Source organism: Hirschia sp. (assembly GCF_058892565.1).
This window is the reverse complement of the sequence record NZ_JBZXVU010000026.1, coordinates 1-57,671: the sequence shown is the minus strand read 5'-3', so window position 1 is coordinate 57,671 and position 57,671 is coordinate 1. Positions and strand designations below refer to the sequence as shown.

At 45.1% G+C, this 57,671-nt stretch carries 47 protein-coding genes; 22 read left to right on the top strand and 25 right to left on the bottom strand.

The annotated features are described in order from the left end of the window. Nucleotides 1-23 precede the first annotated feature (23 nt). Nucleotides 24-3,179, bottom strand: coding sequence for a TonB-dependent receptor (locus AC5EF3_RS10770; protein WP_012777992.1), 3,156 nt, complete (start codon nucleotides 3,177-3,179; stop codon nucleotides 24-26). A 397-nt stretch (nucleotides 3,180-3,576) separates the two neighbouring features. Between AC5EF3_RS10770 and AC5EF3_RS10765 the strand changes: the two genes are divergently transcribed. After that, nucleotides 3,577-5,145: an ArnT family glycosyltransferase gene (locus tag AC5EF3_RS10765; protein ID WP_012777991.1), complete on the top strand. Its 1,569-nt coding sequence runs from the start codon at nucleotides 3,577-3,579 to the stop codon at nucleotides 5,143-5,145. Nucleotides 5,146-5,169: 24 nt separating this feature from the next. Here AC5EF3_RS10765 and msrA read toward each other — a convergent pair whose 3' ends face one another. From msrA to AC5EF3_RS10750, 3 genes are all read right to left on the bottom strand, one after another. Further along, entirely contained in the window at nucleotides 5,170-5,823 is a 654-nt protein-coding gene (gene msrA, locus AC5EF3_RS10760) for a peptide-methionine (S)-S-oxide reductase MsrA (RefSeq protein WP_493548058.1), read from the bottom strand. Between the two features lie 80 nt (nucleotides 5,824-5,903). Continuing rightward, on the bottom strand, nucleotides 5,904-9,164 hold the full coding sequence (locus tag AC5EF3_RS10755) for an efflux RND transporter permease subunit (protein WP_493548057.1): 3,261 nt from the start codon (nucleotides 9,162-9,164) through the stop codon (nucleotides 5,904-5,906). Next, nucleotides 9,164-10,288, bottom strand: coding sequence for an efflux RND transporter periplasmic adaptor subunit (locus tag AC5EF3_RS10750; protein ID WP_493548056.1), 1,125 nt, complete (start codon nucleotides 10,286-10,288; stop codon nucleotides 9,164-9,166). Before AC5EF3_RS10750 ends, AC5EF3_RS10755 begins: the two co-directional genes overlap by 1 nt. A gap of 370 nt (nucleotides 10,289-10,658) precedes the next feature. Here AC5EF3_RS10750 and AC5EF3_RS10745 point away from each other — a divergent pair, with 370 nt between their 5' ends. After that, entirely contained in the window at nucleotides 10,659-11,465 is an 807-nt protein-coding gene (locus tag AC5EF3_RS10745; RefSeq protein ID WP_012777987.1) for a ferredoxin--NADP reductase, read from the top strand. A gap of 70 nt (nucleotides 11,466-11,535) precedes the next feature. Here AC5EF3_RS10745 and AC5EF3_RS10740 read toward each other — a convergent pair whose 3' ends face one another. Further along, the gene (locus AC5EF3_RS10740) at nucleotides 11,536-14,211 is read right to left on the bottom strand and encodes a PAS domain-containing protein (protein WP_493548055.1); all 2,676 of its coding nucleotides are present in this window, start codon (nucleotides 14,209-14,211) and stop codon (nucleotides 11,536-11,538) included. A 122-nt stretch (nucleotides 14,212-14,333) separates the two neighbouring features. After that, nucleotides 14,334-15,767, bottom strand: a complete 1,434-nt coding sequence (locus AC5EF3_RS10735; RefSeq protein ID WP_493548054.1) for a protein adenylyltransferase SelO family protein — start codon at nucleotides 15,765-15,767, stop codon at nucleotides 14,334-14,336. A 142-nt stretch (nucleotides 15,768-15,909) separates the two neighbouring features. Between AC5EF3_RS10735 and AC5EF3_RS10730 the strand changes: the two genes are divergently transcribed. After that, nucleotides 15,910-18,225 carry a TonB-dependent receptor gene (locus AC5EF3_RS10730; RefSeq protein WP_493548053.1) on the top strand — a complete coding sequence of 772 codons (2,316 nt, stop codon included), beginning with the start codon at nucleotides 15,910-15,912 and terminating at the stop codon, nucleotides 18,223-18,225. 87 nt (nucleotides 18,226-18,312) lie between these two features. On the opposite strand, the gene AC5EF3_RS10725 is transcribed toward AC5EF3_RS10730, so the two are convergent. Together AC5EF3_RS10725 and AC5EF3_RS10720 are read right to left on the bottom strand one after the other, a co-directional pair. Further along, a complete protein-coding gene (locus AC5EF3_RS10725; RefSeq protein ID WP_493548052.1) occupies nucleotides 18,313-19,290 on the bottom strand; it encodes an alpha/beta hydrolase in 978 nt (325 codons plus the stop codon). A gap of 106 nt (nucleotides 19,291-19,396) precedes the next feature. Continuing rightward, on the bottom strand, nucleotides 19,397-20,308 hold the full coding sequence (locus AC5EF3_RS10720) for a hypothetical protein (protein WP_493548051.1): 912 nt from the start codon (nucleotides 20,306-20,308) through the stop codon (nucleotides 19,397-19,399). A 308-nt stretch (nucleotides 20,309-20,616) separates the two neighbouring features. On the opposite strand from AC5EF3_RS10720, the gene AC5EF3_RS10715 reads away from it, so the two are divergent. Beyond that, entirely contained in the window at nucleotides 20,617-20,964 is a 348-nt protein-coding gene (locus tag AC5EF3_RS10715; protein WP_012777981.1) for a hypothetical protein, read from the top strand. A 69-nt stretch (nucleotides 20,965-21,033) separates the two neighbouring features. Here the strand turns inward: AC5EF3_RS10715 and AC5EF3_RS10710 are convergent, their stop codons facing one another. Further along, nucleotides 21,034-22,827: a long-chain-acyl-CoA synthetase gene (locus AC5EF3_RS10710; RefSeq protein WP_493548050.1), complete on the bottom strand. Its 1,794-nt coding sequence runs from the start codon at nucleotides 22,825-22,827 to the stop codon at nucleotides 21,034-21,036. Between the two features lie 203 nt (nucleotides 22,828-23,030). Between AC5EF3_RS10710 and AC5EF3_RS10705 the strand changes: the two genes are divergently transcribed. Both AC5EF3_RS10705 and AC5EF3_RS10700 read left to right on the top strand, forming a co-directional pair. Next, complete coding sequence (locus AC5EF3_RS10705; protein ID WP_493548049.1) at nucleotides 23,031-24,272, top strand: cytochrome P450; 1,242 nt, start codon at nucleotides 23,031-23,033, stop codon at nucleotides 24,270-24,272. Nucleotides 24,273-24,476: 204 nt separating this feature from the next. Beyond that, nucleotides 24,477-25,085 (top strand): hypothetical protein, encoded by a 609-nt coding sequence (locus AC5EF3_RS10700; RefSeq protein ID WP_493548048.1) that lies wholly within the window; start codon nucleotides 24,477-24,479, stop codon nucleotides 25,083-25,085. 129 nt (nucleotides 25,086-25,214) lie between these two features. Here AC5EF3_RS10700 and AC5EF3_RS10695 read toward each other — a convergent pair whose 3' ends face one another. Both AC5EF3_RS10695 and AC5EF3_RS10690 read right to left on the bottom strand, forming a co-directional pair. After that, a complete protein-coding gene (locus AC5EF3_RS10695; RefSeq protein WP_493548047.1) occupies nucleotides 25,215-25,733 on the bottom strand; it encodes a peroxiredoxin in 519 nt (172 codons plus the stop codon). Between the two features lie 273 nt (nucleotides 25,734-26,006). Then, nucleotides 26,007-27,308: a dicarboxylate/amino acid:cation symporter gene (locus AC5EF3_RS10690; RefSeq protein ID WP_493548046.1), complete on the bottom strand. Its 1,302-nt coding sequence runs from the start codon at nucleotides 27,306-27,308 to the stop codon at nucleotides 26,007-26,009. A 128-nt stretch (nucleotides 27,309-27,436) separates the two neighbouring features. On the opposite strand from AC5EF3_RS10690, the gene AC5EF3_RS10685 reads away from it, so the two are divergent. The 3 genes from AC5EF3_RS10685 (at nucleotide 27,437) to AC5EF3_RS10675 (ending at nucleotide 31,167) form a co-directional block, all read left to right on the top strand. After that, nucleotides 27,437-28,135: a metallophosphoesterase gene (locus AC5EF3_RS10685; protein ID WP_493548045.1), complete on the top strand. Its 699-nt coding sequence runs from the start codon at nucleotides 27,437-27,439 to the stop codon at nucleotides 28,133-28,135. Between the two features lie 42 nt (nucleotides 28,136-28,177). Next, nucleotides 28,178-30,646, top strand: a complete 2,469-nt coding sequence (gene hrpB, locus AC5EF3_RS10680; protein WP_493548044.1) for an ATP-dependent helicase HrpB — start codon at nucleotides 28,178-28,180, stop codon at nucleotides 30,644-30,646. Between the two features lie 128 nt (nucleotides 30,647-30,774). Beyond that, the gene (locus tag AC5EF3_RS10675; protein ID WP_493548043.1) at nucleotides 30,775-31,167 is read left to right on the top strand and encodes a c-type cytochrome; all 393 of its coding nucleotides are present in this window, start codon (nucleotides 30,775-30,777) and stop codon (nucleotides 31,165-31,167) included. Between the two features lie 61 nt (nucleotides 31,168-31,228). On the opposite strand, the gene AC5EF3_RS10670 is transcribed toward AC5EF3_RS10675, so the two are convergent. The 3 genes from AC5EF3_RS10670 to AC5EF3_RS10660 form a co-directional block, all read right to left on the bottom strand. Further along, the gene (locus AC5EF3_RS10670) at nucleotides 31,229-31,639 is read right to left on the bottom strand and encodes a hypothetical protein (RefSeq protein WP_493548042.1); all 411 of its coding nucleotides are present in this window, start codon (nucleotides 31,637-31,639) and stop codon (nucleotides 31,229-31,231) included. 78 nt (nucleotides 31,640-31,717) lie between these two features. Beyond that, the gene (locus AC5EF3_RS10665; RefSeq protein WP_493548041.1) at nucleotides 31,718-32,311 is read right to left on the bottom strand and encodes a redoxin domain-containing protein; all 594 of its coding nucleotides are present in this window, start codon (nucleotides 32,309-32,311) and stop codon (nucleotides 31,718-31,720) included. 105 nt (nucleotides 32,312-32,416) lie between these two features. Then, nucleotides 32,417-34,609: a prolyl oligopeptidase family serine peptidase gene (locus tag AC5EF3_RS10660; RefSeq protein ID WP_493548040.1), complete on the bottom strand. Its 2,193-nt coding sequence runs from the start codon at nucleotides 34,607-34,609 to the stop codon at nucleotides 32,417-32,419. Nucleotides 34,610-34,735: 126 nt separating this feature from the next. Between AC5EF3_RS10660 and AC5EF3_RS10655 the strand changes: the two genes are divergently transcribed. The 5 genes from AC5EF3_RS10655 (at nucleotide 34,736) to AC5EF3_RS10635 (ending at nucleotide 37,567) form a co-directional block, all read left to right on the top strand. Further along, nucleotides 34,736-35,053, top strand: coding sequence for an ArsR/SmtB family transcription factor (locus AC5EF3_RS10655; protein ID WP_493548039.1), 318 nt, complete (start codon nucleotides 34,736-34,738; stop codon nucleotides 35,051-35,053). Nucleotides 35,054-35,207: 154 nt separating this feature from the next. Then, on the top strand, nucleotides 35,208-36,053 hold the full coding sequence (gene dapF, locus AC5EF3_RS10650; protein WP_493548038.1) for a diaminopimelate epimerase: 846 nt from the start codon (nucleotides 35,208-35,210) through the stop codon (nucleotides 36,051-36,053). Between the two features lie 89 nt (nucleotides 36,054-36,142). Then, nucleotides 36,143-36,700, top strand: a complete 558-nt coding sequence (locus AC5EF3_RS10645; RefSeq protein WP_012777967.1) for an EF-hand domain-containing protein — start codon at nucleotides 36,143-36,145, stop codon at nucleotides 36,698-36,700. Between the two features lie 128 nt (nucleotides 36,701-36,828). Beyond that, nucleotides 36,829-37,152, top strand: a complete 324-nt coding sequence (locus tag AC5EF3_RS10640; RefSeq protein WP_493548037.1) for an ArsR/SmtB family transcription factor — start codon at nucleotides 36,829-36,831, stop codon at nucleotides 37,150-37,152. After that, entirely contained in the window at nucleotides 37,145-37,567 is a 423-nt protein-coding gene (locus AC5EF3_RS10635; protein ID WP_493548036.1) for an SRPBCC family protein, read from the top strand. Before AC5EF3_RS10640 ends, AC5EF3_RS10635 begins: the two co-directional genes overlap by 8 nt. 37 nt (nucleotides 37,568-37,604) lie before the next feature. Here the strand turns inward: AC5EF3_RS10635 and AC5EF3_RS10630 are convergent, their stop codons facing one another. Then, the gene (locus AC5EF3_RS10630) at nucleotides 37,605-37,976 is read right to left on the bottom strand and encodes a MerC domain-containing protein (protein ID WP_493548035.1); all 372 of its coding nucleotides are present in this window, start codon (nucleotides 37,974-37,976) and stop codon (nucleotides 37,605-37,607) included. Nucleotides 37,977-38,184: 208 nt separating this feature from the next. Here AC5EF3_RS10630 and mtaB point away from each other — a divergent pair, with 208 nt between their 5' ends. The 6 genes from mtaB to AC5EF3_RS10600 all read left to right on the top strand — a co-directional run bounded on the left by mtaB (nucleotide 38,185) and on the right by AC5EF3_RS10600 (nucleotide 45,197). Continuing rightward, a complete protein-coding gene (gene mtaB / locus AC5EF3_RS10625) occupies nucleotides 38,185-39,537 on the top strand; it encodes a tRNA (N(6)-L-threonylcarbamoyladenosine(37)-C(2))-methylthiotransferase MtaB (RefSeq protein ID WP_493548034.1) in 1,353 nt (450 codons plus the stop codon). After that, nucleotides 39,534-41,318 (top strand): signal recognition particle-docking protein FtsY, encoded by a 1,785-nt coding sequence (gene ftsY / locus AC5EF3_RS10620; RefSeq protein ID WP_493548033.1) that lies wholly within the window; start codon nucleotides 39,534-39,536, stop codon nucleotides 41,316-41,318. Before mtaB ends, ftsY begins: the two co-directional genes overlap by 4 nt. Continuing rightward, nucleotides 41,318-42,181, top strand: coding sequence for an EamA family transporter (locus AC5EF3_RS10615; protein ID WP_493548032.1), 864 nt, complete (start codon nucleotides 41,318-41,320; stop codon nucleotides 42,179-42,181). The genes ftsY and AC5EF3_RS10615 overlap by 1 nt, the downstream gene beginning before the upstream one ends. 83 nt (nucleotides 42,182-42,264) lie before the next feature. Further along, nucleotides 42,265-43,710, top strand: coding sequence for a lipopolysaccharide biosynthesis protein (locus tag AC5EF3_RS10610; protein ID WP_493548031.1), 1,446 nt, complete (start codon nucleotides 42,265-42,267; stop codon nucleotides 43,708-43,710). An 83-nt stretch (nucleotides 43,711-43,793) separates the two neighbouring features. Further along, the gene (locus AC5EF3_RS10605; RefSeq protein ID WP_493548030.1) at nucleotides 43,794-44,477 is read left to right on the top strand and encodes an inner membrane-spanning protein YciB; all 684 of its coding nucleotides are present in this window, start codon (nucleotides 43,794-43,796) and stop codon (nucleotides 44,475-44,477) included. Between the two features lie 165 nt (nucleotides 44,478-44,642). After that, complete coding sequence (locus AC5EF3_RS10600; RefSeq protein ID WP_012777958.1) at nucleotides 44,643-45,197, top strand: MarR family winged helix-turn-helix transcriptional regulator; 555 nt, start codon at nucleotides 44,643-44,645, stop codon at nucleotides 45,195-45,197. 43 nt (nucleotides 45,198-45,240) lie between these two features. Here the strand turns inward: AC5EF3_RS10600 and AC5EF3_RS10595 are convergent, their stop codons facing one another. From AC5EF3_RS10595 to ccmA, 5 genes are read right to left on the bottom strand one after another with little or no spacing between them, the layout of a single operon-like run. Then, nucleotides 45,241-45,771, bottom strand: a complete 531-nt coding sequence (locus tag AC5EF3_RS10595; RefSeq protein ID WP_493548029.1) for a DsbE family thiol:disulfide interchange protein — start codon at nucleotides 45,769-45,771, stop codon at nucleotides 45,241-45,243. After that, nucleotides 45,768-45,908 (bottom strand): heme exporter protein CcmD, encoded by a 141-nt coding sequence (locus AC5EF3_RS10590; RefSeq protein WP_012777956.1) that lies wholly within the window; start codon nucleotides 45,906-45,908, stop codon nucleotides 45,768-45,770. The genes AC5EF3_RS10595 and AC5EF3_RS10590 overlap by 4 nt, the downstream gene beginning before the upstream one ends. After that, nucleotides 45,908-46,678 (bottom strand): heme ABC transporter permease, encoded by a 771-nt coding sequence (locus AC5EF3_RS10585; RefSeq protein ID WP_493548028.1) that lies wholly within the window; start codon nucleotides 46,676-46,678, stop codon nucleotides 45,908-45,910. Before AC5EF3_RS10585 ends, AC5EF3_RS10590 begins: the two co-directional genes overlap by 1 nt. A gap of 15 nt (nucleotides 46,679-46,693) precedes the next feature. After that, on the bottom strand, nucleotides 46,694-47,383 hold the full coding sequence (gene ccmB, locus AC5EF3_RS10580) for a heme exporter protein CcmB (RefSeq protein WP_012777954.1): 690 nt from the start codon (nucleotides 47,381-47,383) through the stop codon (nucleotides 46,694-46,696). Next, complete coding sequence (gene ccmA / locus AC5EF3_RS10575; protein ID WP_493548027.1) at nucleotides 47,380-48,036, bottom strand: heme ABC exporter ATP-binding protein CcmA; 657 nt, start codon at nucleotides 48,034-48,036, stop codon at nucleotides 47,380-47,382. Before ccmA ends, ccmB begins: the two co-directional genes overlap by 4 nt. 144 nt (nucleotides 48,037-48,180) lie before the next feature. Between ccmA and acnA the strand changes: the two genes are divergently transcribed. Together acnA and AC5EF3_RS10565 are read left to right on the top strand one after the other, a co-directional pair. Then, on the top strand, nucleotides 48,181-50,859 hold the full coding sequence (gene acnA / locus AC5EF3_RS10570; protein ID WP_493548026.1) for an aconitate hydratase AcnA: 2,679 nt from the start codon (nucleotides 48,181-48,183) through the stop codon (nucleotides 50,857-50,859). Between the two features lie 152 nt (nucleotides 50,860-51,011). After that, on the top strand, nucleotides 51,012-51,767 hold the full coding sequence (locus tag AC5EF3_RS10565) for a DUF1223 domain-containing protein (RefSeq protein ID WP_493548025.1): 756 nt from the start codon (nucleotides 51,012-51,014) through the stop codon (nucleotides 51,765-51,767). A gap of 1 nt (nucleotide 51,768) precedes the next feature. Here AC5EF3_RS10565 and AC5EF3_RS10560 read toward each other — a convergent pair whose 3' ends face one another. From AC5EF3_RS10560 to AC5EF3_RS10540, 5 genes are all read right to left on the bottom strand, one after another. Beyond that, on the bottom strand, nucleotides 51,769-52,785 hold the full coding sequence (locus AC5EF3_RS10560) for a DUF4340 domain-containing protein (RefSeq protein ID WP_012777950.1): 1,017 nt from the start codon (nucleotides 52,783-52,785) through the stop codon (nucleotides 51,769-51,771). Further along, a complete protein-coding gene (locus tag AC5EF3_RS10555; protein ID WP_493548024.1) occupies nucleotides 52,785-54,671 on the bottom strand; it encodes a Gldg family protein in 1,887 nt (628 codons plus the stop codon). The genes AC5EF3_RS10560 and AC5EF3_RS10555 overlap by 1 nt, the downstream gene beginning before the upstream one ends. A gap of 3 nt (nucleotides 54,672-54,674) precedes the next feature. Continuing rightward, complete coding sequence (locus AC5EF3_RS10550; RefSeq protein WP_493548023.1) at nucleotides 54,675-55,481, bottom strand: ABC transporter permease subunit; 807 nt, start codon at nucleotides 55,479-55,481, stop codon at nucleotides 54,675-54,677. Beyond that, a complete protein-coding gene (locus tag AC5EF3_RS10545; RefSeq protein WP_012777947.1) occupies nucleotides 55,478-56,224 on the bottom strand; it encodes an ABC transporter ATP-binding protein in 747 nt (248 codons plus the stop codon). Before AC5EF3_RS10545 ends, AC5EF3_RS10550 begins: the two co-directional genes overlap by 4 nt. Before the next feature lie 533 nt (nucleotides 56,225-56,757). Further along, complete coding sequence (locus AC5EF3_RS10540; RefSeq protein ID WP_493548022.1) at nucleotides 56,758-57,492, bottom strand: Bax inhibitor-1/YccA family protein; 735 nt, start codon at nucleotides 57,490-57,492, stop codon at nucleotides 56,758-56,760. Between the last annotated feature and the right edge of the window lie 179 nt (nucleotides 57,493-57,671).

Sequence of the window (57,671 nt, the reverse complement as noted above, 5' to 3'; positions counted from 1 at the left end):
TCGATTGAATGTCTAAGCGTTGCTTAGAATTCGTATTTCACACCAAGACGTAGTTCCCAAAGTGAAACGGCTGTTTCACGACGTTCAGCTGTTGCAGCAAAGAACTCGTTGTAAACATACTGGTTAGTTGCTTCATCAATTGACGCATCTACAATACCAACTGTTTGTGGGAAGCCAGCTTGGTAAACTGCACCCCACTCATCGTTAAGCAAGTTTCCGATGTTTTCGATAGTGAAGTAAGCTTTTGATTTGTGTCCGCGCAATGCACCAGGGAATTCCTGTTCGATGCGAAGATCAAATTTGTTTACCCACTGACCGTCTTGAGCGTTACGTCCAGCGATTCCGCCACGTCCAAGTCCAGCGCCATCAACATAGGCGAAGAAAGCTTCTTGGTCGAAACCGTCTGCGAAGCGAACCAATGGGTCACCCGCACCAGTTGGTACGTAAAGCAAGTGGTTTGCAACAGAGTCATCACCGAACATATCGTCTGATGAGCTGTTGAATGTGTAAGAGAATGGACGCGCTTGGTAAGCTGACCCAAACAAGTTTGCACGTGTGAAATACTCGCCAAAGAACGCTTTTTCCCATGAAAGGTTCAAAGTGAAGCGGTGAGGAATTTCATAGTTTGATGTTGCAACGCCAAGGTTGTTCGCATCAGTACGAGCAACGTTAAAGAAGTTAGAGTTCGCAACTGATGAAGTCATTGGGTTTGAATCTTCAGCATCTGTAAATGCGTAAGCCAATGTCCATTTAATTCCGAAATCTTCGTATGCTTTAGACAATGCACCAGAAAGTGTGTTTGATTTTCCACCATCATTGTTAGTCAGCAGATAATCACCACCAAAACCAGCAGATCCACCATAAATTGGGCGACCATCTGGAGCGTTACCTTCTTGCTCAGCTGAAATCAGTTGAACAGTTGATGCATCTTTAGTTGCTGACAACAACCAGTCAGCCATCAATGAGTAATCTTGACCCCAGAAACCTGGAAGGTCGAAGTTATATGTGAAACCAGCTGCAAATTTCCACTCAGAAGGAATTTCAAAGTCTGGGTCCAGCGCGTTAACAGGACCATTTGTTGATGCTGCTGCAACTTCGTTGAAGAGACCCTCAGGGATACCGTAGAATGGACGTCCAAGGCCGTCTTCGTCATTTACGAATGTCAGGCTTGAAAGTGGAGCACCAGAACGATCTTGAGCTTCGTACAATGTTACACCATTGTTGGAGTAGTTGTTCGAAATCCAAACATTCGGGTTACCACCAGAATAAAGTCCGGCACCAGCACGAACTTGGATGTCACCGGCGTCATAGTTGAAGCCAAGACGTGGCATAAGAAGATCTTTGCCATCCATATTTGAAGTGTTAGCGAAACCGTATTTGTCAACAAAGTTTTGGTTGTAGTTAGGCTCATCATCGCTTGTGTAATAGTCATAACGAAGACCAGCAGTCAGGTTCATGCCTGGCTGAATTTCCCACTCATCCTGTAAGTAGAATGTGTTTACTGCGTAACCAAATTCCGCACCACCATCATTGGCGTTGTTTGTACCAGTGGCGTTTTCGTATGTAATACGGCTAGGTGTACCAGCGACAAAATCGTCAATTGAAGAGAAGCGGTACTCACCTTCAGCTTCTTGTACGAACAAGTTGAAAACATCTGTTTCAATGCGCTCAACACCAGCTGTCAATGAGTGGTTGTTCAATTGGTAGTTTGCAAGACCTTTGTAAGTCCATGTCGCGTAGTTAAGTGCGTTTGCGTGACGTGAGTCATCAGAACCTAGGTAAATTGTGTTACCGTTGTGACTGATTTGAACTTCACCAAAACGAGCACCATCAAGTGACGCTTGAGTGAATTCAACTTCGTTTTTAGAAACGCGCAATTCTGTCGAGAAATTATCTGTCCAGTTAGAGAACAACTGACCAGAGTATGTTTTTGTCTCAGCACCACGTTGGTAAAGGTGTTTTGAGTATTCAAACTCATTGTTGTCACCATCTGATTCAGAAAGGCTCAAACCTTCATCATAGTTGTATGTGAAAGACGCACGGTGGTTATCAGTAATGTTTGCATCAACGCGCATCAAATATTTTTCATTGAATGTCGCTTCAGTCGCAGGAACACCACCTGGATCATAGTCGTACAAATTGATGGCAGCATCACGGATACGGTCATAATCTGCTTGAGTGAAACCAGCGATTTCTGTACCAGCACCAGAACCTTCAACACCGCGGTCGATTGTTGCACCTGGGCCTTCGAATTTTTCATAAGCACCGAAGAAGAACAAACGGTCTTTAATGATTGGACCACCTAGAGAGAAACCGTGACGTTTTGTTTCAAATGGGTCTGAATTGATTGTGTCGCCTTCAGATTTGTCACCTTTAAGGCTATCATCTGTGTAGTCGAAGAATGCAGAACCGTGGAATTCGTTTGTTCCTGATTTCGTTACAGCGTTGATGTTACAAGCTGTGAAACCGTTATACTGAACATCAAATGGTGCAAGCTCAACTGAAACGTTTGAGATAGCATCAAATGGGAAAGGCATTTGCTGACCAGGGTAACCGTTTGAGTTCAAACCGAAACCATCGTTCAAGCTCACACCATCAACTGTCAATGAGTTAAAGCGTGGGTGAGCACCCGCACATTGAACACCATCACCAAAGCTCTCATCAATGTATACGCGCGGGTCTTGGCGGATAATGTCGCGAAGGTCACGGTTTACAGATGGAGAATTTTGAAGTGTTGCAAGGTCGAATGTAGAGTTAGGACCAATTGCTGTTTGGATCACGTTTGCCGCAGAAGCTGTCAGTACAATTGTATCCATTGTACGAGCTGCATCTGTCGCTGCAAACTGAAGGTTCAAGTTTGCAGTCTCACCAAGAGCAATGAATACATCGTTCAATTGAAGAGATTGGAAACCATCTGCTTGAGCAGTAATGGAGTAAGGTCCACCAACATTCAGACCACGTGCTGAAAAGGCACCCTGTTCGTTTGTAGTCAAGTTAGTTGCAGAACCTGTACGTGTATCAACAACAACAACAGATGCACCTGAAACAACTTGCCCTTCAGGAGAAGTTAGCTGACCGCGCAATGCAGACGAAGTTACCTGAGCTTCTGCTTGAAGCACGATACCTGAAGAGATGGCGGCAACAGCCACACCACCGATGAGATTTTTCCAATTGGTCATAGATATACCCCGTAAGACCTACTGACAGTGGCGCATGCTATATTGGGAAGGGCACACACCGCGAATACGGGTCGCATACATTGAAGACATGACACTAAAAAGACAGTTTTCAGATATGATATTTTTTTGATTTGTCGTGACACATTTTTGCAACAATGCCAGTTTTCATAAAAATCCTCAAAATTTGCTCAAATACACCGCAACTTTCATTAACCTTAAAAAGTCAAGTCAGAAATTTTTCAAAAATAATCCGTACAGAAATCAATTTTAATAAACCAAATCTAAAACCTACCCTCCCTTAGGGAAGGTAGAATTTGTCATATACATTTGCTAAACTCATCAGAAACAGGTTTAAGTTCCCTAACTCCTGAAATCCAACCCAGAGACAAAGCCTTACATGTTCCCAATACCAAGTATTGTACACCGCAACCCTATTCGAACAGTGGCAGTGGTCCTAACTGCTTTAGTCTTCTTAAGGCTTGTCTCCGTTATTCTTTCTCCACTTAACATCGGTCCAGATGAAGCCCAATACTGGAGATGGTCCACCGAGCTGGATTGGGGATATTATTCAAAGCCGCCACTGATTGCATGGATGATATCTTTGACCACATCTATCTTCGGTCACAGCGAATGGGCGATACGATTTTATGCACCATTTGGGCATGGTTTTGCTGCCTTCTTCCTATTTTTGCTCGGAAAAAAAGCATTTGACGTCCGAACAGGTGCTTGGGCTGCTGCCATTTATATGATGATGCCGGGCGTTTGGCTGTCTTCCAATATCATTTCCACGGATGGACTTTTACTGCCCTGCTGGTCGGCAGCAATCACGTTATTGTGGTATCAAAGAGAAAACACTTCTTGGCTAAAAGCTATATTGATGGGGTTAGCAATCGGATTTGCATTCCTCGCAAAATACGCTGCCATCTATATCCTTGTCGGGTTTGTTCTGGCTGCAATTGTCGATAAAAAAACTCGCCAAGCTCTGCTCTCTTGGAAAACCCTCGCAACACTCGCCACCGGGTTTGCTGTCATTCTTCCAAATATATTATGGAATGCTGCGCATGATTTTGCGACACTTGGCCATACCGCAGACAATGCAAACTGGGAAAATTCCACATTCAACCCTGAAAACATGATCAAGTTTTTCCAGGACCAAATGGGGGTATTTGGTCCCGTATCTTTCATTATATTGCTTGGTGGTCTGGCAATTATCTTGCCTAAAACAGATAAAGCGAGTGCCGCAAAGGACAGATGGTTTCTGTGCTTTATTCTACCAGCACTTATCATCATTGCAGGCCAAGCCTTCGTTTCACGCGCACATGCAAATTGGGCGGCGAGTGCATACCCAGCTGCATCCGTCCTTGTCGCAGCGTGGAGCTTGCGCGCAAACTGGACAGCATTCTTAAAAATCGGTCTCATTTTTAATGCTGTTGTTGGCTTTGCAATGCTTGCCTTTTCCATCAGTCCGGCTTTTGCGGATCTAACAGGATTTTCAAATGCTATCAAACGCGTCCGTGGATGGGAGCCCTCCATTGCGCAACTTGATAAAGCTGCCAAATCCATAGACGCAACCGGAATTGTATTTGACGAACGTGAGTTCTGGCATGGCATGGATTATTATGGAGAACGTCTAGACTCCCCGCCTGAGCATTATCTATGGCAACGCCATGATACGCCTCATGCATTTGCAGAATCATTTGCTCCCGTGCCCAAAGGCCAACCAGACACCTATCTTATCGCATCCATTCGTCCCAATTTTTTGGCGCGTATGAAAGCAGACTTTGAAACATTAGAGCCTGTTGGCCGTTTTGATATTCCTATTGGTGGCTCGCACCTGCGAACATTCTGCCTCTACAAAGCAAGCAACTTCAATCCAGTGCCGCGCACATTGGAATATGAGACAGAGTTTAAGGACCTCGTAGAAAAATGCCCCTATGAGGAAAACATCATCTCTTCTACGAAATAAATCTCAGGCCTGACGCGCACAATATTATTTGTGCGCGGTCTCGTTAGCCCACACCTGCTCTATTCGCTTATCCCGTCCGCAAGAACTGCGATAATAGCGATATCTAAGCGGGTTCTTTTTGTAATAATTTTGATGATATGTCTCAGCTGGATAAAATGGCGCTGCTGTCAGGATGGGTGTTACAACTGGCGCCTCCAACACACCTGAATTTTCTAAATCACTTTTAGACTTCAACGCTATTTGTTGTTCATTTTCATCATTCACAAAAATAGCCGTTTTATAGCTGTCTCCGCGATCACAAAATTGTCCGCCATCATCTGTTGGATCAACATGACGCCAATAATAAGTTAGCAATTCATCGAAGCTGACCGTTTCAGGATCATACTCGATCTGTACCACTTCATAATGACCGGTATCTTCACGTGAGACTTGTTTATATGTTGGATTGTCTACATGTCCGCCAGAATAGCCTGAAATTGTCGCGACAACACCGTCAACTTTATCAAAATCAGATTCAACGCACCAGAAACACCCGCCCGCCACAACAATCGTTTTTGTAATTTCGGGCTTAGTATCCAGCCGCTCAGACTCAGCGACATTAGGAGCCGCAGTCGATTGCGAGCAACTTGCTAGCAAAGCAACAGACGACGTGAAAAATAGTGTTTTATAATTCATCATGCATGAATTATGGCTTAGTTTAAAACAACTACAACCACAAAACGCGTTTATCACAGAGTTTTGAAAGCGTGTGAAACGCCCTATTCGGCAGCGTGTGGAGATGCTTTCGCATCACCAATTTGTCCGTCCGAATGCTGTGGATTTCCGCCGATAACATCTTCCATAACGACATGGTTTTGATCCAATCCCGCAACTTGTTTCAGGCGCAACCAGTTTCTATCTCTCCAACGTCCCATTTTTTCAGGCGCAGCCAACCAAACCGGTGTCACGATCAAAGTGACAAATGTCGAAAAACCAAGTCCAAATACCACAGCCGTGGATAAGGGAACCCACCATTCAGATGCAGCGCCACCTTTAGATATTGTGCCTGCTCCAAAATCGATATTCATTTGCACAACCATGGGCAACAAACCACATATCGTTGTTCCAGTGGTCAGCAAAATAGGCCGCATTCTTTGAGCAGCTGTCATAACGGCTGCTTCATGTGCTGTTCGTCCATCCAAAATAAGACGCTGGAATGTATCAATCAGCACGATATTATTGTTCACCACAATACCAGCCAACGCCACAACACCCGTTCCTGTCATAATCATTGAAATGTAAGATGAAGCCAATTGCAGCCCGATCAACACACCAATCGTGGATAAGATCACGGCCGAAAGCGTTAAAACAACATGATAGAAATTGTTAAACTCCCACAGCAAGATGACCCCCATTAAGAAGAGAGCACCAAATGCGGCTGCCTCAAAGAATGCCGCAGCTTCGGCTGATTCCTCATCGGCACCTTCAAATTTCACTTTCACACCTGGGTCAAAGTCCTGCGCATCAACCCATTTTTTCAAAATGGCATTCATATGCGCACCCTGCCCCGCAACTTCAGCATTTGCGCGCAATGTGAAAACTCTTAAACCGTCTCTACGATCAATTCTTGTCAGCTGAGGAGCTGGCACGCGATCAACAAATGTTGAGATTGGGGTTGGCCCATCTGGCGTAGAGACAGTTAGATCATCCAAAGCCTCTACTGTTCTGTATTGCGCTGGGAAACGCACTCTAATATCGACCTCATCAATAGCATCATCTGGTCTAAATCTGCCAGCAAGTGCACCATTTGTGATAAGCTGAACAACACCGCCAACCTGATTGATATCTACGCCAAATTTAGCCGCTCTTTCTCGGTCAATGTCCAATCTCCATTCTGTTCCCGGCAATGGGCGCGTATCTTCAATATCAACCAGACCATCCGTATTATCTAATTTCTCCCGAATGAGCGTCGCTGTTTCAAGCAAGGCGTCTTGATTGGATGCAAAGACCGAGATTTGGACGTCTTTCCCAACGGGCGGCCCTTCCTGAAATGGCGTGATCTCAATATGAGCACCGACAAAATTCTTAAACGCCTTGCGTATTTCAGCTTCAACTTTACGGCCATCAACTCCCGGCGCACTTGAATCTAGATCAACCAGCATTCGACCAACTGTATCGACGGGAATAGAGCCTGTCCCAGTCCCAAAGCCGCCTTCTGATGCCGCCGGACCAGTCACAGTCGTCACCGATAAAATTCCATCGATAGGCAAAACCAATTCTTCAGCGCGTTTGGTCACTTCAAACTCTTCAGCGCCCGATAGATTTCCTTGTGCACCGACATAAACGTAGAGCTTTTCGGGTTCAGCATTCAAAAAGAAATAGACGCTGTGCTGAGTCGTTCCAAACCACATGATGATTGCAACACAAATTGCAAATAATCCGCCTGTAACCATTAAAGGGCGATGACATAATTTATCAATCAAGCGCGCATACAACCCAAAAAAGCCTGTCGCTTTTTCAGGCGCACCATCAACACCAGAAAATTCTTTTAATGTAGAATCTGTATTCTTATTTCGACCACCAATAACCCCGCCAAGAACCGGAAGAAAAATAAGTGCCATAAACAAAGACGATGTAAGAACAAATATCAAAGTTATCGGCAGATAAGACATAAACTTACCTGGCATGGAATTCCAAAACAGGAATGGAAGGAATGCTGCCAGCGTCGTGGCATTGGATGCAATGATCGGCCAGAACATGCGTTTACCAGCCGTCGCGAACGCTTCTACCTTATCCAACCCTTCGGCCATTTTACGGTCTGCATATTCGACCACCACAATCGCACCATCAACCAGAATACCAACAGCGATAACCAGCGCGAACAGCACCATCATATTTATGGTATATCCGGCCCACCCCAGAAACAGAAACCCCATCAGGAAACTGGCGGGGATAGAAATCCCAACAAGAATAGCGGACCTTAAACCCAGCGCGCCCACAACGATAATCATCACAAGAATGACCGCTGTCATGATCGAAGATTGCAAGGTGGCGATCTGATCTCCGATTTCAGCAGATTCATCTGCCGTCAGTTCAACATTTAAAGTATCGGGCCAATTCAACTGTAACTCAGCAATTGTTGCACGCACACTCGCAACTGTTTCGAGAATGTTGGCACCCGAACGCTTAACAACTTGCACAGAAACTGCTGACTGACCGTTGAAACGTGCATACTCATCTCGGTCTTTAAATGTCCGTCTAACCTCAGCCACATCCTTAATTGTCACCACTCGGTCACCGACACGCTTAATTGCGATATCAAATGCATCTTGCGGCGTTTCAATCAAACCGGGCACTTTAATCGAATAACGCCCCTGCCCCATATCTATGCTGCCGGCAGGAATGAGGTTGTTATTTGCTTGTATCGTTGCAAAAATTGTCGCAGCAGAAAGATTATAAGTTTCCAGTTTTACTGGATCTACTTGAATTTCAAGGACTTCTTCTCTATCGCCTTCAATATTTGCTTCTAAAACACCCGGTATTGATTCAAGGTTTTCTTGAAGCTCTCTGGCAATACTGTACAAACCACGCTCGGGCAGATCACCATACATATTGACGACAACTACTGGAAAGCGCGCTGTATTGATCTCTGATACAATTGGCTCGCGCGTTTCAACGGGAAATTCCCGCTTGGCCATATCTACTTTTTCACGAACATCCAAAAGAGCCTGATCAACATCAGCATCCATTTCAAATTCTATCGCAAGCTGACCAGCTCCTTCCAAAGCAACAGAATTGACCTGTTTTATCCCTTCAATAGACCTAACTTCCGCTTCTGTTGGCCGAATAAGGAGGCGTTCAGCATCTTCTGGAGAAATACCTTCCAACGGAATAGTCACCAGAACAAACGGCACTTGAATCTCTGGTGCAGCTTCTTTTGGAAGATTATTATAAACCACAATTCCGGCGATGATCGCACAGACCAATATCGACAGCACCATACGCGCCCGCGAAACTGCTCCGTCGATGAGCGAATTCATTACGAATTATCCCCTTCAAAAAAAGCTTCGACACGAAGCCCTTGTTGAACATAGTCTTGTCCCTGCACGATAATATCAGCTTCTTTTGGTAAACCGCTGACCCAAACCCCTGACGGATCGCTATCAACGATTTCAACCAACGCCAAATTGACCATTGAATTAGGCCCGACAAACCGAACACCTGGTGCACCATCATCCGAGTAAACAATCAATGCTGGGGAGATATGATGCGCTAACCCTTCACCAATTTGAATGCGAATTTCAGCTGATTGCCCTGCTGGATATTTCATATCACTATTTTCTAGTGCAATTTCAACACGATATGTGCCTGTTGAAACATCTGCGGAAGACGCTACATAGCGAAGTTTGCCAGCAATACTTTCATCTGAACGATGCCCTAATTGCGCACTAGCTGCAGCACCCGATTGCAAAATCCCTGCGTATTTTTCAGAAACATCAGCAGCGACAATCAAAGGGTCGAGATCCAGCATCACACCGCAGACACTTCCGGGGGAAAGGAAATCCCCAACTTCCGCTTCTCGTTTTTCAAAAATACCAGCAAATGGTGCCCGAATATCTGTTTTTGATAACTCTACCTCAGCACCCTCAACGGCTGCCGCAGCCGCATCTAGTGTAGCTCTCGCTGCTGCTTCCTGATTTTCAGGTTTCCAACCTTTTTCAACCAATTCCTTGGTTGCGTTATAATCAAGTTTAGCTGAAGCATATTTTGCTTTAACTTCATCCAGATTTGCTTGACGCGCATCGACATCCAGTCCGCAAAGAACAGCGTTTAATTTTACAAAACTACCCTCAACAGCATTCGCTCGAGATACAACACCAGTTGTTTCTGATCGTACAAGCACCGTCCGCTCAGGTTCAGAGCGACCCTTTAAATTCAGATATATAGGATGCATTTCAGATTTAGATTTGCGTACCAATACCCGCACAACTTCTTTACTACTCCGTTTTTCAGGAACCGGCTTATCAAGTGTAGGAACTGCATTTGCTGTGCCTTCCGGGATATGTGTTTGTGTATCATCCCCAGAACGAAAAAGCGCACTGCCGACAAAATATAGGATAAATACCGCAAAAATACCTGCGGCGATTTTCATAGACCGCGACATTCACAGGTTTCCTTTCACTCTGACAAACCGGCATTTTGCAGGCTTTTCCCTGATTTAATAAACTCAAATTATAATTTTGGCACGTAATTGCTATGGTTAACGGACATTGTGTCACGACTTATACATGATTACTCTTTCCCAATACCAATTCTCAAGCACTAAATTTACAAAGTGAAAAGAACTTTTTATTATCAATATTTCTGAAATTGCGTATCAATGCTCATTTTTGCATTCCCTAAAGTGTCAGTTTAGTTGCAAGTTGCGCCTTTAGGACTTAGCTCCCCTATATCAGTCGATTTTATTCGCAAAATCTGTTTTTCTAAACTATCAAGTTTTTATAAACGACACGAACAGGCTTAAGGACGAGAACATGGACGCAGCAGCAGCCAAACCCGCTAAATCTGCAACGGGCCCAACCGAAGAAACAGTGCTTTCAGTCAAGCATTATACAGACAGATTATTTTCATTCCGGCTTTCCCGTCCCGCAGCTTTCAGATTTCGCTCAGGCGAATTTGTCATGATTGGGTTGTACAAAGACAATGGAAAACCTTTGTTGCGCGCCTACTCCATAGCATCACCTAGTTGGGATGAAGAATTAGAGTTCTACTCGATTAAGGTCCCAGACGGTCCATTGACGTCACGCCTTCAAAAAATTGTGCCCGGTGATAAAGTGTTACTTGGCCGCAAACCAACCGGCACACTCGTCCATGACGCACTCGTTCCGGGCAAACGCTTATACTGTTTCTCAACAGGTACAGGATTTGCGCCTTTTGCTAGCGTTGTGCGTGATCCTGAAACTTACGAAAAATTCGATGAAGTGATTGTGACGCACACATGTCGTGAAGTTGCAGAACTCGACTATAGTAAGCAAATTGTAGATGAGACGCTAAATCATGAATTCCTTGGTGAATTAGCTCAAGGTAAGCTTGTTCACTATGGTTCAGTAACGCGAGAAGACTATCCGCACAAAGGCCGCATTACTGAGCTTATGAGTTCAGGTAAATTATATTCAGATCTTGGTGTACCAGCTCTAAACCCCGAAACAGATCGTGTGATGATTTGTGGATCTATGGAAATGCTGGCAGATACAAAACAATTATGTCTTGATGCCGGCTTTGTTGAAGGTTCAAATGCAACACCCGCACAATTTGTTATTGAAAAAGCATTTGCAGGCTAAACGGTCAAAATATTTTGAGAGCGAACACGACTAATCATCTACGTCGCTCTCAATAAAATTGGCTTACTTATTAGCCAGTTGCGGTTATTTTCTTGGTTGAAACTTCCCATCCGCCGCCAGTAAGATCATTCAGCTGCGTAATTAAATCTTCCTGAGATATGGGTTTAGCAATACAGTCATTTGCGCCCACAGACATTGCTTCTCGAACTTTAGCAAAACTCATATGCGGAATAGCGGCAATGATTTGAAGCGGTTCCCGAGAGGTCTCTCTCTCCCAACCTCGTATCGTGCGGATAGCTGAAATACCGCTCAATATAGGCATTTGAGTATCCATAATGACGACGTCGAAAGCTTGGTTTTTAACCGCATCTATGGCTTCCTCGCCATTTTCAACAAACGTCACATCTAATTGCAATTGAACTGCGAGTAATTCTAGGACACGTCTATTAAGCGGATTGTCTTCTGCTACAAGAATAGACAATTCGCTCTGACTAGAAATTTTAGGCACAGATCCGCCGGAAGAGCCGCGTTCAAAATCTTTCATAATCGGGAATTCGGTCAAAATTCTGGAGACAGATTCTCCTGCCTTTTCGTAAAAGACAGTCCCTTTTAGTTTTTCAGTAAAGTCGTGGATAATCGCCATAGACAGCCCCTCTTCTTCAGGGTTGTCCAATTGAATCAATACCGAATCTGAATAAGGCATTTTAGGGTAAGCATGTTTTACATCAAATGTGAGAATGCAAAGTCCTTCGCCCGAATTATCGACTTCAACTTCGACAACGACATGATCGTCATTTCGAACTGTTTTCTGCAACTCAAGAATGAATAATGACAGAGATTCCTCTATTTTAGATGGATTACCTTTATAAATATCATCCGACTCATCACAATACACAGCCTCTATTGTGGTAGATACCGCGCCACATTTACTATTTGCGATACAGTTTTCGACAAGCTCTTTAATATTGAATTCTGACGATTTATTTTCAAACTTATGTGAGTAAATACTCATATATTTGTCAATGTTATGAATCGCGTCGCTCACGCCTTCTGCCGACGTATCCATAAGCTTCAACATATTCACTTGCTCACGACTGAGTGACGTTCTTTGAAGTGCGTGAGAAAGTTCTAGCATACTCGCAATCTGCTCGGACACTGAGCGCCCAACATCACCAATTAATGATGCTTTTCGGCGATACTTCTGCTGAAGACGCTCTTCGAGGTCTTCAGTCATATAATCAGTTTTTTGAGACACCGTGATATCACGCATTGAACCAATCATACGCACTGGTTTGCCTGTTTCATCAGCGTCCTGACGAGATGCAACAGAAACCCAAATTTCTCTCCCCACCGCATTTTCTTTACGGTAAGACAAATGCACCGGTGCACCCGCACTTAAATGATGCTTCCAAGCTTTAGAAACTCTAGGCTGATCATCTGGGTGAGCGAGTCTAAAAAGACTGTTCGTAAGCTGACTGAGGCTTGGTTTTGATTTGAAAAACGGCGTCCAATCCCCTTCTATTTTTACCGTTTTTTGCAGCAGGTCAATCTCCCAAACCATCATGGAAGACAATGCCAACCCATATTCCATACGTGCCAAAGAGGCTTCTGTTTGACGTTTTTGAATAACGATTTCTGTTACATCTTTGACAATACAGATTGCACCACAAACGGAACCATCTTGCTCCATCCAAGGCGCACAAATCCAATCAATCCATTGTGTTTCAGCCGATCTTTCAATTGTTACGTGCTTGAATTCGGTTGTTTCACCAGTAATCGCTGCATCGACACTTTGCTGTAATTTTTCAGGTGTCTGGGCCCACAATTGAGTAATTTTTCCGCCAAGCAAATGCACATCAGACTTGCCAATCATGTCCACGAGAGACTGATTTACCAGAGAAATTTTTCCATCCAAATCTATAATAGCAACGCCAACAGAGGCATGGTCAAGGAAAGCCTTGGCAGATGACTCCGTTTTCATTGAAGACTGAAGCGCTTTAATGTTGGACGTTTTATTCAGTGCCACACCACTGATACCATCAATACTGCCATCTTCAGTATAACAAGGAGATCCAGCAAATTCGATTACTCTTGTCTGACCATCAGGACAGTCAATTGTACATGTCACGGTCTGCGTTATGCTGTGAAACTGACTCTTTGAAAAAGCATTGGACAGCTTTTTAAGGTCAGCTGGCGACATCATTTGAGCATATTCGTCAAATTTTAGCGGCTTGGAATTTTCTTCCATCCCAAACATTCGAAACATGCCTGGAGACCAGAATGCTGGCTTGGACTTGGAAATGGTCCAACGTCCAATACCAACAAGCAATTCCATTTGAATCAACGCATCATCTGTTTCTTTGCGTCGCTGCTCTAAACGGGCTTCGTTCGTAATATCTACAGCGCTGTAATAATACCGATCTGAAGCTGAGCGGCTTATTGAAGCTTGCACCAATCGGATACTCCATCCAATTCGCATAGTCAGCTTAAGCTCAGTAATCGTTTCAAATGGTTCCAAACTCGCTAATTGTTTTTGAAACCTATCTCGACTTTCTTCAGACAGATATGCAGATAACTTTACACTGTCAGCTCCAGCAGCGGGCGCGACAAAGCGTCGGAATGCGCCATTTGCTCGGCACACCGCTCCATCTTTATTTAGAATAACAAAATGCTCATCTACGGAATTAAAGAAAAACTCCAGAGCTTCTTTATCTAAATCGACCTTTTCCTGAGGCCCATCAAACATTACACGCCACCCAAAACGGATTTTCTTTAGGAAAATTCCTTTATCTATATTTGGTGTAGCAAAAACCGGTTAACAAATTTACTTCACTCATTCACCTAATCAGTGATTCCGGTTTCATAAATTTATGCCGTGCATTTTGAATAATTTCTTATTCTATCAATGGCTTGATGAAATCCACTCCAATCATCCTCTTCAACCACCTTCATCCATATATTTTCAATGTCTTGAATTAGCACAGTAACGGGATGAACAGATTGAAAATAAGATGATTGCAAACTCGTCTCATCTAAAGGTTCATATGCCATTAGCATTTGTTTGACTTCAGAAAACTCAGTCCCTTCATACAAATTCGCCTGTGGACTTAATTTTGATCTAGTCGCACTGGCGGCTCCCCCATACCAATCGAAAAAAGTTTGTTCAAAAGCCGCACCACTTTGTGTCATCCAGTTCAAATAGGTTTGAATAAAATGTCCATCCTCTTCTGGAGACGTTTGGTGGATACCTAACCGCCTAAAAACATGGCTCCGCAAGGAAGCGCGATACACATCTGCATACTCATTTAATACGACCTCGAGAGATGACGAGTCACTATGTGATAACAAACAACCCGCCAACTGAGTCAGGTTCCAAATTCCCACTTCTGGCTGTCGCCCAAATCTATATCGCCCAGCATCATCAAAATAAGCCGCCACAAAATTCGGATCTGAGACTGGCAAAAACCGATATGGTCCATAATCAAAGCTTTCACCGGTAATAACCATATTGTCAGTGTTCATAACACCATGCACAAACCCTGCAGCCATCCATGAGGCAATCATGTCCGCTGTTGCAGTCATTACTGCTCGAAAAAATGCAATGACTGTGTCTTTAAACTCCCCTCTTTGCACATCTGGATAGTAATGCCTGACGCAATAGGCAATCAGATCGGCAATGCCTTTCTCATCCTCTAAATATGCAAGCCTTTGAAACGTTCCAAACCTAATATGACTGTGAGACATTCGAACCAATACACCAGAGCGTGCAGGACTAGGCTCATCGCCTCGATAAAGTTGTTCATGCGTTTCAAAAAGAGTGAGGCTTTTTGATGTATTTACACCATGCGCCTCCAGCATTTCTGTCGCCAGAACTTCACGTACGCCACCTTTCAACGTTAGACGCCCATCACCCGTTCTAGAAAATGGTGTTTGCCCAGAACCTTTTGTTCCCAAGTCCAACAATCTTCCCTTATCGTCCTTGAATTGAGCAAACAAGAACCCTCGCCCATCTCCGATTTGAGGATTGTATTGGCCAAACTGGTGTCCATGATATGCAAGAGCCAGCGGTTCGGGCAAATTTTCTGGAAGAGCATCGAAATCAGCGAAATATTTTTGTAACGACGACTCAGAAAAGTCGGTAAATCCAATTTTTTTTAGCAACTCTAAGTTGCTATACCGTAACGTAACTGTTGGAAAATTAGCACACTGAGTTGCAATTGATATCAAATTTTTCACTTCATTGATGGTTTGTGCAGGCTGGTATCTTGTTTCTTCCGCAGAGTTATGTGACATTTTTAACATCCGTACCATTTGACTTAAATTTGGGACCTAGAATTGCAGCGTTAAACTACGTTTTGGTCGAAACGCTTTTCCCTGAATTTAACGACTTGGCTCGGGAATAATATAGCATGCAAAAAAGTATGCACCTATTGGGAGGAAAATTATGTCCAAAGTGAAAACCGTGTTGCGCGGTGCGACTTGCTTGGCGACTCTAGTTACAATGAGTTCACCGATAGCATTTGCACAAGAAGATACAACTCAAGAAGAAAACGGTCGTCAAACTGCAGTCCAACGTATGTTGGAAACAGTAACCGTGACTGCTACAAAACAAAAAGATCCTGAAAATGTTCAAGATATCGCAACGTCAGTAACTGCGTTTAATGCGGGCTCTCTTGAAACGCTCAAAGTGCGCGATTTTGAAGATTTATCCTACAATGCCCCAAACGTATCGCTTTCTGATGTTGGTACAACGAAAGGTTCTGCGAACTTCTCAATGCGGGGGTCAGGTACAAACTCATCTATTGTCTCCATTGACCCAACAATCGGTGTCGTAGTTGACGGTGTCCCTTTAGGTGTACCAGCCGGTGTCGTCTTCGATATGTTTGACCTTGACAGTCTTGAGATCCTGCGCGGTCCTCAAGGTATACTCCAAGGACGTAATACTATTGGTGGTGTTGTTGCAGTAAACACAGGTAACCCAACTGATACACTTCAGTACAATTTCAAATTTGCAAGTGAAACACCAATTGACGATGGACGTGGTGGACCTAGCAGCTACGTTCAAGGTGCAGTATCTGGACCTCTAATAGAAGGTAAGCTGAACGGTAAGATTGCGGCCTATTATAATTATGATGAAGGCTATTTCAAAAACCTAGCCAACAATGAAAATCATGGTGAAGGCGACGCGAAAATTATTCGTGGTGCTTTGGAATATATGCCAACGAACACTTTCACAGTATTGGCAAAAGCAGAATATGCAGAATACACAGGCGATGGTCCTGCATCTCAAAACAGATCCCTATACGACCGTAACAGCTTTGATTTTGCAATAGACAACAGAGGCTTTTACGACGCAGCATCAACATTTGGAACGTTGCGTATGGACTGGGATGTTGGCTTTGGTGACGGAACAATCACAAACATAACCGGCTATCGCAAATATGAAGCATCTTCCAGTTCTGATATTGATTCCTTGCCGTTAGCGCTATTTGATGGTCCTGCCGTCCTAGACCAAGAACAGCTCTCAAACGAACTACGTTACAATGGGTCATTCAACGACCTTACAGTTACAACCGGCATATTCTATATGGATCAATCCATTGATCTAGCTGAAACTCGTTGGATTGCCTCTCAACTTGTAACGCCACTTCTACCAGCTAACATTCCATTGCCTTTCCCAGGTGGCGGATTGCAAGACCACCATACATTGGGTGTTTTTGCGCAAGCAGAATACCAATTTACTGATAAATTCTCAGTTCAAGCAGGTCTACGTTACACACAAGAAGAAAAAGATGTTGATGTAACTTACATTATTCCTGCTCTATCTAGAGGAATATCAAACTGTTCAGTTATCGAAAAAACATGTCCTGTAGACTATAGTGACAAAAAAGAATGGAATGTTGTTACACCAAAAGTTGCTATGGAATATAAAGCAACTGACAACTCACTGCTTTACGCCTCATACAATCGCGGTTTCCGTTCTGGTGGGTATAACTTCAGGCTTACTGATCCAGCGGTATTCCTTCAACTTAACCAAACTATCAATAACGGTAACTATTATTTCGACAAAGAAACTCTTGATTCATTTGAAGTTGGTTACAAATATGAATCAAACGATGGACGTGTCCTGTTAAACTCTGCTGTTTTCTTCAACCAAGCAGAAGACATGCAGCGCGAAATCAATGTTTCAAGCCCAACAGGTGTGTCTCAATTCATCTACAATACAGCTGACGCTGAGATGAAAGGATTGGAACTTGAAGGACGTTTTGCTGTTACCGATAACTTCCTGATTACAGGTAATGTTGGTTATATTGATGCGAAATACACTGATATCCGCTTCCCAATCTCAGCAGTTTCTGTGACTGATCTTGCAACAGCCGTTGTACAAGACAGTGATTATGATTTGGAGCTACCACGTACACCTGAACTTACATACGGACTTGGTTTTGTATGGGATCAAAGCTTAGGAAATGCTGGTTCATTGGTCACATCAGCAAACTTCATGCACCGCGATGAAAATGCCTACACCGACAGTAATGCCGGTTATTTCAACGCGGCCGATATGGTCAATTTCGACATCACATGGAACACACCTAAAGATGGAATTTCCATCTCATTGTATGGAAAGAACATGCTTGATGAAGTTCAAGCAGGTGGAGACACACAAATTCCATTCGTAGCTGGAACTCTTGGCCCAGCAACATTCTCACCTCTGAACAAAGGACGTTTGGTAGGACTGGAACTATCTATTAAAGGATAGATTTCAAAGCGAATTCAAATAATAAAGGGCGGCTTCAAATGGGGCCGCCCTTTTTTCAATAAACGCCTTAGTTTAATTAAATTAGATCTATGAGTTGATCGCAGATTTCAACACTTTTCCAGCCGCCGCTATTGCATCCCGAGCACTTTTTGACACTGCTGTGGAATTGAAGAAACCATGAGGGTGGGATTGATAATCCTTGTGCGTAACCTTCACACCTGCCGCGACGAGTTTATCGGCATAAATCCTACCTTCATCCCTCAATGGATCCCAACCTGCGGTTATCACATGCGCAGGTGGCAACTTTTGAAAATTTGAGTAAAACAAAGGTGAAATACGCAAATCAAGCGGATTTTGATCCTTTTCAAGATAAGCAGACCGGCAAAATTCAAATGCCGCTGGAGAGAAAAAACTTCCCTCTTGTAGCGACACACCCTTTTCTTTTAGATCTACAAATTGCGCCAATGGATAAATCAATAGCTGGAAAACAGGCGCAGGACATTCTCCATTCTGGGCTGCACGCGTCACAACCATGGTGAGATTGCCACCAGCGCTATCTCCGCCCGCTGCAATTTTTGATGGGTCCGCACCCCACTTTTCAGCATTCTCCACTGCCCATTTAAAAGCTGTAACAGCATCATTTACTTGGGCTGGGAATTTGTGTTCTGGTGCTAATCTATATTCCACAGATAAAATCCGACAACCAGACGAGTCGGCAAGTCTTCGACAAATAGAATCATAAGACTCCAAATCCCCCATAACAAATCCGCCGCCATGAAAAAAAACAAGTGCAGGTCCTACCGGATGTTTGGCGCTGTAGGGTGTATAAACTCGCCCCGGAATAGGTCCATCACCACACTCTATATGCAGATCTTCAACAGATTGCATTTGTGGAAGATCTGGCTCAATCGTCTGCATGACGTGGATGAAATTGTTGCGCACCTTGGTGAATTGTTGTCGCCAATCGAACGCATTTCGATTAGGTTTCAACTCTCGATTTTTCGTAAAACTTTCCCAAGATGCGAGAAATGAATTCAAACTTTCATCCAATTTTTTCTGAGGCATTGTCTATTTCTTTAAATTTAAGGCAGCACATATGCCAAACATATCTGACATCATAACATCGGCTGAAATAAGACAGAACTTCATCAAACGTTCAAAAATACTAGGATTAGGATACCGGTTCAGTCAAACCAGCAGCCCAGAATCGCGCTCTCGTGTCATCCGGTAGAGTTTGAAATGACGCGACCAAAATATCCACCTGTTCACAACCATTAATGCCATCAAATTTGTTTTCTGGTGTCTGCACTTCTTCATTTAATTCAGCGCTTTGGGCAGGTTCAGGTGTCGAAAGTAAATTGAAAAACTGCAAGCTTTCAGGGTTTGCGGCCATTTGGACGATCAGAGGAGACAGAATTTGCGTATCTTCTGTCGTCAATTCTCCATAATTTTGAGGCGCAACAATCCCGCCTTCAATCGCACCCAACATCAATAACACAGTCCGCATGGCATACTGATAATATTTACTATCATAATACATATATTTGGGCGCGAGATCTTTATTTTGCGAGATCCTATACAAGCTAGAAAGATCGCATGATTTACCGCCCATTGCCTGTTGATCCAAAGAAAGCTCAGAAATCAATAATAGTGCCTGATCAAAATAAGCCACTTCAGACAAAAACATGGATGTCTTGTGCTTTTTTGCCAAGTGTTTGCTTTTCTGCAAGATCATCATCGATAAGTCATTTTTCGACCGTCCGGCCTGAGCTTGCCTTGCCATATCGGTCAAAAGTTTCGCATGCTCAGTCTGATCTATCTGCTGCATTTTCACGAGCACAGACTTGGTCAATTCGTCCTGAAAACCATATGCATTTATCAATCCCGCAGCATCTGGCAAAGATTGTCCAGCGACCAATTCAGGAATGGTTTTGTCAATGTCAGCTTTTTTTGATCCAAACAATTTTGGGCCTAGAATAACACCAACAAAACAAACAAGAACAACAAAGCCCACTATCCCATACCAGATAGGACCGTCCTGATTTCCTTTATAAAGTTTTCCACCCGTTGCATCAAAACCCATGATCGACACCTTAAACTTAACCTATATCGCAATATCATGGTTATCGCCGGTGAATTTCAAATTCGTTACCAAAACTGAATTCCCCTTTTTGGGGAAGTCAGTTCAATGAACATGTATAAACCTAAAAACAACAGTAAATTCAAATACAATTGAGCTTAATACTTGTATAAGTACAGAAATTTCGCGTTCTAAAACGAATTAACATAGACATTCTCAAAATGAATAACAAAAAGAACCGCTTTTTAACTATTTTCGACTACATTTTTCTCCAAATAAGAGAATAAGGCGAAAAACTAGGGGAATACTAAATGCCAACAACAGCAATCAGCCGTGATCAAGAAATCTCGTCTTTGCTAGAAGTCGAGGGCGAAATTGTCTCTTTTATGAGGAAGCTTCACGGGAGCGATGAACTTTCTTACAATCAGGCTTCAGATTTGTTCACGAACATTCATGCCCATGCAGCTTGGACAGACCTCCCCCCCCTTGCAAGCTTAGCCGAAAAGATTTGGAACGATTTGACGCGAGACGACAATGACGCCCAAATGTCTCACGATGAACGCACTGAAATCCGTAAAAACATGATGACATACAAATTTCTGTTGAACCGCCTAATGGGTGATTATCAACCGGAAATCGATGCAGCAATGGCGAGCTAAGTCCTATTTTCTTGCTTTTTCGACAAAGCGCGCCTTACCTATTATAGAAGCGCGCTTTATCTCGTGTTTCTAGAGACGTCTCTCACCCTTTTGAATTGCTTCAAAAATATCGGCGGTCAGTTTCACATAAGATTTGTCTTCAGCCGAAGACACGAATATTGGAAACTTTATGGTGTTTGGATCAAACCCCTCTTTTACAAGATCCACCTTCTTAAATTTAAATGTACCTGTCGTATTTTCTGTTTCTAAAATACGGATGAAAACAGGTCGTGCATATTCTGGCAATTCAGAACGGACATACGCCCATAGGGCCGCCAGATCTATTTCGTTTGCAAGCTGAATTGCTGCCATACCGGCACGCCCTTCATGACCTTTCACTTCTACACCATAAACATTCGCAAGCTCGACACCTTCAAATGAAGAAAGCACTTCACTCACTTCATTTGTAGAAACATTTTCAGCCTTCCAGCGATATGTGTCACCTAGACGGTCTACAAAATACAGATAGCCATCTTTATCACGCCGCATCAAATCGCCAGTTCGAAAATAGGAATCTCCTTCTTCAAAAACATTATTGACGATTTTGGATTCATTCTTGGATTTGTCTCTATATCCTTCAAACCGCTGCCTATTGGCCGACGGATCTATCTTCCCAATAGCTTCGCCAACTTCGTTTGCTTCAGTTTCACTACAAAACCCTTGTTGATTGCGAATGACTTCTTCAGTTTGATTATCAACTTTGATAACGCGCGTTGGTAGCTTTTTGCGTAATATGTCAGGCACACGACCAATGGCTCCAATTTTATTGTCGACATTTAGCAGATTAACATTGCCTTCAGTGGCACCGTAAAATTCATATACGCGCCGAATACCTGTTCTCTCAACAAGTTCTGACCAAACATCCGCACGCAAACCGTTTCCAAAACATCTCGTGATTTTGTGGTGTCTTTCGTCAGGCGTAATTTCACAATTCATGAGGTACCGCCCCATTTCGCCAATATAAACAAAATTGGTTGCACTTGTTTCAATTGCTATTTTCCAGAATTTATTGGCAGAAAACTTCCTCTCTAGCACGATCGCGGCCCCTGCCATTAAAGCACACCCTGCCGCCACAAGTCCTCCTGTTGCGTGATATAATGGCAGCGCAATTAAAACGCGATCGCTTGGAATAGACTTACAGGATACAACCATTGAACGCAGCATTGTTTGGCATCGCGCATGCGTCATACGCGCCGCTTTAGGTAATCCAGTTGTTCCAGAAGTATAAATATACAAAGCAATTTCTTTGGCCTGCATACCGGCTCGAAGTGCTTTATCGGGCCGTTCGGAGGATATATTGCTAAGCTCTGTTTCCAGATTACCGTGTCCGCCTTCAATGTCACCTAAAACCCATGCTGGGACATCAACATCTAAATATGATTGTGCCGAGACATATTGCTCCCAGCGGGCATCACCCATGACCAAAATTTTAGCTTCAACAATATTCAAGCAATGTGCGAGCGGCTGTGATGCAAGTTGGTTGTTGATCAGTGCGCAACAGGCTCCAATTTTTGTTATCCCCAACCAAAACGCCAAATAATCTGGCCGGTTTCCCATCAGCAAGGCAACACAATCCCCCTGTTGAATACCTTGCTTAATTGCCCAGTTTGCAAACTTGTTAGCACGTAGATCCAACTCACCATAGGTTGTCTCTTGTCCGTCAAATATAACCGCAACGTTTTGAGAATGTGCATCCACCGATTTTTCCCAATCATCGGGCAATAAATTTTCACTGAATGGTGTAATATCTTCAGTATATTTCAGGATGGCCATTAAACCAGTTACATATGTAAAGTCGCTTTTAAGCCTCTGGATGAAGTTCATTTTTATAACCGCCCAATCTTTATATATTTTAGTTGAAGTTTTGAACAATTTTGTCATTCTGTATAGAGATTGGCGCTCAAAATCACGGTAATTTGTCTGATGCCTGAAATAGTGAAATTAGAAGATTTTCCACTGTTTCCACTTGCAGGCAAATATGGATATAGCTTCTACCTATACTCACATACCAGCATGGAAAATTCTGAATGTCTGTCATCGACTTTACCGACAAAGACTATCTACGATCACCCCAGCAGGTTTTATTTGAATTATCTCAAAAAGGACCAATCTTACCGGTAAAAATACCTAAAATTGGCAAAGCTGTTCTTATCTCGGGTAATGATGCCCTCATTGATCTTTTGAAAAGCCCGCATCGCTTTACGACAGATTCCAAAACTGTAGGAAAAGATGCCATTTTTGCTTCAGCTGGCATTATCCCTGAATTTAATCCAGGAAATGGCAGTCTTTTTTTAAAAGATGGCAAAGACCATAGAGACATCCGCCAACACCTTGACCAAGCGCTGCGTAAGAGCGGCTTAAAATCTCTACGCCCAAACATCGCTTTGCTCGCTGATCAATTGCTGGAAACTCACACTCCGGTAAAAAGACTAGCTGCGAACCAGCGCGACCTCGTCTTGCAATTTGCAATGCCATTGCCCGCTATGGTGATGATCGAACTTTTGGGGATTCCCAAAGATGTCGCGCCAAACATATTAAAATGGGCAATACAAATTTCTTTTCCGTCTGGTATCTTAGGAAACAGACACGCTCAATCTGCACGAAAACATCTCTACGACTATCTTAAAGAATTTTTCAGCACCCCATCTTTGCTTCCTCCTGAAAGCCTTGGTGCCAAATTGCTGGAAAACAAACCAGCAGCTTCTGCTGATCAAAATGCCAATATCGTAGATATAGCATTCTTTTTGATATTAGCCGGCCATGCCACAACATCCAGCTTAATCAGCCTTGGGTGCCTCACCTTACTTGATCACCCTGCGCAGCTTGAACTTTTAAAACAAGACTGGACACGTGTGCCTGATGTCGTTGAAGAGATATTGCGGTTTGCATCACCTACTCAAACCACCGCCCCGCGCTATGCAAAAGACACTTTTGACTTTCATGGCCACACTTTTAAGCGCGGCGATATCGCATTTGGCTTTCTCGCCGCCTCTAACATGGACCCTGCATCTAATAAAAATCCGCTTGAATTTGATATTACACGTGATCAAAACCGACAAATCAGTTTCGGTGCCGGTGCTCACTTTTGTGGAGGTGCCCAGCTAGCTCACATTATTGCAGAAATTGCGCTTCAGCGACTATTTTCTAAATGGCCTGAAATGCGACTTTCATCTGAAGCTGCAGGAAGCCTAGCTTGGTCCAAGAAGTTTGGAGTCCGAAACCTCAACAAAATGATTGTTGAAACACAGCAATCAACATCGCGTTTCTAATAAATTTTGCTGAAATTGAACCCAATATCTAGTTAACAAAAAGTAAACACGCCTTATCGCCAAGATCTTCTCGTTAATATTTTTCACAATATGAGACTTCTCGAGATTATAGATCCAACAGCCCCTTGACCTTCTTAGATTTTGCGCGTTTGCTGTCTTAATACTTGGTTAATAGTAGAACCATTTTGTAGAGTGAGTAGCATAATGTGTAAGAAGGCAATGTATGCCGCGATCGGGAAAGTTGAATCCGATTTAGCAGATGACGAAACAATCATTTGGTCAGGGTTTCCTGATAGAAAAATCATCCATACCAAAATCAATACCTTCTACTGGAAGAATGTCGCTTTCTTCATTGCGATATTAGCTGGCGTCGTCGCAACCTTATTCATACACCCCCCACAGATGAATGCTGTATTTGGTGTCTTGGCAAGTTTAGCAGCTATACGCGCCATTGGTGCCGTATTTGCTTGGAATAACCGCAAGCGCCGCTTCAATATGGCATATGCGTTGACGAATAAGCGCCTGATCAGCGTCAACGGAACGACTGATGAATTGGCAAGTTGGTATTCACCGTCTATCGATTCCATGCGTATCAAAAAGTGTAAAAATACGTCTAGCTTTTTCCTGCGTGATACTGAACTGCGTTTTACAATGGAGTTATATTATATCTCTGAATTTAAACGCTTAAACAGCCTTCTCACGCCTTACACACCCCAAGGCCTAGATGTACGCCAAGACAATAAAAAGATAAAAACCAAGAAAAGTGCGCTAGCTCCAACAATTCAAACACACGGCTTCAAAAAAGCAGCCTAATTTTTCCATATCAAAATCAGTTCCATCAGGGTTCCTCGTACAATTCATCACCCACGAGACAGAACCCACACTAAAAAGGCGACGGATGTCATATCCGTCGCCTTCTTTTTTAGTTTGGATTAGAAAAACTTAGAGGTTTTTCAAAACGTTTTGTGGTGAAGATTCGCCATAAGGGTCTTCACCGCAATTGTCTTCAAAGCCTGGCTCTTCGAACCATTTTGTGATTTTTCCATCGTCAACAATAGCAGCGTAACGCCATGAACGCGCACCAAAACCAAGATTGTCTTTGTTGACCAACATACCCATTTTACGTGTGAACTCACCTGAACCATCAGGGATCACAGATACGTTGTTAAGGCCTTGGCCTTTTGCCCATGCGTTCATTACGAATGTGTCGTTCACAGACATACAGTAAATTGCATCAACGCCTTTAGCTTGGAACTCTGGGAAAAGTTTTTCAAAGTCTGGCAATTGGTATGTTGAACATGTTGGTGTGAAAGCACCCGGCAAAGAGAAAAGCACAACTTTTTTACCAGCAAAGTAATCATCTGATGTTTTGTCTTCCCAACGGAATGGGTTGTCACCACCAATGCTTTCGTCACGTACACGTGTGTGGAAAGTAACTTTAGGAACCTGACGTCCAATCATGTGCAAATCTCCATATTGCTAAGCTAAACTTCAGTATTGAAGCCAGCTATCATTTCATGCTCTTTTTATTTAGAATTATTCTAAGTATAGTCAACCCTAAACCGCAAAAGCTTTGCCTTCTTTATATAGGGAAAATTTATGACATTTCACAACATCGTGAATCTAATAAATTTCTATTCCTAACGATATAATTATCGCCTGATACAGCACCAACAAAAAAAGGCCCTCTAAATGAATAGAGAGCCGCACTGTTTTGTAGATATAAGCGTAAAACTAGACTGTAGAAACGCGTTTAAACGTGTCTTCGTCCAATTCCCCTTCCCACTTCGCAACTGTCGCCGCGACAGCAACATCACCAGTCACATTTGTGACCGTGCGCATCATATCCAGCAGACGATCAAACGGGAATAAAACAGCCAACACAATCACAATCTGATCTGGCGTACACCCAATCACTGCCAGTGTCGTAGTCGCTAGGAATAAGCTAACAGATGGAATACCAGCCGTTCCAACAGACACTAATGTCGCCGTCATCGCGACCATTGCATAATCCACCAAATCAAGTTGGATACCAAAAGCTTGGGCGGCAAACAAAGCGATTAAACCTTGATACAAGGCTGTTCCATCCATATTGATGGTCGCTCCAAGCGGTAGAACAGATGATGCGATCGACTTTGAAACACCTAAATTTTGTTCCGCACATGTAATCGTGACAGGCAAAGTCGCGCTTGAAGAAGACGTGGAAAAAGCAACGGCTTGAGCGTCAACAACACCTCGGAAGAAACGAATTAAAGGTAATTTCAAAATACCTTTCACAATACCACCATGCGTGATGATCATGTGCAAACTACAAGCAAGATAATGCGCAAACACCATCTTCCCTAGAATTGTTAAAACTTGCAGCCCTTGGTTAGCCATCACCCATGTCATAAGAGCAAAAACGCCAAACGGTGCCAACTCCATTACAAAATGCGTGATTTTCATCATCACATCAGCAGCACTCTCAACTGCTGTCGCGATAGGTTTTCCTGCTTCTTTGGCAAGCAGACAACCAACTCCAAAAATGATCGCAAAGAATATTATCTGAAGCGTATTTCCTTCAGTAAAAGCAGCAACTGGATTGGTCGGGATAATCTCAAGCAAACGTTCACCAAGACCCTTAGTTGCCCCAGCTAAGCTATCAATTTTACTTTGCTGTTCGGCAATCGCATCTTGACTGACAAGCCCCAAATCAAAGCCTGCGCCTGGTTGAACAAGCGTACCTATACTCAAACCGATGGTTACAGCAATCAGTGTTGTTCCCATATATAGTCCAAGCGCACGCCCTCCAAGAGACCCCAGTTTTGCTGGATCTCCCATCGCCGTCACACCTGAAACCAATGTTGTAAAAATCAATGGCACAACCAGCATTTTGATCAGATTGATAAAAGCTTTCCCAAATGGGTAAATCCAATCTGTTGCTATGTTGATTCCTGTTTCACCAACCCCGTAATGAAGGCCAAGGCCCAATAAAATACCCAGAACAAGTCCGAGCATTACCCGTTTCCACAACGTTATTTTTAGCCAGCCGCCCATATAGAAGGTTCTCCCCCTCAAAAAAATCAAGATTAAACAATATGTCTACAAAAAATGCGGTCAAGGAATAGATTATGCCTCTTGCCAATTATAATGATACAGCATCAAAATGAACCATGATCTTTAAGTTGAATAATATACGGGCCATTGGTGACGTTCATGGCCATCCAGAGACATTGGAAGCGGCTGCCGGAGACGCCGACCACATCATGCTTTTAGGCGACCTCATAGATAGAGGTCCCGATAGTGCCGGTGCGTTAAGGTTAGCTCTTGATTGGATAGAATCCGGGCGCGCCTACCTTGTGCGTTCAAATCACGATGACAAATTGTATCGGATGTTAAAAGGCAATAATATCCGAATGAACAAAGAGTTGTCTGCCACTGTCAAAGGCATTAGTAACGCACCAGACGGCAATGAGCTAAAAGAACGTTTTGTCAGAATCTACGCTGACACGCCGCACATTCTTCGTATGGGCAAATTTGTTTTTGCTCACGGCGCGGTAAGCCCATATCATTTTGAACACCCTGACGAACCCATTAGTCTTAGCCGCTTGAGACGGCGCATTGAAAATATGGCCCTCTACGGCGAAGTTCGCGGAGAACGCGATGAAGAGGGACGTCCAGTTCGCCATTATGATTGGGTCGAACAGCTTCCCGAAGGGGTAACTGCGGTTGTCGGACATGATATTCGCGCCGAACAACCATTCGTGCACACCGCAGAGAATGGACGCCGCGCCATATTCCTAGACACGGGATGCGGCAAAGGCGGCCCTCTTTCCTATATCGACCTTCCAAGTGAAAAAGTCGGACAAGTGCCAGTTTCTTAAATCAATCTTGCAGCGCTCGGCATTCCTGCGTATCGCTGTGGCATGAGTCATACCTCCTTTTCTCTCCCCATTGATGATGTCATTGACAGTATCAAAACCAGTTTGCGCTCCCACACGCGCCTTGTTCTCGCCGCGCCTCCTGGCGCAGGTAAAACAACGCGCGTTCCGCTTGCTTTGCTGGATGAAGACTGGGCACAGTCAGGAAAAATTCTCATGCTTGAGCCACGCCGTATTGCTGCCCGCGCCGCTGCAACCCGTATGGCCCAAACCCTTGGCGAAAGTGTTGGAGAAACAATCGGTCTACGCGCCCGCTTAGATGTGCGCACCTCTAAATCCACTCGCATTGAAGTCATCACAGAGGGTATTTTCACTCGTATGATTCTTGATGACCCTGAGCTTTCAGGCATTAGCGCAGTCATATTCGATGAATTCCATGAACGCTCCCTCGATGCTGACCTTGGCCTCGCACTTGCCCTTGAAGCCCAAGAAGCCCTGCGCGAAGACTTACGCATCCTACCCATGTCCGCCACCTTAGACACCCAAGGCTTGCCTGCATTTTTAAATGCTCCTCTCATCCAGTCTGATGGCCGCGCCCACCCTGTCACGACGCATTATCTTGGCCGCAATCAAAACGCGCGCCTTGAAGATGAAGTCGCCTCCGCCATCCGCACAGCCTTAAAGGACGAAACCGGTTCTATCCTCGCTTTTCTTCCCGGCGCAATGGAAATCAAACGCACAGCCGAACGCCTAGATCAAATTGACGACAACATCCTCATCACCCCGCTCTTTGGTGGTCTCACGCCACAAGAACAAGATGCTGCAATTTCACCTCCCCCCAAAGGAAAGCGCAAAATTGTTCTAGCAACCGATATTGCCGAAAGCTCACTCACCATTGAAAATGTGCGTATCGTTATTGATGCCGGTCTTGCGCGTGTCCCGCGTTATGATCCATCCATCAATGCATCTCGCCTTGAAACGATCCGCGCATCCCGTGCCAATGCCGATCAAAGACGCGGACGTGCAGGTAGAACAGAACCAGGCGTTTGCTATCGCCTTTGGCATGAAGCGGAAACACGCGGCCTACCCGCTTTCCCTTCTCCTGAAATCACCAATACAGACCTCTCCAATCTCGTCCTAGATCTAGCCCGATGGGGCACACACGATCCATCAACCATGCGTTGGCTAGATGCACCGCCCCAAGGGGTCTGGAATGCCAGTCTTGCGCTATTACAAAAACTTGGCGCGATTAATGAAAAAGGACAACCGACCCCATCCGGCCTTAAGTTGTCTGATCTTCCATTGCCACCAAGATTAGCCGCAATGGTGATGGGCGCGGATAAGTTTGATACTATTCCTCTCGCTGCCCATATTGCTGCCCTAATAAGTGAACGTGGTTTAGGCGGGAAAAGCATTGATGCGCGTGAACGCCTTGCCCAATTTTCCAATGATAAATCAGGACGTGCGCGCGCCATACGGGATATGGCTAACAGATGGGCGAAAACCGCAAACCCCTCATTAAAAACCAATTCTCATTTAAACAGAGAGGAAGCCGGAGCCACCATCGCACAAGGATTTCCCGACCGAATTGCCAAGGCACGGCCGGGCAAGGTAGGAGAATTCCTTATGGCCAATGGCCGCGCCGCTCAAGTGGACGCGGCAGATCCCCTTGCAAGAGAAGCATGGTTAGCTATTGCTGAGATCACAGGCGGAGCCGCCACACTACGCATCACCCTCGCAGCCCCAATTTCTGAAGCTGAAGCGCGCGACATCGGGCATGAAATCACCGAAGATATTGCCTGTTTTGATCCAAAATTAAATCGCCTAACAGCCCGTCGTGTCACACGTATCGGGGCCATTACATTGGCTCAAACACCCCTGTCAAAACCAATTGGTGAAATAGCGCTAAAAGGGCTGTTGGCAGCCTTTGAAAAAGACGGAATCAAACTTCTCCCAGCACAGGACGCTATCAACTCATTCAGTACACGGATTAATTTTCTAAATGCGCAATTTGGCTCAGATTGGCCAGAAGATTTTACGAAAATCATTCACAACCGTGCAAAGGAATGGCTAGCCCCACTCCTTGAAAACCAAAGAGATTTTTCGAAAATCACAGACGGTAAAGCCATTGCCGCCATCAAAACCTTGCTTGATTGGCAACTTATATCTGATATGGATCGCCTTGCCCCCTCTCATTGGACCACCCCAACTGAGCGCAGTGTTTCCATCAATTACGACACAGAAAAAGGCCCAACGGTCAGTGTCAAAGCACAAGAATTTTTTGGCTTGTCTCAACACCCATTTATCGCCAATGGGCAAGTGCCCCTGACTTTGGAATTGCTATCGCCTGCCCAGCGCCCAATTGCCATGACCAAGGATATCACCGCTTTCTGGAGCGGAGGATATCAAGATATGCGCAAGGATATGCGTGGACGCTATCCCAAGCATGATTGGCCTGAAGACCCAGCAAATGCAAAGCCTCAACGCGGCGTGAAACGCAAACCACACTCCTGATCTGTGTCCCATTGGTATATCCGCCATATCTGCGGCGAAACGACCATCTCTACATTATTCATTATCAATACATGCAAGGCGGACTATATTAGATGCATATGTTCAGTATTTCTATGGAAGGCCACGCCATGAAAACATTAAAAACCGCCTCATTCATCATCACAGCTATTTCACTTTTTGGTACAGTGTCAGGGCAGGCATTTGCAGAGGGTGATCCAGTTGCTGGCGCAAAAGTCTTCAAAAAGTGCGTCTCATGTCACAATGTTGTAGGTAAAAGCAAAGTTGGTCCTGCGCTAAACGGGGTTATGGGCCGCACAGCTGGAACTGGTGAAGGTTTTAAATATTCCAAAGCAATGATTGCCGCTGGTGAGGCAGGTATGGTGTGGGATGACGCAACACTCTCTGCTTATCTAGCAAACCCACGCAAAGCCATCAAAGGCAATAAAATGGCATTCATAGGCCTTAAAAAGCCCGAAGATCAGGCCAATGTTATTGCTTATATCAAAGCTGAGAGTGAATAATCTCATTCACTAGAAATCATAAAAAAGGGCGCTCGCTATAAACGCTGCGCCCTTTTAAATTTTACCATTGCATACCCAAATTTTTCTTCAAAGCTTCCATAAAAGTAGATGGCTTTTCCATTTCCTTGGGATCAAGTGTTCCAAACACAAGAAGCGCATTGTCTGCGTCTTCTAATCTTACTCCGCGCGGACGACTATATTCATCCAAATCGAGTGAATTCCAATCATGACGGGAGTCGATTGTAAAAATCAGCTTGCTACCGCCTTCTCCGTCTTCATCGCGGCCAAATACCAGACCATATATCGTCTCGCGTCCCCACATAAGTCCGCGTGATACTTGTTGACGCTTTCCGTCCAACAAAACCTCATCGCGAAACATGTGACGACGCCATTGCAAAATATGCATGGTTTTGTTGGTCACCACTTTGATATCAATGGCACCATTGGCAATGCGAATAAGCTCGGCTTTCATGATAAATAGCTCCTCTTGAAATCAAGATATATCGAAAAACGATAAATTTCAAGAGGTCGCTAAATACATTATTTGGCCTTAATATTTGACATTACACCCATATGGCTTGCTAGACGCTGTCTGCACTTCATTGCCTGCCTGAATGTCAGCAAACGCTGACAATACATAGTTTTCAGCGCGCTCAATGTCAGCTGGATTACCTGATGGGATTGAATCTATTGCGCCGGCATATTCAAGAATACCATCTTCAATAACAAACATGTGCGGCGTTGTTTGCGCTTTATACAATTTCCCAATGTCACCTGTTGGGTCAAGGATTGTATAATCTGGCATTGCGCCATGCTCCGCTGCTATGGAATTGGCTCCTTCTGCATCCACATATCCTTGCTTTCCTGGAGCAGAAGAAATGATCGTGATCCATTTAGCACCGCCCTCAGTTAGTGTTTTTTGGGTGGCTTGCATGTTTCCTGATTCATAGTGTTTCTTGACAAAGGGACAGCCATCATTGGTCCATTCAAGCACGACAACACCGTCAATATCACTTAATTTCACTGCCTCTCCATTGGTAGAAACAGCTTCAAAATCAGGAGCTTCACTCCCAAGTCGCGGTGCAGCCAAAGCAGGCATAACCATAGCAAAGGATAAAAAACTGGCAGCAATCAAAGACTTCATTACGTCGCCCTTTCAATCAGGTGGCATCAAAGTGGACCGATAACCATAAGACTGAAAGGACTAGCTCTAAAAATCAAATCACATTCTAGTGTTTACCCTCAAGGTTTACTGCGCCGACGTATCCATGAGCTTTTGCATCAGATATGTCATTTCCAGTGCACGACGGTTTGCAGATTCTTTCAAATTCGCAGCCGCAGAATGCCCACCATCTATGTTTTCATAATACAAAAATGGCTTTTCAAGGTCTTGTAAACGGTGCGCCATTTTGCGCGCATGTGCGGGATGCACACGATCATCCTTTGTCGAAGTTACAAAGAAGATTTCTGGATAGTCCGTAGACGGATCAATATTGTGATAAGGCGATAATTTCTCCAACCATTCGCGCTCTTCTGGTACAGAAGGATCACCATATTCATCCATCCAAGACGCACCCGCCAACATTGTGTGATAACGCAGCATATCCAATAAAGGCACCTGACACACAACAGCCGAGAATAAGTCAGGACGCTGTGTAAACATGACGCCCATGAGCAAACCACCATTGGAACCGCCCATAATGCCTAGCTTGTCTGGTGATGTAAGGCCTTTGCCAATAATATCTTCAGCAACTGAGATGAAGTCATCATAGACAACTTGGCGCTTTAGCTTCAATCCAGCTTGGTGCCATGCCGGTCCAAATTCTCCGCCGCCACGAATATTAGCAAGCACATAAGCACCGCCATTATCGAGCCAAAGCTTACCAGTGAATGCTGAATAACTTGGATTTAGCGATATCTGGAAACCACCATACCCATAAAGCAGGGTCGGCGTAGAGCCATCCATATCGGTCTCTTTTGCCCGCACCACAAAATAGGGCACTTTTGTTCCATCTTTCGATGTCGATTCAAATTGCTCCACCACATATGGGCTCGCGTCAAATTTTGGCGGTAAGCTTTTTAGCAATGTCACTTCACCTGATTTTGCATCAAATGCATATAAGGAATCTGGGTTTAAAAAGCCCTCATAATTTAGGAAAACATCGCTCTCATCTTTGGATGCGAACGCAATTCCAGCATTACCATTGTCAGGGAGCGCGACAGGAGAGAACGCCCAATCGCCATCGACCAAATCACCAGACATTACTTTACCGGCGACGTTATCGTTATAAGAGATCAACAAGGCGTTTTTAGATAAAGATACGCTGCCTATTGCCTGACGCTCTTTAGGACGCATCACAAGAGAAACGCTTGGCAAGGTTTTAGTCTCAAGGAACGCGTTCACATCAAAGGCGACTAAATCCCCTTGTTTAAAACTACCCTGCCCTTCAACATCCCAATCCGCCTCCAGTGTTAAAAGAAATTGGCCAGCATATACGCCTTGGGGTGTTGATTTTTTCGGGATTGGCCATTTGACCGCCTCTGATCCATCTTCGGGAAATAGCCAGTAATTAAACGAGAAAAATGATTCTGCTTCCATTGCAGACTGAATAACGCGCCCATCTTCCAGCTCAAACGTCATCGGCCACACACCCATAACGGTCGGTGAGCTATTTAATATTGTTTCAGCGGTTTCTAAAGGTGTACCGCGTTTCCAACGCTTTAGAATATAAGGATAGCCAGATTCAGTCACCGACTTCACGCCATCCACATCACCCCAATCTGTCGCGATGAGCAATGTATCAGCATCCGCCCAAGCAATGCCCTGTTTAGCTTCATGCGTTGCAAAACCGCTCTCTACAAATGTTTTGCTTTCAAGATCAAACTCACGTTGAACTACTGCATCCTTACCGCCATCAGATAAGGAAACCATACAACGCCAGTCGTCTTCACCTTTTGGTTTGAAGCAATTGGAGCCTTTAAACACCCAGTTTTTATCTTCTGCTTTGGCCAAAGCATCAAAGTCCAGCACCGTCTCCCAGACAGGCGTATCTGACTTATAGCTCTTCAATGTGGTTTTACGCCACAACCCGCGCACATTGGCTTCATCTTGCCAGAAATTATACACAAACCCATCACGTACAGACCCGTAAGGAATACGCTCTTTGGCGTTCACAATATCAAGCGCGTCTTTCTCTAAAACAGCAAATCGAGGATCAGCTTTCAAACGTGCAAGCGAGCGTTCATTTTCGCCCTTCACCCAATCAAGCGCTTGTTCTCCCTCAACCTCTTCCAGAAAAAGGTGCTGATCTGAATCAAATGCCAAATCAGAATGACTAGCTATCACTTTAGCTGTGTCTTTATCGTTCATGTCAGTTGTATTTTCCTGTGGCGAGCACGCTACGGCTAATAAAATAGCTGCACTCAATATAATTTTCTTCATAAATCACCTTTTTGCGCATCAAATTAGCTTAACCTGATTGCCCTACAAGGCAAGAAATTAGATGCAACATTTCTTCTCAACAATACATCTTGGTAAACCTCTAAAAAAAAGCTATCCATTTGCATTATGTCAGATATTGCAATTGCCAGATTCTCCGCGCTCGCACATGATGTGCGCTATAAAGCTTTCCGCCTCCTTGCGAATGCAGGACAAACAGGCATTTGCGCCGGTGACATCTCCAAAAGCCTGAATGTATCGCCATCGACGCTCTCCCCCCATCTTGCACAATTAGAAAGATGTGGCCTGATAAACAAAACGCGTGAAGGCACAAAATTAGTCTACGCAATTCATCCAGATAATGTGGCTGGTCTCATAGACCATATTATCTCTGATTGTTGTGGCGGTAGGCCTGAATTATGTGGCGGGGCCGCCAAAGCAGTATAAAATTCCAGCTGCAAAAATTTTCTCTTTTGTTACTGGTATTTAAGTTTAGAAGAACCCATTTGAGTTTGACGAGAGTTAAAAACCTTCTATTTTCTTCAAGAACGGGATTACATACTCAAGGCTGGTCGCCCCAATTCTATCGAAAGTACGTCCGATGAAATATTACCAAATGAATGGGTGTGGAAATGCTTTCGCTATTCTAGACGGACGCGGAGAGAAATTACGCCTCTCAGCAGAAGCTGTAAGACGCATCGCTAAATCCGCAAATGCTGATCAAGTTGTATCCCTAGAAAATTCCATGCGCGGTGATATTTTCATGCGTATCTGGAATAATACGGGTAGCGAAGTGGCCGCTTGCGGAAATGTGTCTCGCTGTGTTGGCTGGATCATGATGCGCGAACGCAATCGCGATACAATCAAAATCGAAACCGAAGCTGGACTACTCATCGCCACACGTCACGGAAATGGCGACACTATGATCTCTGTCGACATGGGCTCTCCCCTTTTAAAATGGGAAGAAATCCCCTTGGCCGAACGCATGGATACGCGCGGCATAGATGTAAAAATCGGACCGATTGATGCGCCCTATCTCCAACTGCCCGGCGCAGTGAATATGGGCAATCCTCATTGTGTATTCTTCGTCGATGATCTTGATGCCGTGGATGTGGTAGGTATTGGCCCCCTCATTGAAGGGCATATGATGTTCCCTGAAAAAGCCAATGTCGGATTTGCCCAAGTGCTTGGAAGAGATTGCATTCGCTTACGCGTCTGGGAACGCGATGCTGGACTTACAAAAGCTTGCGGCACAGGCGCATGCGCTGCTGTTGTGGCAGGCGTACGCAAAGGCCTACTCAACCGCTCATGCACAGTGTTTGTCGATGGCGGAGACCTGCACATAGATTGGCGCGAGAAAGATGACCACGTCATCATGACCGGCCCAATCGAATTAGAACGCCAAGCAGAAATCAGCGCCCCGGCATCAGCGCCCGTTTTTAGATAATCATTTCGACGGATATCTCTCACTCAAACCGTATTATCAATTCGGGATAATATCGGGGGCAATCTTTTGCCAATTGAGAGACTTTAGACGTGTTTGATTTAAAACTTGGAACGATCGCAAAACTTACTTTAGCCAGCAGCCTGTTATTTGCTGCTTCTTGTGCCTCCAATAAACCACCAGAAAGAGGCGGCGGACGCGGCGGCCCTCAACAAGGCAATCTATCCATGATGGGCTATGTCGCCCAACCTATATCTCTTCTGTTTGTCAGCATGGATAAAGATCAAGACGGCATGACATCTATCGTTGAAATGAATGATTTCACAACAACCCAATGGGCCAATATCGGCTTGGAAGCTGGCAGAGAATTGCGCAGTTTTGGCTACCAAACTTGGGCGATAACCCATCTTGGCAGCGCTGAAGCCATGCCTAGCTTTATCGGCTTTGACACAGATCTAAGTGGTTCTATTTCTCAACTCGAATTTGAAACCTGTCTTCGCCGAAATTTTGATCTTCTCGATAAAGACAAAAACGGATTGCTTAGCCGCGCAGAACTCATCGTAAGAATGCCCAGCATGCAAGATCGCGGCAACGGGCAAGGAAGATCTGGCGGTAAAGGCGAAGAACGCGGTAAACGCCCACAACGCTAGCCCATTTCAAACATTTCACAAAATCAACCAAGAATGCGGGCATATTTCACGTGCCCGCATTTTTATGCTTGCCGGGTTGACGTGAAACCATTTGGTTCTGTATATATGAAACCGAAAGGTTTTACTTTATGCAATTTGACACCTACCAACCCGTCTTTCGTGCCCTCGCTGATCCAACGCGACGCGCTATTATCTCAATGCTTGCTGAAGGTGAGCGCCCAATCAGTGAGATTGCAGACTCATTTGAGATGAGCCGCCCTGCCATCGCCAAACATCTGAAAATCCTCAAAGAAGGCGACCTTATTACCGTCGTTGAAAACGGCCGTGAACGCATAAATCACCTCAACCCACAATCACTAAAAACAGCCGCAGAATGGATCAATCACTTCGATAAGTTCTGGGATGAACGCCTAGCCCTACTCAAAAAAGCCGTGGAGACCGCAAATGACTGAATTATCGCTGACCAAGACAATCATCCTCAAAGCTCCGCCTCAGCATGTCTGGAAATTCCTGACACAAGCCGATCTTCTCGCCACTTGGTTTCACAATGCCAGCTGTGATCTGATCGAGGGAGGTGAGTATAAAATTGTATCTAACTCTATCGGTAAAGAAGGCGATGCCATCATCTGGGGAGAGGTATTGCTCAGCGATGCCCCCAATAAACTCGTCCACACATTCACCCACCCCATGCTTCAGGAAAAAAACACAGTCTGCACGTGGACACTGACAGAAATTGAAGGCGGCACTCTCCTCACCCTCGTTCACACAGGCTTTGAACTAGTTGAAGACGCTTCGTTCAGCATGGCATCTAGCCATGACAAAGGCTGGGACGAACACTTCCTGCGCTTACGCCATGTGGTGAGTTAGAACAAACAAGTCCACCATGTCCTATGGGTCGGCATTCTCACTCAGGTTTCAAATGTGAATGCCGCCAACGGATTAAATGCGCTGAAGATAGAATTAGCGCACCAAGCAGCGTCAATACGGCTTCAATCTGATGAAACGCTTCTATAAAAGCTCCACTAAACAATAACAGACCTCCAACAGAAACAAGCGTAATAAAAAGAGCTTTGCTTGGCTGCGAAGAGGATCGAAATATTGCAAATCCAGATATAGGCAACGCTAGAAGAACAAGAAATTTATGGACCCATTCCGCTTCTGAAAACTGACTAAAAACCGGCATAAACGCCACCAAAACCGGAAGTGCCAAACAGTGAATGACACAAACTCCTGATAACCCAATTGCAACAGCATCTAAACGCGCGACATTCATCATAAGTATTAAATCCAATTTGTTATATTATAACATAACAAATATATGATAGTTTTCGCGATGCAAGCTAGAACTTTTAATTAAACACCAATATTTCGCTTTTCTGGATCTGACCCGCCACCATGTTCAGCCCCCAAAGAGAGTTTCCACCTATCTATATCTATGCCACTCCCCCTTGCAAAATCCCGCATTGACGCGCATTTAGGGGCCAATGACTGAGACAAGCTCCTCTTCCGACACAAATATAAATGTCAATTTGTCTAATCCTGCCTCATCTCCTGATGAAAAGCAGACACAAGAAGCAAATGGCGTTGATATTTTAACCCTTGGCTGCCGCCTCAACTCCTATGAGAGTGAGGTGATGCGCAATCATGCCTCGGATGCAGGTTTGAATGATGCCATTATCGTCAATACATGCGCAGTCACAAATGAAGCGGTTCGCCAAGCACGCCAGACAATCCGGCGTGCGCGCAAAGATCGTCCTGACACCCCCATTATCGTCACCGGTTGCGCCGCTCAAGTAGATCCTGACATGTTTGCCAACATGCCCGAAGTCACGCGCGTCATCGGTAATAATGAAAAAATGCAGGCAGAGACATTCCAGCCTGCAAATTTACTCAATGAAACAGCGCCTAAAGCCGTCGTAAACGACATCATGTCGGTTACGGAAACAGCGGGGCATATGGTTGATGGATTAGAAGGTCGCGCCCGCGCATTTGTGCAGGTTCAAACTGGCTGTGATCATCGCTGCACTTTCTGCATTATTCCCTATGGGCGCGGAAATTCGCGCTCTGTCCCTGCCGGAGAAGTTGTGGACCAAGTCAGACAACTTGTCGCCAAGGGCCATTATGAAGTCGTTTTAACAGGTGTTGATCTCACATCATGGGGAGCAGACCTTCCCAATGCGCCAAACCTTGGAAATCTTGTCGCGCGTATTTTAAAGCTAGCGCCAGACCTGAAACAACTCCGCCTTTCTTCTATTGATGCCATTGAAATAGACGATCAACTCTTTGATCTGATTGCCCATGACAAACGCATCGCACCGCATCTTCACCTGTCCTTCCAGTCCGGCGACAATATGATATTGAAGCGGATGAAACGACGCCATTCCCGCGAAGATGCCATCAATCTTTGCCAACGCTTGCGCGCTGCAAGACCAGAAATTTCTTTTGGTGCCGATTTGATTGCAGGTTTTCCAACTGAAACTGACGAGATGTTTGCCAATACAATGGCATGTGTCGATGAATGCGGATTAGACTATCTGCATGTTTTCCCTTATTCAGCGCGCCCGGGCACACCAGCCGCGAGAATTCCGCAATTGAATGGTGAAATCATTAAAGATCGCGCCGCTCAACTTCGCGACAAAGGTCAGGAACGTCTCCTGCTGAGACTTGACCGCCATGTCGGAACAACCCAAGACGCTTTAGTTGAAATGGGAGGCCGTGCGCGCCTACCTGATTTTGCACCCATTCGGATAGAAGGGGATGCGCCCAAACCTGGTAGTGTGGTCACTTTAGACATTCACTCACGCGATGACAAAGACTTAATAGGACGTTTGCTATGATCCTCTGGTTCGGTAAGAAAAAGAAAAAAGCGGACAATGGCGAGACGCCAATCGAACCCAACCCGCCTCAAGACGCGGGGATTGAAGCTGAAGTCGCGCCGACTCCCGCGATTGAAACAGCTGAAGATGTCCTCAATATTCTTGCAGAAGAAAAAGCAAACGAGAAAAAAGGCCTGTTTGGCGGCTTATTCGGTTCCAAGAAAAAAGAGGAAGAAGACGCTGCAATTGATGCTGAAGTCAAAGCTGATGTCGAAAACTATTTCAAAGACCCTTATGATGAAGACGCTATTGTTTCTGACGCACCTTTCAGAGACGATGATGATTTTGAACCAAACAAAACGCCATATAATACAGAACAATCTGTACCATCAAGTTTAGAGCCCACTTCATCAGAAACACAAGAAACCGAATCATCATCAGATTCCGATGATAAAAACACAGTTTTTTCAGATACTTCAGACACGGAACTATCTGTACCTTTAAAAGAACCGACCGATGAGAGCCCATCTTTATCCGAAAACACCTCCCTGCTGGATGCAGAACCAGAAACAGTAGCCGAAGCAACGATTGATGATGCTCCCGAAGCAGTAGAAACACCATCTGAAACTGAAAAGCCCGACATAGCCATCTCTGAAGATGAAACCAAAGCAGCAATAACGCTCGCTGAGGACACATTTGAAGAAGATACACCCGCTTATGACATCACTGAAAACCCAAAGGACGGCTCAGATAGTGCTGATAATACGGAAGCCTCCTCAACATTAGACGTCACGCCTGATCTGCCTGTTGCCACACCACCTGAAGCGCCAACGCAGGACGATATCAGCCCTATGGCTGAAACAAAAAAGCCCGGCTTTTTTGCGCGAATGACACAAGGTCTTCAACGCTCTTCCTCCAAACTTGCCGACGGCATCTCTTCTGTTTTCACCAAGAAAAAACTTGATGATGACACACTCGAAGAATTGGAAGATTTGCTTATTTCATCTGATCTGGGTGCAAGCGTGGCCATGCGTGTGTGTGATAACATTCGCAAGGATCGTTTCGATAAAGAAGTCACCGACGAAGAAATCAAACAAGCCCTCGCCCAAGAAATCACAAACGTCCTCAAACCACGTGAGGAAATCCTCGATTTATCCGACGGCCCCTCTCCGCGCGTTGTGCTTTTTGTTGGCGTCAACGGATCTGGTAAAACAACAACCATCGGAAAAATAGCCAGTAAATTATCCGCGCAAGGCGCAAACATATTGCTTGCCGCCGGCGATACATTCCGCGCCGCTGCAGTCGAGCAATTAAAGGTTTGGGCCGAGCGCGCAAATGCTGGATTCCTGTCTCGCCCAGATGGCGCAGACTCTGCTGGACTAGCCTATGACGCGGTTAAACAAGCAACCACAGAAAATCGAGACTTAGTCCTCATTGATACAGCAGGAAGACTGCAAAATCGCACAGAACTTATGGACGAACTTGCCAAAGTCGTGAGAGCAATTCGTAAGATTGAACCCACTGCACCACACGAAGTCATCCTCGTGCTTGATGCAACAGTGGGTCAAAACGCACTGTCTCAAGTCGAAGCCTTCAAACACACTGCCGGCGTCACAGGCCTCGTTATGACAAAACTGGATGGAACAGCCAAAGGGGGTGTTCTGGTGGCAATTGCCGACAAGCATGCCCTACCCATCCACTTTGTTGGTATTGGGGAAAAGGCCGAAGATCTTCACCCGTTCTCAGCATCAGCATTTGCCAATGCTCTTGTCGGCCTTAGCGATGACGTGACGAAGCAATAGTGTCAGAAACGCTTTTTGCAATCTGTCTTGGCATTGGTGCCGCAATCACACTTGCTATAGCGAATGCCTCCGTAAAAGCATCTGGTGATGTCTTAATGTCGCGCGCGACAATGTCAGCTTCAGCTATGCTGATTGTTCTACCATTTGCCTTCATTGTGCCACTGCCCAATAAAGAAACTTGGATGATCCTTGCGATTTCCATACCCGCACATGCGCTTTATCAAACAACATTAATCCGTGCCCTGACACGCGGCGACCTTTCGCTAGTCTTCCCTATAATGCGAGGCGGCGCCCCCTTAATCACAGCAATTGCAGCCTATTTCATACTCCAAGACAGCTATACGCCCCTCTCAATCGCAGGCCTAATTCTCGCAAGTGCTGCGACAATCATTTTTGCACTCCCCACAAGCCAAATGACATCTGAAGATCCAAAGCGCAGAAAAGCAGCCCTTATATGGGCTGTCGCATGCAGTGGCTGCATCGCTTTATACAATGTCATAGACGCTCAGGGCGTACGCGCTGCACCATCACCATTCACATTTATTGTCTGGCTGTTCTTGCTGGATGCCATCCTAATCACAACTGCCACCATATGGGTCCGCAAGGGCAGCTACATTACTAGCTTCAAGCAAAAATGGCGCTTTGGCGCAGTTGCCGGTGCCTCCGCTGTATTTTCGTTTGGTATGACGCTATACGCTTTTAGCTTCGCCAATGTCACTTTTGTATCCGCATTGAGAGAAACATCTGTTGTATTCGCGGCGATCATCGGTTGGAGAATGCTTAAAGAAGGCTCAGGACTTAGGCGTTTGTTCGCTGCAATTGCATTGGTTACAGGACTCATTCTTTTTCAAGTCGGCAGCTAAGAAAGATTGTATTTACAAGTCTCTTTCTATAGCCAGTCTAACGAGACACTTAGAATAGACAGTTTTAGGAACAAATATAACAGATGATCTGGCGTCACCTATTTGGCTACCTTCCTGTAAATGTCATACAAGGCCTTGTCTCTTTTGGTGCCGTCTATGCCTTCACACGCCTTTTAGGTGATGATGGATATGGAAGCTATGCACTTGTCCTCACCATCATGTCAGCATCTCACACCACGACTCTGACTTGGACAGAAGCAGCCGCATATCGCTTTGCTGGTGAGGCCCAATCCAAAGGTGGTATGAATGACCATATTCGTACATCTATATATCTAGCGCTTTTCAGTCTCATCCCAGCCTTATTAATTGTGGCTTGCGGTTGGATGGCCTCCGAGAATAACCCTAATATGCAGGCTGCAATCATCTGGCTTGCCTTGTCGATGCCGTGCCTTTCTATCATCCAGATGAGTTTAGAAATACATAAAGCCCGCCAGCAAGTTTCAAGATTTGCGAAAATAAGCATCGCTCATGCTCTGACTGGCTTTTGTGGCGGGCTTTACTTTGCTTCCCAAACCGATGCAGGTGCAGCAGCGCCTTTCATGGGCCTTGCTCTCAGCGGGGTCATATTTGCCAGCGTGCAGGGGCTTTTCCTCTGGAAAGAGTCAAAAGGCGGCTCATTTCAAATGGTTCGCGCCAAGCGATATTTTGCTTATGGAATGCCCCTCGCCCTCGCACTTTTGTTGGAGATAGCCTTAAGCGCGAGTGACCGTTTTCTCATCGCGTACTTCATTGATAACGCCGCCGTGGGAGCCTATGCCGCCGGATATGGCGTATCAGATCAATCTATTCGTTTACTCTGCATGTGGGGCGCTATGGCCGGTGCACCGCTACTTATGGAAAGCTATGAAAAACATGGACTAAACGGTATTGAAGAACCGGGCAAAGCAATGATCCGCATGTTAATGCTAATAGCATTTCCTGCGGCGACTGGTTTGGCAATGGTTGCTGAACCTTTAGCTCAATTCATGATTGGTGAAGAATTACGCGATCAAGCAAAACATACCATTCCGTGGATCGCTTTGGCCGGATTGATGAATGGATTGGTCATTTATTATTTCTCAGAATCCTTCCAACTTGCCCGAAAAACAGCCCTCCGTGCGAGCCTAATGCTGATCCCCGCCATATTGAATGTCATCCTCAATATTATCCTATTACCAAAAATGGGTTTGATGGGAGCCGTTTATGCAACTGTAGTCTGCTATGGCGTCGCTTTGATCATCATTATGGGCGTCGGCAGGCGTTTCATTCCGCTTCCAGTTCCGATGAAAGACATAGTATTAATCGCAATCGCCTGCGCTGGAATGGCTGGTATAGTCTATATTCTGCCGCAAATAGGTGGTTTTCCTGAATTGATGTTAAAAGCAATTGTTGGCGGAATCATCTATGGCGTACTCGCTATCGTTTTAAACGCAGCAGGTGCCAAAGACCTCATCAAAGCATTGAAAGACCGGAAAAACGCAACACAATAAATTGAACCATATTCCAGTGATCATCGTAAAAATAAAACTGACGAATAGTGACACGCGACTTCAACAAGGCCATATCAACATCCATGACAGATTCAGAAACAACTAACGCCGCTCCCCTCACCCCAGCAAATGCTGAAGCAGAGGTGCCAAAGAAAAAAGCCACCTCCATATGGCGGGAACTTGGCCCCGTCCTTTTCTTTGTTGTTGTTTATAATGTTGCGCGAAAATTCCCCGATGATGGCAGCCTTTTCTCAAAAGAAACCGCAATCTATTGGAGTACAGGTTCTTTCATGGTGGCTATCCTAGCCGTTATTGGCTGGACGATTTTCAAGAAAGAAAAAATTTCCCCAATGCTCATCGTCACAGGTGTCATCGTGACTGTGTTTGGTGGCCTAACGATTTTTCTACAAAGCCCTGAGTTTGCGTATTACAAACCAACCATCATCAATTTATTATTTGCCGGATTGATTTTTGGTGGTTTGGCGATGGGTAAGAATGTATGGAAAATCGCATTCCAGCATGCATTTAACCTACCAGATTATGCGTGGAAGACATTCGCCATACGTTGGGGGTTTTTCTACATCTTTCTTGCGATACTCAATGAAGTATTGTGGAGAACGCAGTCAGAGGATTTCTGGGCAAACGCAAAACTGTTTCTAGTCATGCCTGCCACTTTCATATTCATGCTCGCCAATATGCCTTATCTCGTCAAACACTCCCATGACGATATTATGGGAACAAGAGACAAGGCCGAAAATAGCAATTGATTTGAGCTCTTTTTCTAGACTAGACGCGTGAATTCTGCGCTTTCTTTTGCCTATTCTAGTAAAAGTGACACGAAACCTTCATTTGCCTAAACTGCATTGAATATGTAGTCAGACAACGGATGAAAGAAATTTCATTTTACCTGATCTTTCAGAACGGTGAGGCCGATGTCTGCAGAAGAAGTGAAAGCTGAAGAAGATTCAACGTTCAAACTCAGTGAGTCACCGGCGCACTTATTGCGTCGTTCTCAACAATTAGCCACTGAAATATTCACAGATCTGGGTATGGCCGACAATGTCACGCTTCGCCAATCTGTTGTGCTGGCTGCTGTCGCTGAAAAAGAAGGCTTAAGCCAGTCTGACCTCGTGAATGCAACAGGAATAGACCGTTCAACACTTGCAGACATGATAGCGCGCATGGAAACACGCGGCCTTGTCACGCGGGTTGCAGCCGAAGGTGATGCGCGCGCCAAGTCTGTGTCTCTGACGACGCTTGGACGGGAAGCCTTAGACGAAGCAATGCCTGCCATGCAAACCGTTGATAAAGCACTGCTTCACTCACTTCCCAAAAATAAACGCAAAGCTTTTTTGTCCATCCTGACCCTGCTAGCGGGCGCGGCTGATGATGATTTTGATCTGGCGGAAGTTATGGGAAAACGCAAAAAATCGAAGAAAAAGAAGTCAAAAAAAAAGACTTCCGGCAAGTCAGGCAAGAAGAAATAGAATACTTAATGACGCAAACCAGTGCTTTGCTACCTGAGAAGACCTACTGAATTGCTTCTCTTAATGTCTGATATTGCGCGATAAATTCGTCCGCTTCTTCTCTGCTCAATGGCCCCCTGTGCTGACGCACAATCATTCCATCGCCATCAATAAGAAATGTTTCAGGGACAGCGTTTACACCAAGGTCCAGCCCCGCCATTCCATCATTATCCAAAGCCACGACCGAAAACGGATTACCATCAACCTCAAGCATTGTTTGAATAGCGTCCGGATCATCTTTATAGGCAATCCCTACAATGGATACCTGTTTAGACATTTCCATAAGATAAGGATGCTCTAACTTACAAGGCAAACACCAAGTGGCCCACAAATTCACGATGACCGGTTTGCCAAGTTCATCCGCCAATCGAAATTCTGATTGATCCAAGGTGGTTAAAACTATCTCTGGTGCAGGACGGTTTTTGCCTTTGAATAGATCAGATTTTGGTTCGCCAACTTGCCCTAACTTGACCACGGACAAAACTGCCAAAACAAGCAGCAAAACAATCGGCAATATATAGATTGCACGTTTCATTGCGTCTCTTCCGCCTTTAAACGTGCATGACGCGACTTAGCCTTTGCTAAGCGAACCACAACAAACAAACTAACAAGCCCCAGCAAACTCAGAGCAATACTGTAGGAAGCCCACACAAATGGCGCATACTTATCCATTATTCTTCCTCATTTGCATATCGACGTTGAATCAACGCTTCAGAGCGACGCGCATAAATCTCAGCGCGCATATTCATTATCGTTAAAGCCCCAAACAATAATCCATATCCAACAAGAACAATTAGCAATGGACTTAAAAATGGTTCAGGCAATTCAGAATGAATAATCTCAGAAGGTTTGGTCAATTTCTCTGTCCAGTCATCTGATAATCGAATGGATGCTTTTTGATGCAATGTCGTCCACCAATTCACGGACCATTTGATAATTGGCAAATTAACAGCGCCGACGAGACATAAAATTGCCGCCGCTCGCGCCGCCTTTTGCTGTGTCTCAAACGCCGACCAGATAGCGATATATCCAAGATATAAAAAGAACAGCACCAATACTGATGTTAAGCGTGCATCCCATTCCCACCATGTATTCCAAATCGGCTTGCCCCATAAACTCCCCGTTATCAGGCATATAGCGGTAAACACAGCCCCAATTGGCGCGGCAGATTTTCCTGCGATATCAGCAAGCGCATGTTTCCAAATCAAGGATGATAAACTCGCACCCGCCATAAATGTATATGCGCCCATACACATCATCGCTGCAGGCACGTGAATGAACATGATACGCGCAGCATCACCTTGGCGATAATCTGCTGGCGCAACAAACAAACCATTATAGACGCCAACGCCTAATGCTATAATGGCAAGTGCCAACATAATCGGACCAACGAGACGCGTCGTTTCCATAAATTTGTGCGGATTAGCAAATGTAGAAATCATAAATCGTACTTATCCCTAATCTAACGCAGTTTTCAATGCGGCACCGGCAGCAAATGGCCCCAATGCAATCGCCGCCAATGCACATGCTCCACAGAGCGCCATTGCACTTGTCCAATCACGTCCATCAGCTACCGCATAGAGCGTTGATGCACCAAATATTGTCGCTGGTGCATAGAGTGGCAATGCGACAAGTGCGATAAGCAGACCACCTCGCCTCACACCTGCTGTTAAAGCAGCTCCAATTGATCCAATAAAGAAAAACGCTAGCCCACCTAGAATGGATACCCCCAAGACATGCAAGGCAGCATTTCCTGGCCCTTGCAACATCACCCACAACAAAGGCGCAATCAGCGCGAGCGGTAAACCTGAGGCCATCCAGTGCGCCATAGTTTTAGCGAGCGCAACTCCCGTCATGCTGACACCAGAAGACGCCACGACATCAAGTGTCCCATCTTCCAGATCTGCTTGAAAAAGTCGCTCCATCGGAAGCAAACTCGCCAAAGCCAATGAAATAAACAAAACACCCGGCCCTGCCGCTCTCAATAAATCAGCAGCCGGTCCTAACGCTAATGGTGTTAGCGTGGCAGCACCCGCATAAAAACCAACCGGCAAAGCGGCACCACCGCCACCTGACCACGCCAATCGCAACTCTCTAAAGAATAAGGGGAGCAAAACCGCCGAAGTCATTTTCTCTGTTTGATTCATATTAGATCATCCAGAAGCTGATTGGCTTTAAATTCCGCTTTTGACGGCGCGCAAATATTGATGGTCCGCGCGTTTTTAAAACCCTCGCCATGCATCGCTGCGATAACAGAGCCGCCTTTTTGGGTGTGCGCTTCTATCATCTCCAAAACGATATCTTGGCCTTTTGTATCCAGAGCTGCGAGGGGTTCATCCAACAACCAAACAGGTCGATAACTGACAAGTAGCCGTGCAAGTGAAAGCCGCCGCCTTTGACCAGCCGATAATCCGCGCCCCGGTACATCTCTACGCTTCCATAAACCAACTCTTTCAAGTGCCGGCCTCACTTTAGAAACATCTTCACCAAAAAATTTGGTCCAAAACACTATCTGCGCCTCGACACTCTCTTGCGCTTTAATACCATCCTGATGCCCAAGGAAATGCACTGGGTAGAAAGACGGATTTTGTGATGATGAATCCCCAATAGAATAATCAATACTACCAGAATCTGGACGGGTTAAACCCGCCAAAATACGAAGCAAAGTCGATTTCCCTGAACCATTTTCACCTCGTAATTCAAGAATTTCACCAGCAACTACCGAAAATGATAAATCGTAAAAAAGTGTCCGATAGCCTCTGGTAGCGCCCACTTTGCAAACGGTTATCAACTTCTCCATTTTTTTTCTACCATTCCTATAAAGTCACAGCTTCACGAATTGCGATAATCTGTTTGCTAGGCTAACAAAAACATACACTATACGGACGGGGGTTAAAAATCACCCGCGACCCTTTCACCTCATTGTCTGGAAGGATTACTATAAATGCCATCACTAGATAGCTTTAAATCTCGCCGCGAACTTGATGTAAACGGCAAAAAATATGTTTATTATAGTTTACCTGCCGCCTCCGAGAACGGTCTTGGAGACGTATCAAAACTTCCTGTTTCTCTAAAAGTATTGTTGGAAAACCTACTTCGTAACGAAGATGGGACAACTGTTAAAGCAGAAGACATCAAAGCCTTTGCAGCTTGGTTAGACGATAAAGGTTCTGCAAACCACGAAATAGCATACCGACCCGCGCGCGTGTTGATGCAAGATTTCACTGGTGTGCCGGCAGTTGTTGATCTCGCTGCTATGCGTGACGCCGCCAAAATGCTTGGCTCAGAAGCCACTGCGATCAACCCTCAAGTTCCTGTTGATCTTGTAATCGATCACTCAGTTATGGTTGACTATTTTAGCACGCCAGAAGCTTTTGATCAAAACGTTGCCCGCGAATATGAACGCAATAAAGAGCGTTATGAATTCCTCAAATGGGGTCAGTTTGCATTTGAAAACTTCCGCGCCGTGCCCCCCGGCACTGGTATTTGTCATCAGGTAAACCTTGAATACCTTGCCAAATCCGTATGGACGAAGAACGAAGATGGCGTTGATATAGCTTACCCTGATACATGTGTTGGTACGGATTCCCACACCACAATGGTCAATGCACTCTCTGTGCTTGGTTGGGGTGTTGGTGGTATCGAAGCTGAGGCAGCCATGCTTGGCCAGCCCGTTTCTATGCTCATTCCTGAAGTCATTGGATTTAAACTTTCCGGTTCACTTCCAGAAGGCACAACAGCCACAGATCTTGTGTTAACAGTGGTTGAAATGCTTCGCGCCAAAGGCGTTGTCGGTAAGTTTGTTGAATTCTTTGGGCCAGGCCTCTCCAATTTGTCATTGGAAGATGAAGCAACAATTGCAAACATGGCTCCAGAATATGGTGCCACATGTGGTTTCTTCCCAGTCGATGCTGAAACACTAACATACCTAGACACCACTGGCCGCGAACATGACCAAATCGCACTTGTAGAAGCTTACACAAAAGCGCAAGGCATGTTCCGCACAGACCTTGAACCGAGTTTCACAGACACACTTGAACTTGATATCTCGACAGTGCGTCCGTCTATTTCTGGGCCGAAACGTCCACAAGACCGCATAGCGCTTGATGAAGCTGCAGACTCATTTGCGATCACTCTTGGAAAAGAGTTTGGCGAAGTTGATGCAGATGCTCAAAAACGGGCTAAGGTTGAAGGCGAAGAATACTCAATCGGTCATGGTGATGTTGTGATTGCTGCGATCACATCTTGTACGAACACCTCCAACCCATCAGTTCTTGTTGCTGCTGGATTAGTTGCACGCAAAGCAATTGAAAGAGGCTTACAAGTTCAGCCTTGGGTCAAACCTTCTCTTGCACCGGGGTCACAAGTTGTCACCGATTACCTGAAAAAAGCCGACCTCCAAAAAGACCTTGATGCCCTTGGCTTCAACCTTGTTGGCTATGGTTGTACCACTTGTATCGGAAATTCAGGGCCATTGCCGAAGAAAATCTCTGACGCGATCCAATCTAAAAACCTTGTGGCAACATCCGTCCTATCGGGAAACCGTAACTTTGAGGGGCGCATCAATCCAGATGTACGTGCAAACTACCTAGCATCTCCGCCTTTGGTTGTCGCTTATGCATTGGCTGGTTCCATGAATGTTGACATCACCAGAGACCCGATCGGATATGACGACGATAATGAGCCCATCTATCTAAAAGACATCTGGCCAAGCTCAAAAGAAATCGCAGAAACAGTCCGCTCTTGTGTGACCGCGCAAATGTTTGAAAAGCGTTATGGCGACGTGTTCAAAGGCGATGAGCACTGGCAGGCTGTTGAAGTCTCTGGGAGCGACACATATAGCTGGCCGGAATCCACTTACGTTGCAAACCCTCCCTATTTTGAGGGCATGACAATGACACCTGAAGCTCCAGGTGATGTTATAAATGCTCGCATTATGGGACTATTTGGTGGCTCAATCACCACGGACCACATATCTCCAGCAGGTAACATCAAAGCCGATAGTCCAGCTGGGCGCTACCTTGCAGAAAAAGGTGTCCCCGTCACAGAGTTTAACTCTTATGGCGCGCGCCGTGGTAATCACGATGTGATGATGCGTGGGACATTTGCCAATATTCGTATCAAAAACCAGATGTTACCGGGCACTGAAGGCGGTGTGACAAAGCACTTCCCATCCGGCGAGCAGATGGATATTTATGACGCTTGTATGAGATACAAAGAAGAAAACGTTCCACTGGTTGTCTTTGCGGGTGAACTTTACGGAACAGGATCTTCGCGTGACTGGGCAGCAAAAGGGACGCTCCTTCTTGGTGTGCGTGCTGTATGTGCTTCATCGTTTGAGCGTATTCACCGCTCCAACCTGATCGGTATGGGTGTACTCCCACTGCAAATGCCAGAAGGCCAAGGTTGGGCTGATCTTGGTATGACAGGCGATGAAATCGTAACAATTGAAAACGTAGCCAACATCACGCCACGTGGAAATATTGCGGTAAACATTAAATTTGCTGACGGAACCGAGAAAACAGTCGATGCACTAATCCGCATAGATACTGAAAACGAGCTAGAATACTTCCGTAATGGCGGTATCCTTCACTATGTTCTTAGAAACTTGGCAGAGACCTAATAATATATCGCACTTGCGTAAATATTAAATATAGTTTTAAAGCCTCTTCTAACGTTAGAAGGGGCTTTTTTTCTAAACATAGAGTAGCTTTCACCATTCACTCACATAGTCTTGATTAGCGTGTGCGGAAACTTTGTTGTATATAATGGATCATGAAAATACTTTCCCTTCTTCCCATCTCCTTTTTGAGTTCGTTTTTATTGCTATCTGCCCCTAGCTATGCGCAAAATCTCAGCGCCCCAGAAGCGCAAAATAAAAACCCAACTCATTCCACATCTTTGCAGCCATTTGTTGAATTATACACCAGTCAAGCATGTCCAAGATGCCCCAAAGCCAATGAACAATTTGCCGAATTCGCTGGTACAAATGACGTCATAGCTGTGACTTTCCCTGTTGGTATTTGGGACTTTATGGGGTGGAAAGATTCATTCGCTAAAAAAGCTTTTTCAAACCGTCATGAAGCGATGAATGTTCAACTTGGCAGACGCGGACCTTACACACCTCAAACGATTTTTAACGGCACAAAGCATTGTTCTGCTGTAAAAGAAAAGAACATGGAACGCCGACTTGATGAAGTTGCAAACACGCCTAACCCAATGTCCATTCAATATAATGGCAACCAATTAAGCGTAGCAGGAAACAAATCCGAGTTGGAAATATGGGTCGTCGATTTTATACCGGGAAAAACCTATGCGACCCCAACTTCGGGTCAAAATTCCAACAAAACTATGGTCTATCATAACCGCGTCACCGATCTTGTTTCAGCAGGGACATTACCCGCCAATGGCGGCAAGTTGAATGCACACTGTATTGAAAGCTGCGCGATAATTTTCCAACACCCCAATCATGGTGAAGTATTGGGTGCCATAACATATCCAGATAATTCTGGTTTTGAAAACAACACCTAAGCTAAGGCGCGACCGCGATATCTTCTATCGGGGTCGTCATAATATTGAAATCCATACGTGAAATTTCAAAAGCCCAACCAGCAACTTTGCTTTCTATCTCATCCAATTGAGCAATCGTTTCATCTCTTTCAACCTGAAGAGACTCAGAGAAAACAACCCAGTATTTATTGTTTCCTTTGAAAAGCTCAGCTTCGATAACTAGCCCTAAATGGGTAATAGTGCGATGAACCGCGACCAATTCTCCTTCCATCATCTCACGCGGCACAGCATCAAGTGGCGAAAACCGTGACAAAGCCAATGCAGGTGGATTTGGTGCAAAGTCAGAAATCAACAATGCTTCTTCAAATGGTTTATCGAGTTCAAATCGCCCCGGTGCATCAAATCGAACACGCAACGCATATCCAGTACCGTCTGGAAACTCTATTTCAGCCTTAGCGATATCTTCTGGACCAATTTGCAAAACATCTAGATCCAACCAACGAGCAGGGTTTTGCAATGGCGGAAAAACACTCGCCGCGACAGCCCAAGTCTGATCTTCTTGAGGTTTACGAATATAAGCAGATCCGTTTTTAAAACCGACCACCATATCTACTAATAAATTGCCATCAATGTCAGAAACTTGCATCAATGCGCCTGTGCCGTCTTTAAATGGATCTCCCAAACCAAGGCGATCAAACTTTTTAGGGTCAACTGTCATCTGACGACTAAAAGTCATAGATGCTAAAGCTTCAGATAGATCAGCAATGGATTCAATGCGGATGGGATAGCGGCCACGTTCTTCCAAATACCATTCCTGCCCTTCCCGTTTTAAATGATACTCACCATCTTGTGTCGTCACCTTTATTTCTTCAGCAGCGGTGACATCTGCTTCAAATTTAGGAAGCACAACTTCGCCAATCTTATCGTGCTGCTTAGAATTACCAAAATTAACGCCTGAAATAATCCCCAGAGCAATTGCTGTAAGCGCAGCCAACCCCGTACCTGCCAGCAAATGAGTGCGTTTTTTTGCATTTGCCATTAGCGACTTCTTCCCTTGCTACGGTTTCGCCATCCAACCACGAGGAAACCGATCAAAATGATAGCAGCTGGCGGCAGCCAAACATTGAACAGCACCAATCTACCTGACAGCAAATCAATATCTGCTCTAAATTCACGTTCCACTTCTCGTAAGCGCTGGCGAATTTCGATAGCCTCGCCTCTAAATCGCGTTAATTCTTCAGCTTCAGCCTGATCTACCTCATCAAAATCACCACTATGAGAAAGCAATCCGCCTCCGGCACCCGCAGCGCGCAACTCATTCAAACGCGCTTCTGTTTGCTTTAAACGAAGCTGTAGAATTTCCTGCTCCTCATACAAGCGTTCCCGCGCTTCATCCCGCATTTTATTAACACGCGTCATCGGGCGCGCAGAAGGTGCGCGTGATCGAAGATTAACAAGCGCATCAGAACCAGAAAGATTATCCAGTGCGTTCATGACAAACACCGCATTGTCGGCAACCGGCGCGCCGCCATTGGGGCTCACATAAAAAGTGTCATCGAAAATATCCGTGTCAGAAATAAGAATAATATCAACAGATTGGACAGATTTTTCTAAATGTGGGTGTTGAGTTTCTGGATCATTTGCCAATGCCGCCAGCACAGGGTCTTTAGGTATCACCAAAGGCGGGATATCATCGGTAAAGCGACTGGTTAATTCGCCCGTCAACCGACCAATAAGCGGCTGAGAGACACCTAAGGCAGCGTAATTATTGAGAAGCTCTCTTGGCGTAACTTCCTTGCCCGCAATCTGCGTACCAATCATCATCGCTTCTGGCGTCGTCCACACCAATGGCACGAAGTCCGCTCCAGGTTCAGGCGTCACACTGAGAGCACCCGCCGCACCAAAATTAATAGCCCTCGTCAAATCAGCTGTAATAGGATCATCACCCGACATTTGGACACGTGGCGGCGCAATGAATAGTGGCTGTACTTCAACAAATCTTCGACCATCTTCGATCCGCTCAACCGGCAATCCAAGCTGTTTATCAATAACGACCTCGTCAATTGGCGCTAACCCTAGCATTCCTTCTACGCGCCCCAATGAAGACGACACTTGCGCCCGTCTGCCGCGTGCAGCTACCGAAGCTTTTGAAGTGGGGTCCAGTGCTATAATAGCGCGTCCAATGCGCAATATGCCCTGCTCGATCAAATATTGCTGACGCGGTGATAATTTGGGAGGGTGCACGATCATCAAGGCATCAAGATCATTGGGCAATGCCACAAAATCGGGTGCAATCTGCACAATCTCAAAACTGCGCGCCAGTTCTCGCAATACATAATAATCAGATTGCGATTGGCCAGTTCCTGCCATGTCGATAAGGCTTGTCAAAATACCAATACGTGGCGGTGCAGGATCATCAAGCTGGGAAATAAGTTTCACCAAATCATATTCCAGCAAAGCTTCGCGCTCCGGCGCAAGATATGGAATGACAATTTGATCATCCACAGAATTTCGGCCAACGATTGCCAGATAAAGCGGATCGCCTGATTCAGTCGGTGTTGATTGTACACCTGCATCAATAATGCGCTCTTCTTCATCAGAAAAAGCTTCTGGATCTATCTCTTTGATAATTACATCGCCGCCAGAACGCGCAGATATCTCAGCAAGCAATTCGCGCACACGCGCACCATACGCTCGAATAGCCGGATAATCAGCTGCGAGACGTCTTGAATACACAAATTGAAGCTCAACAGGTTCCGCCAGTGAAGAAGCAACTTTTTTTGCAGCATCAGAGAGTGTGTATAAATCATTTTCCGTCATATCGGCGCGTATGCCAGACAACCAGTTTTGCGAGGCAATGTTCAACCCGCCAAATATGACGACGGCGAATGCGCTCAAGGCAATAGTAAACTGCTTCGTGTTCATGTCTTATCCAGCCCTCCGGCTTGATATCCACAGCGTGTTTAATGTGAGCCAAAGGACGATGAATCCGGCATAGAAAAACAAAGCCCTAATTTCCAATACACCGCGTTGAGCCGCCTCAAAATGCGTCAGAAATGAAAAGCTTCTCGCACCTTCAGCCACACCAGCACCCAACAAATCCGATAGGCCAGACGCAACAAGTGGCAATCCCATAACAGTAAATATGAAGCCAATCGTCACTGCCAACACAAAAGCAACTACCTGATTACCCGCCAAAGCCGATAATGCAGAGCTTAATGCAACATATCCACCCGCCATCATGAAGCTCATCAAATAGGCCAACAAGATCGCAGTATTATCGGGAGATCCAAGATAATTGACAGAAATCCACATAGGAAACGTCAAAACCAAAGCCACACCGGCAACTGTCCAAGCTGCTAAAAATTTACCAACCGTCAGCGCCCAAACAGGCGCAGGCAGTGTCAGCAATAATTCCAATGTACCGGACCGAATTTCCTCAGCCCACAACCTCATTGTGACTGCTGGTAGAAAGACCAAATAAAGCCATGGATGGAAAAAGAAAAACGGTGCTAAATCGGCTCTATTGGTATCAAAAAACCGACCAATTTCAAATGTAAAAGCGCCCAGTGACAATAGAAAAACAGCAATAAATACATAGGCCAAAGGCGTGAAGAAATAAGCTCGTAATTCTCGCGCAAACACAGATGTTATCGCCGCAATGGCAGCGCGGCGACGTGAGCCTGAACTCATGCGCGAATGTATATCAGATGATGTGAAGGATAGATCATTCATGAGCGAACACTCTCCTCATGTGTGAGAAGCGTAAAAGCATCTTCCAAATTATGCGCAACCGAATTTTCAACAAGTCCGGCGGGCGTATCATCCGCAACGATCTTTCCCGCATCAATGACAAGCGCGCGCGAACACATAGCTTGAACCTCATCAAGCTGGTGTGTTGAAATCAAAATAGCTTTATCTTTGGACATTCTCGCAATTAGTGACCGCACAGCCCGTTTCTGATTAGGGTCAAGGCCATCTGTTGGTTCATCCAACACCAATACTGGCGGATCGTGAATAATCGCACCAGCCAAACCAACTCGGCGTTTATACCCTTTAGATAGTGTATCAATCGAGCGATCTATCACGCTTTCAATACGTGCATCATTAATCACACGGTCTAGCGCCCAGCGTGTTTGAGATGCAGATAAGCCATGCGTACCCGCCAGAAACTGCAAAAATCCGCGTGCTGTTAAGTCGCCATAAAGCGGCGCGCCTTCAGCCAGATAACCCAAAGCAATTTGCGCGTTTTCACGTTCATTACAAATTGATGCGCCCGCGATAAATGCATCACCGCTATCGGGTTCCAAATAACCGGATATCATCCGCATCGTCGTTGATTTTCCTGCACCATTGGGACCAAGAAAGGCAACCACCTCTCCTTGTTGTACGGTAAAGGAAACGCCTCTCACTGCGTGCTTTTTGCTCGCGCCCACGCCATAAGCTTTTGCCAGACGATCAATCTTCAACAAGTTCAAAAGATAGTCTCCGATCTTCACGCTCAACCATAATCGAGTCTTTAGACTATAGACTGATAGCCTGCGTCGCGCATTAAGCAAAGAAGTCACTGCATTTCAATTTTTTATATATATCACACTCGCAAGACTCAATGGTGTGACATTAGCGTAAACAATTCAAATTTTGTGGGAAAGCGTCAGACAAACTTGGAACGATTGGCCGCGGGGGGCTGGGGGGCTGTTGGGTCCGAAGCCGTTTACTTCTCAGCTTGTCTGACATGGTTAATGTGGGGTGAATCACCCGATTTGAAAAGGGGGAGAGTGTAAAAAAACGAGTAAAAAATTGTTTATTAGGTTAAATCATCTTCATGGTTATTAACGCAGCTTTGATCAGATACTGTATTTACCACGAAGTTAACGAAGATCATCTTTGCGACGACCTTAAACCTAATCAGGCATAAAACTGATTCGACGCTCAAACAAAAAGCCAGTTCCAATAAAAAAAGCCCCTATCTTGCGATAAGGGCTTTCTCAAATTCGTTAGGCTTAAAGACTTAATCGTCGCCGCCGCCCATCAATGCCAGAATAAACTGGAACAAGTTGATGAAGTTCAAATACAGGCTCAATGCACCATAGTTTGTCGCAACTGCCATAGAGCGCGAATCTCCACCTAGCGCGTAATATGTGTGCTTCAAGCGTTGTGTGTCATATGCTGTTAGACCTGAAAAGATTAGCACACCACCAACAGAGATAATAAAGCTCATCATAGATGACTGCATGAACATGTTGACGATAGAAGCGATAATAATACCGATCAGACCCATGATCAGGAATGTACCAAAACCTGAAAGATCTTTCTTTGTTGTGTATCCAAACAAGCTAAGACCACCAAAAGCTGTCGCTGTTACGAAAAACGCTTTCGCAATAGTGGTGAAACCATCAGGAATGCCGGCATAACGGTAAACCAACGCACCCATGCCCATACCAAGAAGTGCAACAACAGACCAGTAAACGACTGCTGTTCCTGTTGGAGATGGATTTTTCATCATGAAAGATGAACCAAACAGAATAGCCAGAGGCCCAAAAGCCACGACATAATATAATGGTGTGCCTAACACGACAGCTGTTACAGCCGGCACTGTTCCAACGACCATTGCCAAAACAGCAGAAATAACAAGGCCGAGTGCCATTTTGTTGTATATGCCCAGCATGAAGCTTCGTAGGCCCGCATCAACGGACATATCAGCTGCGCCAGCACCTGCATTTTGTGAATATGGAAAGTTCGACATTAAACACCTTTTGTCTATGTTGAAGAGGCTATAGATAAGCAATTAAAGACTAATATAGGATAGAATGTGGCGTTTTTCCAGACAAATCCACAATTATCACGCAAAATTGCGTTCCTCACTTTAAATTATATTTGAAACTCATCTTACACCTGCTAGAAACTTAAGATTAGTTAAGCAAA

Bases quoted from the DNA above. Each gene is read 5' to 3' on its own strand.
- AC5EF3_RS10695 (WP_493548047.1), bottom strand. From the start codon at position 25,733: ATGATTGGACGTCAGGTTCCTAAAGTTACTTTCCACACACGTGTACGT.
- AC5EF3_RS10715 (WP_012777981.1), top strand. From the start codon at position 20,617: ATGCCAACAACAGCAATCAGCCGTGATCAAGAAATCTCGTCTTTGCTA.
- AC5EF3_RS10660 (WP_493548040.1), bottom strand. From the start codon at position 34,609: ATGAAGAAAATTATATTGAGTGCAGCTATTTTATTAGCCGTAGCGTGC.
- ccmA (WP_493548027.1), bottom strand. From the start codon at position 48,036: ATGGAGAAGTTGATAACCGTTTGCAAAGTGGGCGCTACCAGAGGCTAT.
- AC5EF3_RS10770 (WP_012777992.1), bottom strand. From the start codon at position 3,179: ATGACCAATTGGAAAAATCTCATCGGTGGTGTGGCTGTTGCCGCCATC.
- AC5EF3_RS10605 (WP_493548030.1), top strand. From the start codon at position 43,794: ATGACAGATTCAGAAACAACTAACGCCGCTCCCCTCACCCCAGCAAAT.
- AC5EF3_RS10740 (WP_493548055.1), bottom strand. From the start codon at position 14,211: ATGTTTGATGGGCCTCAGGAAAAGGTCGATTTAGATAAAGAAGCTCTG.
- AC5EF3_RS10765 (WP_012777991.1), top strand. From the start codon at position 3,577: ATGTTCCCAATACCAAGTATTGTACACCGCAACCCTATTCGAACAGTG.
- AC5EF3_RS10750 (WP_493548056.1), bottom strand. From the start codon at position 10,288: ATGTCGCGGTCTATGAAAATCGCCGCAGGTATTTTTGCGGTATTTATC.
- AC5EF3_RS10705 (WP_493548049.1), top strand. From the start codon at position 23,031: ATGTCTGTCATCGACTTTACCGACAAAGACTATCTACGATCACCCCAG.
- mtaB (WP_493548034.1), top strand. From the start codon at position 38,185: ATGACTGAGACAAGCTCCTCTTCCGACACAAATATAAATGTCAATTTG.
- AC5EF3_RS10565 (WP_493548025.1), top strand. From the start codon at position 51,012: ATGAAAATACTTTCCCTTCTTCCCATCTCCTTTTTGAGTTCGTTTTTA.
- AC5EF3_RS10690 (WP_493548046.1), bottom strand. From the start codon at position 27,308: ATGGGCGGCTGGCTAAAAATAACGTTGTGGAAACGGGTAATGCTCGGA.
- AC5EF3_RS10560 (WP_012777950.1), bottom strand. From the start codon at position 52,785: ATGGCAAATGCAAAAAAACGCACTCATTTGCTGGCAGGTACGGGGTTG.
- acnA (WP_493548026.1), top strand. From the start codon at position 48,181: ATGCCATCACTAGATAGCTTTAAATCTCGCCGCGAACTTGATGTAAAC.
- AC5EF3_RS10555 (WP_493548024.1), bottom strand. From the start codon at position 54,671: ATGAACACGAAGCAGTTTACTATTGCCTTGAGCGCATTCGCCGTCGTC.
- dapF (WP_493548038.1), top strand. From the start codon at position 35,208: ATGAAATATTACCAAATGAATGGGTGTGGAAATGCTTTCGCTATTCTA.
- hrpB (WP_493548044.1), top strand. From the start codon at position 28,178: ATGAGTCATACCTCCTTTTCTCTCCCCATTGATGATGTCATTGACAGT.
- AC5EF3_RS10595 (WP_493548029.1), bottom strand. From the start codon at position 45,771: ATGAAACGTGCAATCTATATATTGCCGATTGTTTTGCTGCTTGTTTTG.
- ftsY (WP_493548033.1), top strand. From the start codon at position 39,534: ATGATCCTCTGGTTCGGTAAGAAAAAGAAAAAAGCGGACAATGGCGAG.
- AC5EF3_RS10630 (WP_493548035.1), bottom strand. From the start codon at position 37,976: ATGATGAATGTCGCGCGTTTAGATGCTGTTGCAATTGGGTTATCAGGA.
- AC5EF3_RS10540 (WP_493548022.1), bottom strand. From the start codon at position 57,492: ATGTCGAACTTTCCATATTCACAAAATGCAGGTGCTGGCGCAGCTGAT.
- AC5EF3_RS10610 (WP_493548031.1), top strand. From the start codon at position 42,265: ATGATCTGGCGTCACCTATTTGGCTACCTTCCTGTAAATGTCATACAA.
- AC5EF3_RS10585 (WP_493548028.1), bottom strand. From the start codon at position 46,678: ATGATTTCTACATTTGCTAATCCGCACAAATTTATGGAAACGACGCGT.
- AC5EF3_RS10640 (WP_493548037.1), top strand. From the start codon at position 36,829: ATGCAATTTGACACCTACCAACCCGTCTTTCGTGCCCTCGCTGATCCA.
- AC5EF3_RS10655 (WP_493548039.1), top strand. From the start codon at position 34,736: ATGTCAGATATTGCAATTGCCAGATTCTCCGCGCTCGCACATGATGTG.
- AC5EF3_RS10590 (WP_012777956.1), bottom strand. From the start codon at position 45,908: ATGGATAAGTATGCGCCATTTGTGTGGGCTTCCTACAGTATTGCTCTG.
- AC5EF3_RS10675 (WP_493548043.1), top strand. From the start codon at position 30,775: ATGAAAACATTAAAAACCGCCTCATTCATCATCACAGCTATTTCACTT.
- AC5EF3_RS10755 (WP_493548057.1), bottom strand. From the start codon at position 9,164: ATGAATTCGCTCATCGACGGAGCAGTTTCGCGGGCGCGTATGGTGCTG.
- AC5EF3_RS10550 (WP_493548023.1), bottom strand. From the start codon at position 55,481: ATGAATGATCTATCCTTCACATCATCTGATATACATTCGCGCATGAGT.
- AC5EF3_RS10730 (WP_493548053.1), top strand. From the start codon at position 15,910: ATGTCCAAAGTGAAAACCGTGTTGCGCGGTGCGACTTGCTTGGCGACT.
- AC5EF3_RS10670 (WP_493548042.1), bottom strand. From the start codon at position 31,639: ATGAAAGCCGAGCTTATTCGCATTGCCAATGGTGCCATTGATATCAAA.
- AC5EF3_RS10725 (WP_493548052.1), bottom strand. From the start codon at position 19,290: ATGCCTCAGAAAAAATTGGATGAAAGTTTGAATTCATTTCTCGCATCT.
- msrA (WP_493548058.1), bottom strand. From the start codon at position 5,823: ATGATGAATTATAAAACACTATTTTTCACGTCGTCTGTTGCTTTGCTA.
- AC5EF3_RS10710 (WP_493548050.1), bottom strand. From the start codon at position 22,827: ATGAACTTCATCCAGAGGCTTAAAAGCGACTTTACATATGTAACTGGT.
- AC5EF3_RS10600 (WP_012777958.1), top strand. From the start codon at position 44,643: ATGTCTGCAGAAGAAGTGAAAGCTGAAGAAGATTCAACGTTCAAACTC.
- AC5EF3_RS10665 (WP_493548041.1), bottom strand. From the start codon at position 32,311: ATGAAGTCTTTGATTGCTGCCAGTTTTTTATCCTTTGCTATGGTTATG.
- AC5EF3_RS10745 (WP_012777987.1), top strand. From the start codon at position 10,659: ATGGACGCAGCAGCAGCCAAACCCGCTAAATCTGCAACGGGCCCAACC.
- AC5EF3_RS10700 (WP_493548048.1), top strand. From the start codon at position 24,477: ATGTGTAAGAAGGCAATGTATGCCGCGATCGGGAAAGTTGAATCCGAT.
- AC5EF3_RS10735 (WP_493548054.1), bottom strand. From the start codon at position 15,767: ATGTTAAAAATGTCACATAACTCTGCGGAAGAAACAAGATACCAGCCT.
- AC5EF3_RS10720 (WP_493548051.1), bottom strand. From the start codon at position 20,308: ATGGGTTTTGATGCAACGGGTGGAAAACTTTATAAAGGAAATCAGGAC.
- ccmB (WP_012777954.1), bottom strand. From the start codon at position 47,383: ATGAATCAAACAGAGAAAATGACTTCGGCGGTTTTGCTCCCCTTATTC.
- AC5EF3_RS10635 (WP_493548036.1), top strand. From the start codon at position 37,145: ATGACTGAATTATCGCTGACCAAGACAATCATCCTCAAAGCTCCGCCT.